Genomic DNA, 54,909 nt, shown 5'->3' with positions numbered 1-54,909 from the left:
CCGAAATGGCGACGAGGATCACGAGCAGCATCACCGTCATGTTCATTTACTGTTCCGCCTTGGCTGGCCGCGCTGTTATTCGTTTCGCTACTGAGACTTGCTTTCCATTTCATCGAGGGCAGCCGCCAGGCGCTTTTCCTCGTTGAAATAGCGGGCGCGATCCCAGAAATAGGGTTTGCTGATGCCGGTGGAGACATGGCGACCGATGATCCGGCCGCCCGCATCCTCGCCGTCCATCTCGTAACGCATCAAATCCTGGGTGATGATGACGTCCCCCTCCATGCCCAGCACCTCGGTGATCTGGGTGATGCGACGCGACCCATCGCGAAGACGGGCCGCCTGAATGACGATATCGACGGAGGACGAGATGATTTCACGCACCGTTTTCGCAGGCAGGCTGAAGCCACCCATGGCGATCATCGATTCCATACGGCTCAGGCACTCACGCGGTGTGTTGGCGTGGATCGTGCCCATGGAGCCGTCATGACCGGTGTTCATCGCCTGCAACAGGTCAAAGACCTCGGGTCCGCGCACTTCGCCGACGATGATGCGCTCGGGCCGCATACGCAGGCAGTTCTTGACGAGATCACGCATGGTGATTTCGCCTTCGCCTTCGATGTTCGGCGGGCGGGTTTCCAGACGCACGACATGCGGCTGCTGAAGCTGAAGTTCGGCGGTGTCTTCGCAGGTAATGACGCGTTCGGTCTTGTCGATGTAACTTGTCAGGCAGTTGAGAAGAGTGGTCTTTCCCGAACCCGTTCCGCCTGAAATGACCACATTGCAACGAACGCGCCCGATGACCTGCAGCAGAACTGCACCTTCCGGCGTGATGGCACCGAAGCGCACCAACTGGTCGAGTGTGAGCTTGTCCTTCTTGAACTTACGGATCGTCAGTGCCGGACCATCGATGGCGAGCGGCGGCGCGATGACGTTGACGCGCGAACCATCCGGCAGGCGGGCGTCGCAGATCGGGCTCGATTCATCCACACGACGACCGACCTGGCTGACGATGCGCTGGCAGATCGACAGAAGCTGGGCATTGTCGCGAAAACGGATATCGGATTCGATGGTCTTGCCACCGACTTCGACGAAGGTCTGGCCGGAGCCATTGACCATGATATCGGAAATGTCGTCCCGCGCCAGAAGCGGCTCCAGCGGACCATAGCCTAAAACATCGTTGCAGATGTCTTCAAGCAGCTCTTCCTGCTCGGAAATCGACATCGCGAAATTCTTGATGGTGATGATATCGTTGACGATATCGCGAATTTCCTCACGTGCGCTCTCGGTATCGAGTTTGGCCAGTTGCGACAGATCGATGGTATCGATCAGTGCGGAGAAAACCTGTGCTTTCGTCTGGTAATATTCTTCCGTGCGAACCCGCTTGCGGGCCTGGGGCGGGGCTGAATGGGTGGGTGGGGCAGGCGGTGCCAGCACCATCGTTTCAGCCGGTTCGGGCCGCGGCATAGGCGCAACAGAGGACGGGGCAGGGGTGGATGCCACCTGCCCGATCTGTGTGCTCCTGGCGGAGCCTTCGTTGCCACGTTTTCCGAACATATGTGTCTTCCGGTAGGTCGCTGCACAGGTGTCCGTGCATCACTTACGTTTTATGAGGTCCATGAATTTGCCAAGTCCGGCCCGCTTTGCTTTGCGTGCGGACGAACGGCCCGTCACGATGTGCGATATCTGCGAGATGGTTTCGGCAATTGGGGATTTCGCATCGATTTCGCTGATCATGCGCCCGCTATTGGCAGCATTGCCAAACAGCTGCACATCGAAAGGAATGATGGCGATCGGTTCGATTTCCAGCGGCTCGAAGAAATCGGCAGGCGCGATTTCCGGGCGTTTGACCATGCCGACCTGGTTGAGTACCAGATGTGGAACCTTGTCGTTCGGTCTCAGCCTCTTCAGCGCATCCAGCAGGTTCTTGGTGTTGCGAAGGTTGGCGAGATCCGGCACCGCCGTGATCACCACCTCATCGGCCTCTGCCAGCACCGTCTGCGTCCAGTCCGACCAGATATGCGGAACGTCCAGAACCGCCACGGGCGTGGTGCGCTGGAGAAGCTCCAGAAGCGGCTGGAAAGTCAGCCGCTCGAAGTCATAGGAGCGGTCCAGCAGCGACGGGGCGGCGAGCAGCGACAGATGCTCGGAGCATTTGGTCAGCAGGCGGTCGAGGAAGACCTCGTCCAGCCGCTCCGGTGCATAGACGGCTTCGGCAATGCCTTGTGCCGGGTCCTGATCGAAATCGATGTTGGCGGTGCCGAACGGCAGATCGAGATCGGCCAGAATGGTTTCCGTCGAAAACAGCGTCGAAATTCCAAAGGCGCAATTGTGCGCAATCGTCGATGAGCCGACGCCGCCTTTTGCGCCAATGAAAGCGATGTTGCGGCCGAGCGGTTCTGATTCCGGGTCCACGAAAATGGCCGAGATCGATGCCAGCAGGTCCGGCATGGTGACCGGCGCGACCAGATATTCCGAAATACCGTTGCGGATCAGGTCGCGGTAGAGCGTGATGTCGTTGTGGCGACCGATGATGATGACGCGGGTGGTGGGATCGCAGACCTCCGCAAGCGGGGCCAGATCGTTGAGCAGTGTCGATGGTTCGCGGGCCGTTTCCAGAATGATCAGGTTCGGCGTCGGGCTGGCCGAAAACATGGTTGCGGCGGCTTCGACTTCGCCATTGGTCACACGCAGGCTGACCTTGTTCATGCGTCGGTCGCCAGAAAGGCGCTCGATCATGCGCTGTACGCCATCGCTCTCGCAAAACGCATGCACGGAGATACGCGGCAAAGGCCGCAGCGCATCGAGATCGCCCGCGCGCATCGGCTCTTCGGCGTAGGGCTCCTGCGCAGTTGTGTGTTGAATATCGTAATCAACCGAGCTCATGGTGTTTCCTGTTGCCGCATGCGGCCTGTGCTGAACGTCATTCCGTCGTCGCCGTGTTCTTGCCTGCGCGATAATTGCCGATGACAGCGGAGCGTCGCTCCGCATCGATCGGGCTCATGCCGCGCGGACCGACGAGGTCCATCGGGTTTGCCACCTGGGCTGCCAGATTGTTTTGCGATGCGCAGCCGAAATTGTACCAGTTCTTGTTGGAATAGGTGTTGTCGGACAAATCTTCCGGCCATTGGCCGCACTGTCCGGTCATGGCCGTCATCGCGATGAAGCTGAGGCGAATGGGTGCGGCATCGCCCGTCGGGGCTGCGCCATAATGCGTTTCGACGATCTTGCTTGAGGCTATGCCGGAGGAGTTGAGAACTGCACGGATCTGGCGCTTGAGGATAGAGGCGGCAGCGGAATTGGCAGACCCCGTCGGCACCTGAATCTGGACGACGCCGGAGGAGGTCGCGGTGTAGCTCTGCGCAAAGCCCTTGATGGTGTCGGCCATGCCCACCGTCAGTCGGTTGTCGCCTGCCGAGACCGGAATATCGAGGGAATGCTGCGCTTCCGAAAGCGTGATAGGGTGGCGGGTGCGATAATCGTCGGGAATGGCACCCGTCGACATCGGGTCGCGTGCGCATCCCTGCGCCAGCGCCGCCGTGGTGAGCAGCGCCAGAACGAGGCCTGCCCGGCGAATGGAGCCCGCATATGCGAGAGGTTTCATCTGATCCATCTGTGTCATTTGTAGATAAATCCTACCGAGCCCTGATAGGGCTGTGTGTGTGCCTCTTGCCGGTTGCCATAGACCTTGTTCACCCGGTTCATGAAATACATGGCGGCATCGTTTTCCGGGTTGAAGTTGTCGTCAGGCCGCGCGATCTCGTTGCGCGATACCGGACGCACGAGGTACGGCGTGGCGATGATGACGAGTTCGGTTTCGTTGCGGATGAAATCCTTGCTGCGAAACAGCGTGCCCAGAACCGGCACCTTGGAAACGCCAGGTATGCCCGACATCGCCTGGCGCACATTATCTTGCACAAGGCCGGCAATGACGATCGAGCCACCGGAAGGAAGTTCCACGCTGGTGGATGCCTCGCGCTTGCGGATCGACAGATAGGTGCTGCCGGGAACGGAAACGCTGCTGCCATTGCCGGTCGCAACGCTGCCTTCGAAGGTTGGCTCCGAAACGTTGGTTTCGATTTTCAGGCTGATACGGCCCGGTGACAGGACCACAGGGCGGAAATTCAGCTCGATACCGTAATCGACCGTATCTGTGGAACGTGTCACCGTTGGACGGCCGGTGGCGTCATCGATGGCCACTTCCTGTTCTGCGGGTAAGCGGAATTCGCCGCCCACATAGAACTTGGCCTGTTCGCCGGAAATTGCCGTCAGGCTCGGTTCGGCAAGCGTGCGCATGACGCCTGCCTGTTCCATGGCATTGAAATAGCTGCCGAGTGTAAGCTTACCAATGGTGCCGGCGACGTTGCCGGTGCCGGCAAGACCGATGGCGTTGCCGAGGTTGGCCGGATTGGAAAAGGAGATGCGCCCGCCCAGATCGCTGCCCGAACCGCTGATCGAGCCATTGAAGCCAAGCTGTTTCAGAACCTGCCGGCTGACTTCCGCAACCGTCACCTTCAGCGTGACCTGATCTTCACCTTCAATGGTCAGCATGTTGACGATGGAGGATTGCTGACGGTCTTCGGCAAAGATCGCGACAGCGCCATCGCCATTGCTCTGGCTTGTCTCGGTTATGTTGCGCGTGGTGGCCTCACCGCCCTTCAGGAAGGCGGATGCCAGCTGAACGGCACGCGCGGAATCCTGCGGTGTGCGCACGCTGCCCGACAGCACGATGTTATCGGAGACGATCTCGACACGGATGTCGGATTCGGGAATGAAGCGGCGCAGATTGGCCTGAAGGCCTGAAATATCGCGCTCGACCTCGAGATCGAGACTGACGATTTCCTGGCCCTGATCGCCGAAGATGAAGATGTTGGTCTGGCCCACAGCCTTGCCGAACAGATAGATGCGGCGCGAGCTGCGGGTGACGGCATCCGCCATGCTGGGATCGGCCACGAGAATGTCATGCGCGTCCTGCGGCAGGTCGATGACCAGCGCCTTGTTCAACCCAAGCTTCAACCGCTTGCGAACACCCTGGCCGCTTTCGTTGATGCGCACGATGCTGGCGCTTTGGGCCAGGGCTTCGCGCGTCGACAGGCCGAAAGGCGCATGCATGCCGGGAAAGCCTGAAAACGCGATGCAAAACGCCAATCCGCCTGTGACGGAGGAGCGCATGGCCTGTGCCAGGCAACGAAATGCGCGATATCCGGTCATTGTGACGACCCTCCCTGTCCTTCCCGGACGATAGAGCCGGATTTGATAATCTGGATGGCCGGTTTTCCCGAGCCCCCGCTCAAGAGATAATCGGCAGATGTCGTTTCGCTTTCCTGCGCGTCGGCAACTGAGCGCAGGGACAGCGTCAGGCGGTCCGCCATCTGTTGAGCGACCGTCATGATTTTGGCCTGCTCCGGTGTCAGCTCCAGCGTCGCAGTGGCGCCGACGACGGATGTCGTCCCGTTGTCGCCTTCCTTGATCTGCTGGTCGATGGCCAGAACGCGGACATTGTTGAGAACATTCTCGGTGAGAAAGGACCCGCCATCGCCCTTGCGGACCATAATCACGTCGACCCGGTCATTAGGCAGCACGAAGCCGCCCGCACCGGTAGCGACCGAAATTTCGGTGGCAACGGCGCGTTTGCCCGCGGGCAGAAGCGAAGACATGATGCTCGTGCCGGAATCGACCACTTTTTCCGGCCGCAGCGGCTCGCCTTCGAACAAGGGAAGGCGCACGATGGAGCCGGTCAACTCGGCAATGGCGTCGGGTCGTTTGGTGTCGGTCAGAAAGTTGTCGTTGATGCTGCCCTGCGGCCAAGGTGCCCAGCGCACGGAATCGGCGCTCAGTCGGCTTCCGACAGGCAGATTGACGGAGGAGACCAGCACATTGACCGTTGGCTCCTTCTCGATAATGGCTTGCGCCTGCTCGACAACCTGCTGCGGGCCGCCAAGCTGCATGGCCAGCAATCCGGCAAGACCGGCGGCAACGACAGCTACGGAAAGAATGACAACGCGCGACGGTTTCATGCTCAGGCCTTGAAGGAGTCAGAATCGAGTGTCCGACCATGGCCTGCCATTGGTGTAATTATAGTTAATAAAATGTGTCGGCTTGTGGTTAATGAGAAATAAACGCGAGAGCTGGACCGGTTCTCGTTACATCATGTGTTGCATGGCAAGCTGCACGATGGGAGCTTCGGGATATGTCAGCAGACCACCGATAGCGATCGCTATGCCATAAGGCACTTTCTTTGCAACTAGAAGTGAATCAGGAATTGGCAATCCGCTTGCCATGATTTCTTGCGACCGAGAGCGCAGTAGTAAAATCGCGAGAGTAAGAACTCCACCAACAATAGCAACGCAGATCAAGAATGTTGCAAGTGAAGTGTTGAAGCCAAACCAAACAGCCGATGCCGTCAAAAGTTTGGCATCGCCCCCACCCATTGTGTTCATTGCGAACAGCGCAAAACAAGCTGATAGGACGGCAAGCCCTGCGGCAAGACTCATCCCTATGGTTTGCCAGTCTATCCCTATAATTGGAGCTATTACAATGAAGGAGCCGAAAAGAATCGCCGAGACGCGGTTCGGGATAGTCATAGTCATTAGGTCAGTGATCGCGGCAAACGCCAAACAAAATGGAGGTATCAGCAATATGGCTAAGGTGCTCACAGTTATTCCTCCTATATCGGGAACGTCGCCCTCATTTCTAAGGGCGACGATTTCTGATTATATTAGGTCGTTTTTCCAGAAGCCGTGGTCATCTTCGTTCCGATATTGTCAAATACGAGCTTTAGCTTGTCGCCAACCGTTGTAGCGCCAGCGATAATGCCAACAGAAATCAGCGCTGCAATCAGGCCGTATTCAATGGCGGTCGCGCCGGACTCGTCTTTCATGAAGCGAGCGAAAATGTTTGTCATGGGTTGTCTCCTGAGACTCGTCTATTGTTGTTCAGCACGCCGCCAACTGTTTGCCGTTGTTCGGTTGGCGCTAAATTACAGAGAGTCGATTTCCAATCGCTTAAAAAATCTCGTTAAAAAAACGTAAACAACGCCTGGAATTCATCGTAGTAAACAATATATCAAAGTATAATATCAATTTTTATATAGCTTTAGATGCGTTTATTCTCAAAGGTTTTGTGTCGTTTTTCTCATAGCGGCAATTCCTAAGATGATACAATTTCTGTATCATTGTGATGCATCAATATCATCCAAATCTATATTTGTTACACCGGCATCGCGCCATCTCATTATGGGAATTGGGTTTAACCGTTGATTCACCAATCCGGCGCATGGTGTGTTGGATTAAAGACCGTGTGATGCGTCAACCAGGGCTGCCCATATCCATGTCATCCGCTTTCGTGGCCAGAATTGCTGTTACATTTGCCCTGCTTGGCGTCATGCCGGCAACGGCGATGTCCAGCGACGACGACATGCTGCGCGTTTCCATGAACCACGCCCGCGTTCTGAAGCTGGATAGACCCGTCAGCAAGGTCATCATCGGTAACTCTAAGGTCGCAGACGCCACCGTTGCGGATGCCACGACCATCGTTCTCACCGGCCGCAGTTTCGGCACGACCAATCTCGTGCTTTTGGACAGTGACGGCAACGCCATCGTCGACCAGCGCGTGCTCGTTTCCATCGACGAAGGCAACACCGTCCGCGTTTTCCGCCAGACGGCCCGCACGGTTCTCTCCTGCACACCCAATTGCGAAGAACATTCTCCCAACGAAGGCGCCACATCCAGCGGCCAGTGATCCAGCCATCGTGTTTGGATTTGTAGGCAATGTGGTGCCATGACGCGGTAGCGAGCCACAACGCAAAAAGCGCCCGAAGGCGCTGTTTTCTGTATCAATTTTTTGGCTAAGTGATTGATCTGGCTAAGATCAAAAATGGAATGGTGCCCAGAAGAGGACTCGAACCTCCACACCCTTTCGAGTACCAGCACCTGAAGCTGGCGCGTCTACCAATTCCGCCATCTGGGCGACGAGGAGCCATGTACGGGGGCAGCCGTCTGGTGTCAACAGAGATTTTGAAGTTTTGTGACGATCGTTGAATTTTCAGCGAAAAAATCGACATATGTGCTGGAGACCGTCTCAGACGGGTTGCAACTCCTCGCCTGAATGACCTCGAGAATCAGGTGTCCAGACCTTCGTTCTTCGCACGATCGAGATGGCCGAGGTCCCGGCCGGGGTCGATGACATCGCGAACACGCTGCTTGAGCTCTTTTGCGCCGGGAAAGCCGCCATCGCGTTTGCGTTCCCAGATGATGTTTCCGTCCACCAGGATTTCAAAACGTCCACCCGTTGCTGGGATCAGCGCCACCTCGCCGAGGCTGTCGGCAAATGTGTGCAGCAACTCCTGCGCCATCCAGGAGGAGCGCAGGAGCCAGTTGCACTGGGTGCAGTAGACAATGGAAATGCGTGGTTTGGCGACTGCGTCTGCCATCGTGACCTCATGTGCATTGAGAAGAATGAAGGCATGTTTCGTCAGCAGGCGCACCTTTGCAAGTGGTGATCTGCGCCATTTTGACCGTTGGTGCGGCTAACCGATCCGCTTGTAGAACAAAGTCGTGCTGCAAGCGGTGCCATCTGGAAACAGCGCATAGTCGGGAATGACGCCGACGCGCTCCCAGCCGAATCGAGGGTATATCGCTTCGGCTGTGCTGCCAGTGGCCGTGTCCAGCACCAAAAGCGTTCTGCCGCGACTGGCCGCCTCGGTTTCCGCACGTTCCATAAGCTTGCGCGACAGACCAAGGCCACGCGAAGAGCGATGCACCAGCAGTTTGATCAGATCACCACGGTGCGGCTGGTTGGGTTTGGAGGCAAGTTCCACCTGCACGGTGCCGACGATTTTGCCGTCAACTTCTGCCACCACATGAATGGTATGACCACTCTCCACCGTCTTCGCCACATTCTGCCAAAACGCCGTCGCATCGGCTGGCGCAAAAGGCAGCATGAAGCCGACGGAGGCGCCGTCATTGACGCAATCGGACAGGACTTCGCAAAGGTCCGGTAGTGCGGCCAGGGTCTCCTCGCCGGTCAGCATACGGATACATGTCATTCGAAACTCCTGAGATGTCAGCGCTTGCGCTGATCCAGCACCACGGCATAGCGGGCGGCGGTGTCGGACGGGTTGTGGAATATGTGTCCGTCGCTAACGGGCATGAACAGGCAGTCGCCGGGCGCCATCTGGTAGACCTCGCCACCTGTCGTCATCTCAAGCGTGCCCTCCAGCAGCCAGACATATTGCGTCATGCCGCGGCTTGCGGCATGTGGTGGGAAGCTGACCCGTGCATGGGCCGGAAAATCCACCTCGACGATATCGATGTCGGACTCCACCCGCGGTGGGGAGATGACCCGACGCGTGTAGCCGGTTTCAGGGTCTTTCCAGGTCAGTTGATCGTCTTTTCGCATCAGCGGTGACGTGGTCTGTTCATCCTCGGCAAAGAAACCTGACAGCGAAAGCCCAAGGGCCGCGCAGATGCGCGCCAGAAGAGCTGCCGTGGGGCTGGCTTCTCCGCGTTCTATGCGGGAGATCATGGCGCGGCTGACGCCCGAGGCGCTGGCGAGCTGGTCGAGTGTGAGGGTGCCTTGTGTTCGCAGATGTTTGATGCGTTCTGCGATAGAGCGTTCGAAAGTGTCGGTTCCGTTTTCCATTATCGGAGAATATTTATCTCATATGATGGAGTCAATATCCATGATAATGGAATGTGCGTTTTGGAACGTCGAAATCGGTCAAGGGAGTTTATGATCCTCTTCATTCCATCGCCGCATCCCGTCGGTTGCCGGTGGAAAAAAGCCCAACTTAAAAGGCTTTTCACCAAATTCCTGCTTTTCCAGCGCAAGAGCCCCTGCTATAGCGCGAAGCATGAGCACACATTCGACCCGCACGCCCCTTGACCATATCCGCAACTTCTCCATCGTTGCCCATATCGATCACGGCAAATCCACCCTTGCCGACCGGTTGATCCAGTCGACGGGCGGCCTTGCCGAGCGCGACATGTCCGAGCAGGTGCTCGACAATATGGATATCGAGCGCGAACGCGGCATCACCATCAAGGCACAGACCGTGCGCCTACACTACAAGGCGAATAACGGCGAAATCTATGTGCTGAACCTCATCGACACCCCCGGCCATGTCGACTTCGCTTATGAAGTCTCGCGCTCGCTCTCGGCCTGCGAAGGTTCGCTTCTGGTGGTGGATGCATCCCAGGGCGTGGAAGCGCAGACACTGGCAAACGTTTATCAGGCCATCGATAACGACCATGAGATCGTCACCGTCCTGAACAAGATCGACCTTCCTGCCGCCGAACCGGATCGCATTCGCGAACAGATCGAGGAAGTCATCGGCATCGATGCGTCACAGGCCGTGCTGATTTCGGCCAAGACAGGCCTTGGCATTCCCGACGTTTTGGAAGCCATCGTCCACCAGTTGCCGCCGCCGAAAAGCGAGCTTGGTGAAAAGGGTCCCTTGAAAGCGCTTCTGGTCGATAGCTGGTACGATACCTATCTCGGCGTCATGGTTCTGGTGCGCGTGCTCGATGGCGTGCTGACCAAGGGCCAGACCATCCGCATGATGGGCACAGATGCGAAATATCAGGTGGAGCGCGTTGGCGTTCTGACCCCTAAGATGGTGGCTGTCGATAGCCTCGGCCCAGGCGAAATCGGTTTCATCACCGGTTCGATCAAGGAAGTGGCCGATACCCGCGTCGGTGATACCATCACCGAAGACAAGCGCCCCACCGCGCAGGCTCTGCCCGGCTTCAAGCCCGCCCAGCCCGTGGTGTTCTGCGGCCTGTTCCCGGTCGACGCTGCCGATTTCGAGGATTTGCGCGCCGCCATGGGCAAGCTGCGCCTCAACGATGCGTCCTTCTCGTTCGAAATGGAATCGTCCGCAGCTCTCGGCTTTGGTTTCCGCTGCGGCTTCCTCGGCCTGCTGCATCTGGAAATCATTCAGGAGCGCCTCGAGCGTGAATTCGATCTCGACCTCATCGCAACCGCCCCTTCGGTGGTCTATCAGTTGACGATGACCGACGGGTCCGAGCGCGAACTGCACAACCCGGCGGATATGCCCGACGTCGTCAAGATTTCCGAGATACGCGAGCCATGGATCAAGGCGACCATCCTGACGCCTGACGATTATCTCGGCGGTATCCTGAAACTGTGTCAGGACCGTCGCGGTGTTCAGACCGAACTGACCTATGTCGGCAAGCGCGCCATGCTCACCTATGAGCTGCCGCTCAACGAAGTCGTGTTCGATTTCTACGACCGCCTGAAGTCCATCTCCAAGGGTTACGCCTCGTTCGATTACCATCTTGATGGTTACCGCGAAGGCAATCTCGTGAAGATGTCGATCATGGTCAATGGCGAGCCGGTGGATGCACTTTCCATGCTCGTGCACCGCACCGCCGCCGACAAGCGTGGCCGCGACATGTGCGAAAAGCTGAAAGACCTCATCCCGCGCCACATGTTCAAGATCCCCATTCAGGCTGCTATTGGTGGCAACGTCATTGCGCGTGAGACGATCTCTGCCATGCGCAAGGACGTAACCGCGAAATGCTACGGCGGCGACGCGACACGTAAGCGCAAACTTCTGGACAAGCAGAAGGAAGGCAAGAAGCGCATGCGTCAGTTCGGCAAGGTGGACATCCCCCAGGAAGCGTTCATCGCAGCGCTGAAGATGAGCGACGATTGATCTTGCCTTCATGCTTGATGCGTATAGACTATGCGCATCAACGTCGGAGGTTGTCATGGCATCGACAGCAAGAAAAGCCGCTAATCTTTCCTTGGACAGTGTCCTTGTGGAACAGGCACGCGAACTGAAGATCAACATTTCCCGCGCAGCCGAAGAGGGCATCACCCACGCCATCAAAGCAGAACGTGAACGCTTATGGCGGTTGGAGAATGCCGAGGCTATCCGACTTGAAAACGAATATGTCGAGAAACACGGTCTGCCGCTAGCCCAATACCGCAAGTTCTAATGGCGCGGTTCTGTGTCTACAGAATGGTCGGCGGCCATATTTTGTTGCTGGATCTTCAAGCAGATATCCTGGACGACTTGAAAACGCGTGTTGTTGCACCGCTCTATCCTGCCGATCAGCTCACATGGTCATTGGCGAAACTCAGTCCTCGCTTTACGATTAGGGGCGAGGTTTTCGTGATGGCGACCCAAAGAATGGTGGCGGTCCCGATTCAGGAAATTGGAGATTTCGTAGCCGACCTTTCCAATCGACGCGACGATATCGTTGCTGCAACAGACTTCCTCTTCCAAGGCTTCTGATCTCAAACAAAAAACCGCCTGCCCGAAGGCAAGCGGTTCCTAATTTACATAGCGAGCTTAGCGCTTATGGCTGTGTCTGCGTGCCGCCTGTGTTGGGCGAAGCAGGTGTTGTGTCGGTTGGCGCAGCCGGTGTCATCGGCGCTGGTGCCGGGGCCTGGTCGCTCACTGCTGGCGGTGTCGTCGACGAGGTCGTCGTTGGGTCTGTCGCCGATGGAGCGCTCATCTGCATCCAGATGAAGCCGCCGACCAGAAGGACGGCGATGACGGCAAGCCATGGTGCCCAGCCGGGCGACTTGCGTGCGGCTTCAGGCGTTGTGCGCAGTTCGGGGCGATCAGGACGCAGGTTTGGATCGCGTGGCAGGTTTGGATCGAATGTCATGGTCTTTTCTCCTCTACTATGCGGAGAAAATGCAAGAATACGCGTTTGGTTCCAGACATGTAAGAAAACTGTAATATTCAGTTTATGAGTTCGTTTGTGCAGATATCAGCGCTTGCTGGAGGATTTCGAACAAATCTGCCCCTTCGCACTGCGAAACATTGAAGCGCATATAACGCCCAGCATCTGTTGATTGGCTGAAGATTTGCCCCGGTGCGAGCACGATATGTTTCGCCAGTGCATGGCGCGCAACCGCTGCCGCATCGACACCGGCCGGCAAGGTGCACCACAGAAAAAGGCCCGCCTGTGGCTCGATCCAGGGCGTGATGCCAAGCGTGCCCAATTTCGCGATCGTCTCGATCCGCACCCGCGATAATCTGGCTTTGAGCGCATCCATATGGCGGCGGTAGTGACCGTCCTTCAGCGCAGAGTAGACCAGTGCCTCGCAGAGTTGGCTGCCGGAAAAGTGTGCCGCAATTTTCAAGTCCGTCAGCGGCTCGATCCAGTCTTTGGGCGGGACGATGTAGCCGCAGCGCATGGACGCCGACAGGGTCTTGGAAAAACTGCCGATCTGCACCACTCGGTTCAGACCATCGAAACTGGCCAGACGCGGCGCCTTCTGTTCTTCGAAATCAGCGAAAATGTCGTCTTCGATGATGGTGAGATTGGCAGGTTCCGCCAGCATCAGCACCCGGTGCGCGGTGAAAGGGGATAAAGCCGCACCGGTCGGATTGTGGATTGCAGAATTTGTGATGTAGAGCCGCGGCCTGTGCTCGCTCAGCGCCTGCTCGAACAGGGCGACATCAGGCCCGGTCGGCGTATAGGGAACGCCAACGACGTTCACGCGATGTGCACGCAGCAGCGCATGGAAATTGAAATAGCAGGGGTCGTCCACCAGCACGGTCTGCCCCGGCTCCAGCAGGAAGCGGCATAGAAGATCGATGGCTTGCGTACCGGAATCGACCAGCATGATCTGTTCGGCACCGGCATGCACACCCTGTTCTGCCAGGCGCCGCGACAGCAACTGCCGCATGGGCAACAGCCCGAGCGGTGTGCTGTATTCGCTCAAATGCTGCGCATCTCCACGCGAGACAGTGCGCATGGCGCGGCGCAACACCTCCTGCGGCATCCAGGACGCAGGCATCCAGCCGCAGCCTGGCTTGGCCATGTCAGCCTTGCCATCCAGTGCCAATCGCGAGACCCAGAAGGGATCGATGGCACGGTCGAGTTTCGGGCCAATCTCGGAGAGAGACAGGGGCGCAAGTGTGCTTGCGACATAAAACCCCGAGCCGGGGCGCGAGCGGATCGCGCCTTCCGCCACCAATCTTTCATAGGCCTCAACCACGGTCGAGGTGGAAACCCGCATCACCTTGGCAAAGCCGCGTACCGAGGGAAGCTTTGCGCCAGGTGTCAGGCTGCGGGCCGCAATACGGCGTTTAATCTCGCCCATCACCGTCTCGATGCGGGACGCGGAGCCATGGGTATCAAACGCAAATCCATCCATCCGTACCGCTCCCAGAACTATAACAGTTTCTACAAACTGTACCTTATTGTTTCTGGCCTTGCCACACGCTTAGGAGCATAGCTCTGAGACAATGGAGTGATGCAATGGACAAGACATCGAGTGGCTGGTGGAGCGGATTTATTGGCGTCGTCATTTTCAGCGGATCGCTGCCCGCCACGCGCATAGCGGTCACAGGTTTCGATCCCGCGTTTCTGACGCTCGCCCGCGCCAGTATTGCAGGCCTGCTCGCGCTTGTTTTGCTGTCGGCCTTCCAACAGAAACGCCCGGCGCGCGGTGATATCGTGCCGCTGGCCATCGTTGCGCTGGGTGTCGTCGTCGGGTTTCCGCTTTTGACGGCTCTTGCGCTCAAGCACATCACCTCGGCCCACTCCATCGTCTTCATCGGCTTGTTGCCGCTGGCCACCGCCATCTTTGCGGTGCTGCGTGGCGGCGAGCGGCCTCGACCGGCGTTCTGGTTGTTTTCCTGCCTCGGCAGCAGCCTGGTTGCCGGGTTCGCGCTAACCCAGGATGGCGAGGCCTCGCTCAGTGGCGATCTCCTGATGCTGGGTGCCATTGCCGTTTGCGGGCTGGGCTATGCGGAAGGTGCCACTCTGTCGCGGCGGCTGGGCGGCTGGCAGGTCATTTCCTGGGCGCTGGTTCTGTCGCTGCCCGTTATGCTGCCACTGGCCCTCTTCACCATGCCGACATCCGTGGGTGGCATTTCGACCGCGGCCTGGGGCGGGCTGTTTTACGTGTCGCTGCTCAGCATGCTGATTGGCTTCATCTTCTGGTATCGCGGGCTGGCGCTGGGCGGCATTGCCGCTGTTGGGCAGTTGCAATTGCTGCAACCCTTCTTCGGGCTCGTGCTGGCCGCCACGCTTCTGGGCGAGCCGGTCAGTGTGGCGATGCTGGTCGTCACACTGGGTGTCGTTGCCTGCGTGGCGGGCGCCAAGAGGTTTTCGAAATAGTCCGCCGATTATCCGCGCGACGACCAGCGCTGCCAAGCTTCTTCGCTGCCGCTGAACACGTTGAGGTCGATCTTGCCGTCCACGCCATGCGACAGGCCAGAGCCGGAATATTGCCAGAACAGCCATTTGCGGTCTGGATAGACCTTGGATGGATGCTGGGCCACGGCCCGCAGCCAGAAAGGATAGTTCTGGAACTCACCTGAAAGATGGTCTTTGTAGAAATCCGGGGCCGTGTAGATGATTGGGCGCTTGCCGTAATGGCGCTCCAGCATGTCCATGAACACTTGCATCTTTTCCAGCACCTTGGCGCGCGGCAGGCGCATCTTGCAGCTGGATTCGCCGTTATATTCCACGTCGATCACCGGCGGTAGCGCATCCGGGTCACGCGGCACGTTGCGAATGAACCATTCTGCCTGGTGGCTTGCAGCGCGGCACCAGTAGAAGAAGTGGTAGGCACCGCGTTTGACGCCTGCGGCCTTGGCGCGGTTCCAGTTGGTCTTGAACATCGGGTCCAGATGATCGCCGCCATCGGTCGCCTTGATGAAGGCGAAGTTGGCACCGCGTGATCTCAAGCGTTCCCAATCGATATTGGCCTGCCAGCGGGAGACATCCACGCCGTGAACCGGGAAATGCCGGGGTGTGACGCTGCCGAAATTGATCGGTTTTGCATCGCTGAAATTGGAGCGGAAGATGCGCGAACGCACCGCAGGTCCCGCATTCATGGCAGGGGCAGCGGCCATCGCCATCTGTACCGGGCGCTCACTGGGCGAGATGACACCCGCTTGCGGCGCCATCGGCCTGTTCATGGCAGGCATAGCAGACTGATGATCTACGGCTGCGAAGGCGGGAGATTCGGCAGGCACCGGCCCACCCCAGGCTAGAACCTTCTGGGACGGTTCGGCACGAAGTGGTGCTTGCGATTGCCCGACGCTGGCCTGCGGCACGGGCGCGGAAGGTGTCACGGAACTGGTGGTTTCCTTGGACGGAATCCCCGCCATCAACCCTTCAGGACCGGTACTGGATGTACAGGCCGTGAGGGATAGGCAGGCTAGAACAAAAGCTGGCACTGTCGATCGATGCATGAGAACCCGTACGCAAAACAAGCGGGCAGACGCGGTAAGCGACACCCTGGACCATGAAAAAGTATGACTAACGACAAATTATCAAAAAAGGCTGAATCCAATCTTTACGACCAGGAAATGATCGCAAAAACCGCGTTGAACTTTCCGCGAGCTGCCGGTGACCATCGAAAACCAGCAAAAAAACAAAAAACGCGCGGACGAAACCGTCCGCGCGTTCAATCAATGGTTCAGCCGTTTGGCGTTATGCCGCGACGCGTTGATCCCGACGTGTGCTCTGGGCTGTCGCCAGACGGAACTGTTCCAGCAGGCTCAACAACTGATCAGTTTCCTCATTCAGCTGTTCGCTGGCAGCACTCGTTTCTTCCACCATCGCCGCATTCTGTTGGGTCAGCAAGTCAACTTCGCCAACGGAACTGTTGATCTGCTGCATGGCAACAGACTGGTCCTGTGTGGCCTGGGTAATCTGCTCGACATGGGCGCTGACATCGGCGATCTGCGTGCCGATCTGGGCCAGCGCATCGCCTGTCTGTGTCACCAGGCTGGAGCCTGCAGCGACTTCCTTGGTGGACACGGCAATCAGCTCGCGGATTTCCTTGGCGGCAGCGGCGGACCGCTGCGCCAATTCGCGAACCTCATGCGCAACCACGGCAAAGCCCTTGCCTGCTTCACCCGCACGTGCGGCTTCGACACCGGCATTAAGCGCAAGCAGGTTGGTCTGGAACGAGATAGAATCGATCACCTCGGTGATGTTACCGATGGTCTGGGACGCTTTTTCGATCCGCTGCATGGCCGATACCGCATTGCGAACGATAACGAGCGAGTCCTCGGTGTTGCGGCGGGTCTTGTCGACGATGGTGTTGGCCTCACGCGCGCGGTCCACTGCGTTGCGCATGTTGGAGTTGACCTCGTCCACGGCCGCTGCCGTTTCTTCAAGCGATGCAGCCTGACGTTCTGTGCGGCGGGAAAGGTCGACGGAGGATGTCGACATTTGCTGCGCATTGTCCCTGATGGCACCGACATTTTCGCGAATGCCGCCAATCGTTTCGCGCAACCGCAGCATCGAGCGGTTGAAGTCGATGCGAAGCTGCTCCAGACGGTCATTGAACGGTGTGTCGATCGTGGTGGAGATATCGCCGGCAGACAGCCGCTCCAGGCCACCGGCAAGCGCGCTGACGGCAAACTGGATCTGGCGGTCGAGTTCCTTGCGCTCGCTGTCGTTGGAATGGCGCTGGGCCTCGGCGGATGCGCGCTGTTCCTGCGTTGCCGCTTCGAGACGAATGCGCTCTTCGGCATTTTCCTTAAAGACTTCAAGCGCACGCGCCATGTCACCGATTTCGTCATGACGATTCTTGCCGTTGAGCGGAATGTCGATCTCGCCCTTGGCCAGACGCTTCATGGCGCTGACGATGCCGAGGATCGGTCCCTTGAAAGTCATCACCAGACCGATGCCAGCGAAAATCGCAACGAGCACGCCAATGACCATAGCAGACAGCGAGATATCATTGGCCTTGCTGCGCTCGGTATCCGCTGCGGTGCGTTGCTTTTCGGCAAAGGCCGTCAAGCTGGCCCAGACGCTGCGGATTTCCTCTTCCGCCATGCTGAAGGCCACCTTGCGCTGCTGCGAGATCGCCAGAAGGGCAGTCGCAGAAGCGTCCAGCTTGGTGGCCAGAGCATCGATTGCCTTGGCACTGTTGCGCGTGGCTTCAGACATCTTGGTGTCGACGGTCATTTCGCCGGTGGAAACATTCAGGCGAAATGCAGCGTCGCGGAATTTCTCGAGCGATGCCTTGTTCGGCGACGCCACATAGCCTGCCATTTCAAGCTCGAGGTTCTTGGCATCGTCTGCAATCTGGCGGGCCGTTGCGAGAAATGCCGTTGCCTGTTCGATGGGTTGATCCAGCTTGCCGAATACTTCCGTTGCCTGGCGCGATTTGACGCTGGCAAATCCCTGAAGGCGGATGGTGGCGGGACGCATGAGGTTGACCACGCGGTCGATGGTGCCAACCGTGCTGTCATTGACGATGCCGATATCCAGCTGTCCACGGATTTGTGCCACGCCGTCGGCCATCTGCTCGAAGATCATCTTCTGATCGACGGTCGCGATGGCGACCAGTTCCTTGACGGTGCTTTCCAGCGTGCCGATGGCAGCTTTCACGACAGCTGTCTTGTCTTCGGGCGCGGTCGCCTTGTTGAAATCGGTGACGACGGTCGCGATGACATTGGCGCCGCGGTTCAACTTGTCCGCTTCGCGCAAAAGCAGCTTGGCTTTCGCCTCGTCGGTCTGCAACGTGCTTCTGGTGTTGGTGGCGTTGGCCAGCAGGCCGTTCAATTCGCGGGTGATGGTGCCAAGGTCCGCGCTCATACCGGCGCGCAGGGCCTGTTCCTGATTATGGCTGGTCCACAATTCATCGACCTGCTTGTCGATATTTTTCGTGCGATCGATGGCGTCTTTTATCTCTGCGGAATTGCCGTCTTCGGTCGCGCGCAGAAAATTGGCCTGTTCGGCCAGCTGGCGGTGCAGCGCGGCGCGTGTGTCGTCATTGGTATTGCTGAGAAACGATGTCATCCCGCCATAGACTTCCTTGAACCCGGTCAAGGATTGCAGGATGGTGTTGGAAACATCCATGCGGCTTTGCAGCAGGTTGGATGCGTATAGTCCCGACAGACCGACGGCAAGAATACTTGCCACGAATGGTGCGATGAACACGATGACCTTGGTTTGTATCTTAAACCGCGCCAACAAATTATCGATGATCATTAACTTTCCCCAAAGCCCGCTTTTGAACTGACGTCCCTGTTTTCCCACGGGATCGTCCTGCCTCAACTTGTGCAACTGAGGTTTGAAAAAATTGTTAAGATCGAAGGGTTTAGCCGCAGATGAGCTTTATGTCATAAAGGCCGGCGCACTCGTCCGGCCTTCTGAAACGGCAGGGTTCTAATGTCTGGTGGTGATCACTGGCCAGCTTTCAGCGTCGTGCGAAATGCATCGACGATCAGCTTTATTAGTTGCGCGTGGATGTCGGCACGGTCCCGGGCCGTCGGGGTGCAGATCGGATCGATCTCGCCAACCGAGGTCAGAAACTCTGCCGCACCCGGTTTGCAGACCGGCAAAAAGCTGAAGTGGTCCGCATCGTTCACCTGCGCATAGGTCGCATGCGGCACGTCCTTGGCGAGTTGATCCGACAGAACCGAAACCGGAATGTTGCCCACACTGCCCAGATTGATGAAGGACAACGGCATCGGGATGGCCTTCAGGCTGTCTTTCGTGAAGGCAACCTCCAGACCGGGATCAACCAGAACCGCTGTGCGGATGCGCTCATCGCGGTTTGATTGTTCGAAACGCGCTTTGTCGACGCTGCGCAGATCGAGCTTCGGCACATCGATCGGCTCCCCGTTCTTATAGCCGCGACCGCCCGTGAACCATGTGCAGTCCATCTGCGTGGCGTGATCGACGCAATATTGCACATAGGCATCCAGATCGGCCCGCGCGCCGGCCAGTTCCAACGCCGCACTGCCACCCAGAGAAAAGCCCAGCACGCCGACACGATTGGTATCGATGGAGGGCGACCACTGCGCATTTGATGTGAGCGAAGTGATGATGGTGGAAAGATCATCCGTGCGCTCCCAGATTTTTGGCGTGTCCTGAGGGGTGGAATCGCCACTGGTGGTGCCGGGATGGTCCGGTGCTGCGACGATGAAGCCCGCTTGCGCCAGAGCGGTGGCGAGCCAAGCGGCACTCGTACCACGTGCGCCTGATCCATGTGAAAACAGAACCAGCGGGAAGCGACCCGATTGTATCTGCGCCTTGCTTTGAGCGGCAGTCCCTTCGAAAATCCGGTTTTCGCCGACGTTGATGGTCCCGCCTTTGCCGTCGGATGGGTACCAAACGGTCACGGCAACATCTTTGCCGCGTGTAGGGGAGTGGATGGTGATATCACGGATGCCGACATCATCGCCTGCAAATGCGGGTGTCATGGCAAGCGTGGACAGAACAACAGCAGAAAGAATGGAGCGCATCGAAAAGCCTCTTGGGTTGGAGCAACGAGGCCGATCTCAACGCATTCCACTTTTTTCACGCCCTCAAACACGTTTGAGGTCGTCCGCGAACGCGATTTGGTTCATGTAAAAGCATTGTCGGTTTACAATCCAGGTTGCCCCACGTGCTGTTCGTTCCCTTGCCCCTTGTCGTTGCACTCCTGCTTTTCCTCATGCTGGCATCGATCCTTCGCGGTTCTGGCGAAGGCAAGGCTAATCGCCCGTTTCTGGCGCTGATTGTGCTCAGCGCGGTGCAATCGACTTTGGTCGGTTTGCGTTGGGGCTATCAGATCGAATGGCTGCGATTTGCCTTGCCGATCATGGCTTCAATGTTGCCACCGCTCGCCTATGCCAGCTTTCGCAGCCTGATGAACGGTTGGCGGCTGGAGAGTACCGCAAATATCGCCAGCATCGTCGTGCCGCCGGTGGTGATCGCGATGCTTCTGGTAGTCTATCCCGTCGCCATCGATGTGAGCCTTATCGTGCTTTTCGTCGGCTATGCGATTGCCATCGTGCTACTCGGCAGGCGCGGGCCGGATGGGCTGGAGGAGGCGCAGTTTGCAAGCGTCGTCCCGGTCCATCGCGCGCTCTATCTCGCCGCTGCCGCGCTGTGCCTGTCGGCGGTCTTCGACATTCTTGTCCTGATCGATTTCCATTGGGCGCGCGGCGAAAATGCCGGTGTCATTATCAGCAATGGCAATCTGCTCGGTCTTCTTCTGATCGGGCTCACCGCCTGGGTTGCCGGTGACAGCAAGCCGGAGAAGCTCGTGAGTGCCGCGCAGGCAGATGCCGAACCGGTCGGCGCAAGTGCTGGGGATCACGAGGTCATGGCGCGGCTAGAGGTGTTGATGGCGCAGCAGAGGGTCTACCGCGACGAAAACCTCAATCTGTCACGCCTTGCCCGCAAACTGGCTTTGCCCAGCCGGCAGATTTCCAATGCCATCAACCGCGCAACCGGCGGCAATGTCTCGCAATACATCAACCAGTTGCGGGTGCAGGATGCCTGCCGCCTGTTAGAAGAAACGGAGCAGTCGGTCACGGCGATCATGTTTGAAAGCGGATTTCAGACCAAGTCCAACTTCAACCGCGAGTTTCGCCGCATCACCGGCATGAGCCCGCTGGCCTGGCGGGAACGACAGGTATGGACGCTGGTATCAGCCAACAAAAAAGGCCACCCGGAAGAACCGCGTGGCCTTTCGAATACGTCTTAAAGGTTGATTACAGCGTGCCGTTGCGCTGCTGGATCATCATGTAGGTGTCGTAGGTGTATTCGGAAATTTGTGCCCAGAGGTAGGCGTCCTTTTTGAACGCCTGCTGGCTTTCATAAATCTTCTTGAAGTTCTCGTTCACAGACGAAAGCTCGGCATAGGTCTCAAGCGCTGCCTTGTGGCAGACATCTAGAATTTCCTGGCTGAATGGACGCAGGATCGCGCCCTGCGCCACCAGCTCCTTCAGCGCCTTCGGGTTGCGGGCGTCATACCGCTCCAGCATCGAGGCGCTACCCGCGGCACAGGCGTCTTTCAAAATACGCTTGTAGTTATCCGGCAGGCTGTTGAACTTTTCGAGGTTCACGAAGGCATGGCAGGCCGGGCCACCTTCCCACCATGCGGGATAATAATAGTATTTCGCGACCTTGTAGAAGCCGAGCTTCTGGTCGTCATAGGGACCGACAAACTCTGTCGCGTCGATCGTGCCTTTTTCCAGCGCCGCATAGACGTCGCCGCCTGCGATCTGCTGCGGCGTGATGCCGACCTTCTGCATGACCTGACCGGTGAGGCCGGCGATACGCATCTTCAGACCCTTGAGGTCGTCGATCGTGTTTATTTCCTTGCGGAACCAGCCACCCATCTGCGCGCCGGTGTTGCCCAGCAGAATGGAGTAGATATTGTGCTTGGCCAGAAACTCGTTCAGCAACTCGTTGCCACCCGCCTGGTTGAACCAGGCATTGGTCTGGCGGGCGTTAAGGCCGAAGGGGATGGATGTGCCAAGCGCAAAAGTCGGGTCCTTGCCGACATAGTAGTAAGAGCAGGTATGGGCCATTTCGACTGTGCCTGCCGTCACCGCGTCTGCCGCCTGAAGGGCAGGCACGATTTCGCCACCGGCAAAATGCTGAATGGTGAAATTGCCGCCGGATGCTTCCTTTACGTGATCAGCGACGATCTGGCCCGCACCGAAGAGAATGTCGAGACCCTTGGTGAAGGACGAGGTCATCCGCCAGTTGATCTTGGGATTTTCCTGCGCAAGGGCAGGTGCGGCAAGAGCGGTTGCTGTAACGCCTGCGCCAGCGGCACCGGCCCGGCGAATAAATGATCTGCGATCCATGTCGATTCAAGCCCTGAAAGTAGCATCATAGGCGAACCGCCTGGTACGCCTGCCGCGAACTAATAACCATGTCCGCCGACAGCCTTCAAGATAATCTTGGTGATATTGAGTCTCGAATTTCGCTTTCCTCATAAACGGGAAGGCGGTGCACGCGGACTTTACGAGATGACGCGCATGGCTCATTCAGAATTATTAGAATGATTCTAATTTAACTTGCGATTCGACTCGGGCGGATGTAATTAGAATTATTCTAAAAAGGATGGATCCATGTTTCGCAGCATCTTACCCGGCTCAAAGCGCCCGTTTTCATCCCTCAGCGAGCAGGAAATTCTCGCCCTTGCCATATCGTCGGAAGAAGACGATGCGCGCATCTACCGTTCCTATGCCGGGCATCTGCAAGGGCAATATCCGCAATCCGCCAAGGTATTTGCGGATATGGCCGAGGTGGAGCAGGCGCATCGCAACATGCTGATCGGCATGCACCAGGATCGCTTCGGCGAGACCATTCCCCTCATCCGTCGCGAGCATGTCAGCGGCTTTTACGAGCGCAAGCCCGATTGGCTGGTGAAAAACCTGCCGCTGGAGAAAATCCGCGCACAGGCCGAAGAGATGGAACAGCAGGCCATCCGTTTTTACGATGAGGCGATCAAGCATGTGACGGACGCCTCTACGCGCAAGCTGCTGGGCGATCTGGCTGAGGCCGAGCGCGGGCATGAAGACATTGCCGGCATGCTGGATGGCAAGCATCTGCCCGATGATGCAAAGTCCGAAGAGGAAGAAACCGCGAAACGGCAATTCCTGCTGACCTACGTCCAGCCAGGTCTGGCGGGCCTGATGGACGGTTCGGTCTCGACACTCGCCCCCATTTTCGCCGCCGCCTTTGCCACGCAGGACACATGGCAGACGTTCCTCATCGGCCTGTCGGCATCGGTCGGTGCTGGTATTTCCATGGGCTTTACGGAAGCGGCACATGATGACGGCAAGTTATCCGGGCGTGGGTCACCGTTGAAACGCGGCCTCGCATCCGGCATCATGACGGCTATCGGTGGTCTCGGCCACACGCTGCCCTACCTCATCTCGCATTTCTGGACGGCAACCGCCGTTGCCGCCATTATTGTCTTCATGGAACTCTGGGCCATCGCCTTCATCCAGAACCGTTATATGGAAACGCCGTTCCTGCGTGCGGTGTTTCAGGTTGTGCTGGGCGGCTCGCTGGTGCTGGCCGCCGGTATTCTCATCGGCAATAGCTGACGAAAAGGAGGGCAAGTGGAAACGCCCTCCCTTTCATGTCACGCCGTTGCAGGAAGGCGGGCGATCACTTTGATCTCGAAATCGAAGCCAGCCAGCCAGTTGACGCCGATGGCCGTCCACGTGGGGTAGGGCTTCTCGCTGAAAATGGTCTCCTTGACTCTCATGATCGTTTCCAGCTGGTTTTCCGGGTCGGTATGGAAGGTTGTCACGTCGACGATATCATCGAAGGAGGCACCTGCCGCAGCCAGAACGGCGCTGAGATTGTCAAAAGCAAGCCGCACCTGTTTGGTGAAATCAGGCTCGGTCGATCCGTCTTCGCGGCTGCCCACCTGACCAGAAACGAACAGGAGCTCTCCGGAACGGATCGCAGGCGAATAGCCGTGCTTGTCATAGAGTGCGTGTCGATTGGGTAGAAAAACTGCGTCGCGTTTGCTCATTGTCTTGGTCCTTGCTTCAGGCAGCCGTATCCGGTCCCGCTCAGCGCGTAATGCGGCGAGCGAAGATCGAGATGATTGGCCTTTGATTGTTTTACTATTAGGCGATATTTGATATACGCGCCGTATGTCTAGATAGTGCGCATACGTGACGTATGTCAATAAGCATACGGAGCGTATGTTAGTGAGAGGTGTGCGATATGGCGGTAAGAACACGAGCGCAGATGGTGGAGGAGACGCGTGAAAAGCTTATCATTGCAGCCCGAAAAGCCTTTGCGACAAAGGGTTACGCCGCATCCTCCATGGATGATATCACCGCGGATGCAGGCCTCACACGCGGCGCGCTTTACCATAATTTTGGTGACAAAAAGGGCCTCTTCCAGGCGGTGATCGACCAGATCGATGCCGAAATGCTGGCGCGTTTGCGCGTCGTGCAGGAAGGCGCCGAAACGCCGTGGCTTGGTCTCTTGTCGGAAAGCACGGCCTATATCGAGATGGCACTGGAACCGGAAATTCAGCGTGTGATGCTGCTGGACGGCCCGGCCGTTCTGGGCGATCCCGCCAAATGGCCCAACCAGACCGCCTGCCTGCGCCGCATCGAAACAACCGTGCAGGCGCTCGTTGACGACGGCACACTCAAGCCTGTGGATGCCAAGGCCGCGACATCGCTGCTGAATGGCGCCGTGCTGAATGCAGCACTCTGGATTGCCGCAGCCGACGATCCGCGCGCGGCCTTTCCAAAGGCTGTCGAAGCCTTTCGTCAGATGGCCTCCGGCTTGCTGACCGAGCGGTGACTGCCATCAGCCCTCCACAGGCACTGGCTGATAACGCTCGATACCGATCGCCTCCAGAAAAGCCCTGTCGTGGCTGACGACAAGAAGCGCACCATCATAGGCACGTAAACCCGCCTCGACAGCTTCGATCGCGTCGATATCCAGATGGTTCGTCGGCTCGTCAAGAATAAGGAGCGGCGGCGGCGCTGTGCCGCCCAACGCGCAAGCAAGGCCCGCCCGCAAAAGCTGGCCTCCACTCAACGCCCCCGCAACCTGCAAGGCTGCATCGGCACGAAACATGAAGCGCGCCAGCGCCGCCCGGCATGCATTGTCATCCGATTGCGGGTTCAACCGGCGGAAATTGTCGAGAATGGAGGCCGACGTTTCCAGAAGACTGACCTGTTGGTCCAGCATGGCAAATTCTGTGAAGAGCTTCGTATCGCCGCTCCATGGTTTCAATGCCCCTGTGATCAACGAGAGCATTGTGGACTTGCCGGAACCGTTGGCGCCAGTGATGGCAATCCGCTCCGGCCCGGTGATGGCAAAGGAAAAGTCGCTCAAGACAGGCACGCCGGGCAGGTACCCGGCGGTTATGCCATCCATCTGCAACACCATTTTCGTCGCTGGCAGGCCGGTCGAGGTAAGCGAAACGGATAGCGGCTGGAGAATGTCGATCTTGCGACGCGCCCTTTCGACCGCTTCAAGGGCACCGTTCTCTCGATTTTCCGCCAGTCTCGCATGGCTGCCGCCGGTGCTTTCGCTGCGGTTTTTCATGCCGCCAAGCGCGATGCGCGGCATATCGCCTTTGGCCGCTTTGCGATGCCCAGCGCTGTCCTTGCGCGCCTTTGCCTCCGCTCTCTGCTGCGTTTTGCGGGCAATCTCGTTCAGTTGCTTTTCCGCATCGGACATATCCCGTTCGACAGCGGCAAGTTCCATCGCCTTGAGGTTGCGGTAGTGGCTCCAATTGCCGCCATAGCGCTTTGCGCCTGACGGGGTAAGTTCCACGATGGCATCCATCGTTCCCAAAAGCTCGCGATCGTGGCTGACGACCAGCGCCCCGCCGTGCCATGTCGACAGAAACTCGATGACGGTTGAGCGGCCATCGCGGTCCAGATTGTTGGTTGGCTCGTCAAGCAGCATGAAATCCGGATTTCGGAACGCCAGCGCTGCAAAGCCTGCCCGCGTGCGCTGCCCGCCGGATAGGGATGAGAGAAGCGTCTCCTTGCTCGCTTCAAGACCAAGAAGACCAAGCGCAGACCGCATGCGATCCTCCAGCGTCCAATCGGCAATCTCCAGCTGTTCAAGCGTCGCTTGGCCGCTTTCGGCACACCGAAGAGTGGTGAGCGCTTCGGAAACGCCAAAAAGATCGGCAATGGTCTCATCCGCATCGACCTGCACGATCTGCCGCATCGTCCCGATCGTTCCGTCGATAGAGATGCTGCCCGCATGCGGACGCAAATCTCCGGCGATCAGATTGAGCAGCGTCGATTTTCCGACGCCATTGCGACCGACGAGGCCGGTTCGTTTGTTGTCGAAACTGAGTGTCAAGTCGGAAAAGAGGGGGCGCCCTTCAGGGGTGGACCAGCTGATATTGGATAGCGTTATGGAGGCAAGCATGTGCGTGGATGTTCCCGAAAACAACAAGAAGGGTGGCTGTTGTTGTTGGGTTAAAATCCATGTCGAACACATCCTGTCAGCATTGGTCGTGGACCCCATGATAGGGATTTAGCCATATGTGTTCAAGCTAAAATGGCATTTGGGCCCTGGCACGATCCATCGCCCATGCCAGGGCAATGGTATCAGCGCAGCGCGCCGACCAGAACGTCACGACCGTCTTCGATCGAGACCCAGCGGCCTGTGTTGAAGGAGGCCTGGCGCTTCAGGTAGGTGTAGTTGGTGTCGGTCCAGATTTTCACGTCATCCGTCAGGTTGTCGAGGATGAAGTCGCCGTCATTTGTGCGCAGCGTCAGCACGGCGTGGCCTTCGCCGTCGGGCTTGCGAACGACGGTGATCAGAAGGTCTGACACCGCAAAGCCGCGCTCGATCAGCTTCTTGCGCTTCAACAACACGAAGTCTTCGCAGTCGCCCGCCGTCTTGGGATATTCCCAGACTTCTTCCTTGCCATAGACTTCCATGTCGGTCATGGCGATGATGGTGGCGTTGACATCCTTGTTGACGTCGCGAATGACCTGCCAGCCATACTCCGTCACACGTGGTGGCGGGGTCAGTTTGCTGCGGATGTCGCACTCGGACACATATTTCTGGCAGAACTCGTAATGACCGATAGGCTGGGACGTGATGCCTCCGGTGACCATGGCCGGGCTGCCCTTGTTATCTGCCTGCGCAGAGGCCGCAGAAAATATTGCGGCCGCAACTGCAACTAGCAGAGCAAGCGCCCGAGGTGCGTTCTTCATGAAACCCGTCCCTTAAAATCTTAATGAAAAGTTAAGAGACGGTGGGGGTATGTGTCAATCGGAACTCAGCGTCCATGAACGCAAGATGAATAATATGGTTAAGACCGTGGCGGGATTGCCTGCAAAGCAAGGCTTTTGGCCGCCGCCAGCATGCGCTCTATATCCTGTGGACGTGACAAACGGTGGTCTCCATCCCGAATAAGGCTCAACACCACATCATCAGCGGGCAGATGCTCCAGCAATGTCAGTGCGTGGATGTAAGGCACATCCTCATCTTTCATGCCCTGAATGATGTGAACCGGGCATCCCGTTTGGATGATGCCGTGCAGCACCAGGTTGTTGCGCCCGTCTTCGATCAGGTCGCGGGTGAAGATGTTCGGATCGGCACTGTACTCCGATGGCTCCTCGAAATAACCGCGTTCTTGGAGTGACAATTTCTCCGCATCCGAAAGATTGGGTTCGATCAATGCGGCGGTAAAATCCGGTGCCGGCGCGATCAAAAGCAAACCTGCGACCTCAGGGCCTTTTGCCGCCTTACGCAGCTCTTCGATTAGCCTCAGCGCAATCCAGCCGCCCATCGACGACCCCACGGCGACGATACGCTTGGGTGCCTTGTGGCGAAGCACGGCGATAGTTTCTTCCAACCAGCGTGAAATCGTCCCCTTGTTGAAATCGCCCGTGGAGGCCCCGTGGCCGGAATAATCGAGCCGGATGCATGCCAGACCGTTTTCCTGGGCAAAGCGATCCAGCTCCACTGCCTTGGTGCCGGTCATGTCCGAACGGTAGCCGCCAAGCCACACCAACGTGGGCGCGTCGTCACTGTCCCGCGCGTCGCGTGACAGTATTGCGATCTCGCGTGTGTCGCCGGTGGGGCCAACAGTAATGGTTTCGATGGTTTGCTCTGTCATAGGGGCTCTATTCTCCTGCAATTTGCCCTTCATGTAGTGCAAATTCTTAAAAAGCACGACAGGAGGTGATTTTTTTGCGCAAGCGTGCTATTGACTTCGCGGCGGCATTCACGACATTTCCGCCATTTGCACCGACAAGCTGGTTTTTGCCGACGCGATCCCGAAACAGATCAGGAGAATACGACCATTCGCAGACCGTTCAAAGCCGATGCCCCCGTCAAAGAGGGCCCGCGCTCCAACAGGGAAATTCGAATTCCCAAGATTCAGCTGATTGATGAAGAAGGCCAGAACCTTGGCGTCATGCCAACGGACGAGGCTCTGAAGATGGCAGAAGACGCCGGTCTTGATCTCGTTGAGATTTCGCCAAACGCAGAACCTCCGGTATGCAAGATTCTTGATCTCGGCAAGCTGAAGTATTCGTCTCAGAAAAAGGCGGCCGAAGCGCGCAAGAAGCAGAAGATCGTTGAGGTCAAGGAAATCAAGATGCGTCCCAACATCGACACCCACGATTACGAGGTGAAGATGAAGGCGATGAACCGTTTCTTCGACGAAGGCGATAAGGTAAAAGTGACGCTGAAGTTCCGTGGCCGCGAAATGGCGCACCAGGAACTCGGCATGAAGCTTCTGCTGCAGGTTAAGGAAGACACCGTGGCCATTGCCAAGGTCGAAGCCGAACCCAAGCTCGAGGGACGTCAGATGATGATGGTTCTGGCACCAAAGTAACATGATTGCGCCTGTTTGCAGGCGTTTTGACGAAGTCGCAGGGGAATTTCTCATTCCCCGTTGCTCTTTTTCATAACTGCGGTTATAGGAGCGCGTCCGAACGGTCCGGCAGGGCATGCCGTGGCCGTTCTAGAATAGCTTGAAAGCAGGCTTCGTCTGCCTGTCTTTCGATACAAAAAATGGAGTAGCAAAATGCCCAAGATGAAGACGAAGTCTGCCGCGAAAAAGCGGTTCAAGATCACAGGCACCGGCAAGGTTCTCGCAGCCGCCGCCGGTAAGCGCCACGGCATGATCAAACGGTCCAACAAGTTCATTCGCGACGCGCGCGGAACCATGGTTCTGGCCGAAGCTGACGCCAAGAAGGTTGTCAAGAACTACCTGCCGAACGGTCTTTAAGACTTTTCCGCACTTTTGGATATTTTAAGGAGATCATGACATGGCACGCGTAAAACGTGGCGTAACTTCCCGCGCCAAGCACACCAAGACACTCAAGGCAGCCAAGGGCTTCTACGGCCGCCGCAAGAACACCATCCGCGCCGCCAAGGCTGCTGTGGATCGTTCCAAGCAGTACGCTTACCGCGACCGCAAGGTCAACAAGCGCAACTTCCGCGCTCTGTGGATCCAGCGTATCAATGCTGCTGTTCGCGAATTCGGCCTGACCTATGGCCGTTTCATCGACGGCCTGAACAAGGCTGGCATCGAAGTCGACCGCAAGGTTCTGTCCGACATGGCAATTCATGAGCCAGCAGCATTCGGCGTTCTCGTCGATAGCGCCAAGAAGGCTCTTGAGTACCTCAAGGATGCTGGCACCACCAACGAATTTGAAACCGCTGTAAAGTAATTACGGCGCGGACAATCTGTTGTTCATTTGAAACCCGCGCCGGCCACCGGTGCGGGTTTTGCTGTTTTCAGGTGATTGCAAAGCCGCCCAAGCAGGCGCGACCTGCATGTGAGTATGGAATGCTAGAGGCCGCAGACCCACAAGAGCAAGCAAAGGGATTTCACGTCCATCTTGAGGACGCGGATATTGCTGCCCTGATGCAGGCTCTTTTGGCCAGCGAAGGCCGCGTGCAGCAACTGCATCTGTCTGTCGGCTCGGTATGGATCAAGCGACAGGGTGCCGAAAAAGCGCCGTGGTGGCTGAAGCTTCAATCACTTGCCGCATCGGCGCTGCCCTATAAATTCCTCAAGCCATCCCCCATCCTAGCGCCTGGTGCCATGATGGCGCGTGAGAAGCGCCGAATGATTGCGTTCGGGGATAAGGGTTTTCCGGTTCCGGAGATTATCTACGCGTCGGAGACAGCGATCGTTCTATCGGATGTCGGGCCAACCGTTCAACGCACGCTCAAAAGCAAACGTCGAGGCGGTGATGCCAGCCATGATGCGTTGCTGATCGACTGCGCCGCAGCGATCGGGAACCTGCATGCGGCTGGCCTGTGCCATGGCCGCCCGCACGTTCGAGACTTCTTTCTGAGCGATGGCCGCATCGGTTTCATGGATTTCGAAGAGGAGCCGGAAGCGGCGATGCCGCTTGAAACCGCGCAGGCGCGCGATCTATGGCTGCTGTTTCTCCCCCTCAGCACACTCGCCCAAAACGGCAGGGACACACTCGATGCTGCTTACAACGCGTGGGCATCGCGTGCGCCGAAAGCGGCAATCGCCGAATTGCGCAGGCTGGTGCATGTTCTCAGCCGTTTTTTGCCGCTCGCACGGTTGATTGGGCGCGTGCAGATGGGTAGTGATCTGCAACGCTTTATAGTGGCGACCGAATATCTGAAGAATGCTGTTAAACCCGAAGCCGCAGGCTAAAGCCCAGGCGAGGCAGGAAAATATGACCGAACTGGATACCTTGAAATCGCAATTGATGTCGGACATCGCGGCTGCCGGAGATGAAGCATCCATCGAAGCCGTGCGCGTTTCCGCGCTGGGTAAAAAGGGCTCTGTTTCCGAGCTCTTGAAGACGCTGGGCTCGATGACACCGGAAGAGCGCCAGACACGCGGTGCCGCCATCAACCAGTTGAAGACCGAAGTTACGGATCTGATTTCCGCCCGAAAGGCAGAGTTGAAGGACGCGGCCATCGAAGCGCGCCTGAAGGCCGAAACGCTGGATATCAGCCTGCCGGTTCGCCAGTCGCCGGCAGAACGTGGCCGCATCCATCCGATCAGTCAGATCGTCGATGAGATCACCGCCATTTTCGCCGATATGGGTTTTTCCATCGCCGAAGGCCCGGATATCGAGACCGACTATTACAACTTCACGGCGCTGAATTTCCCCGAGGGACATCCGGCCCGCGAAATGCACGACACGTTCTTTTTCCAGCCGGATGAAAACGGTGAGCGCAAGGTTCTGCGCACGCACACCTCGCCGGTGCAGGTCCGCACCATGGAATCCCAGAAGCCACCGATCCGCATCGTTATTCCCGGCAAGACCTATCGTCAGGACTCGGACGCAACCCACTCGCCGATGTTCCATCAGGTGGAGGGTCTGGTGATCGACAAGAAGGCGAATGTCGGCAATCTGCGCTGGGTGCTTGAAGAATTCTGCAAGACCTTCTTCGAGGTCGACAGCGTCACCATGCGCTTCCGCCCCTCCTTCTTCCCCTTCACGGAGCCAAGCTTCGAAGTGGATATCCAGTGCGACCGCTCCGGCCCCATCGTCAAGTTCGGCGAAGGCAACGATTGGATGGAAATCCTCGGTTGCGGCATGGTCCACCCGAATGTCCTGCGCGCCGGTGGTCTCGATCCGGATGAGTATCAAGGCTTTGCCTGGGGCATGGGGCTCGACCGCATCGCCATGCTGAAATACGGCATGCCGGACCTGCGCGACTTCTTCAACGCCGACGTCCGCTGGATGACCCACTACGGTTTCCGCCCGCTGGATATGCCGACCTTGTTTGGTGGTTTGAGCGTATGATCGATCTGCCGGAGCCATACCGCAACGCCGTGACGTTCGCGTTTGGTGACACGCCCAAACTGGCTGATGATCTGCTCGGGCTTGTGCTTGCTGGCAAGAAAACGTCAACATGCGGTGCTTTTCGTGACTTTGGCCCAAAAGGCGACCCTATGCCTGTCGTTGGGCGTCGTGATGTCGTTTTGGACGGTGCGGGTCATCCCGCAGCAGTCATTGAAACGGTCGAAGTGGTAATCCGGCGGTTCGATGCCGTAGACGCGGCATTCGCTTTTGAAGAAGGCGAAGATGACCAGACACTGGAAACATGGCGGGTTGGACACGAGGCTTATTTCGCTTGTAACGGCGGATTTACGCCCGATATGGAGCTTGTTTGCGAGAGATTTCGCCTCATAGACATATTGAAGCGGGATATGGATTAAGAACGTGCCGACCTTACGATCTGGCATGGAATACAAGTTTCGGTTCTGCTCCTCTGATGGAGCGGAGCCTCCCCATGGTCATATCGTCAAGGGTAAGCTGTCTGCCAAGGTGTGGCTGATGAGCATGGAAATCGCCAATAATCACGGATATAATAACCGCGAAGTTGCGGAGTTTCTGGCAAGAATTGACGAGAGCCGCGCCGATTGGATGGAGAAGTGGAATGAGTTCTTTGGAATTTGAAACCGAGGAAATGTCGCCCGTCGCCGCTGAATGCGACGACCACTTCGTTTCTGTGACGCTCGCAGACGGTCGACAAATTCGTGCACCTCTTTGGTGGTACCCATACCTGAACGATGCCACGCCGGAGCAACGAGCAAATTTTGAGCTGCAGTTTTCAGGCGTGTGGTGGCCCGATATCGATGATGGCGTTTCCGTAAAGGCGATGCTTCTCGGTTGGAAAGCACCGGGTGCCAAAGCACCGCAACAAGCCGCATAGCCCGCAAGGTGAGCTGACGTGACCGCTCGACCAGAAGAGACAAATACCGTTAAGGACGCATAAACATGAAATTCACACTCTCCTGGCTGAAAGAGCATCTCGAAACCGATGCTTCCCTGGAACAGATTTGCGAACGCCTGACCGCCATCGGTCTCGAAGTCGAGGATGTCGATGACAAGGCGGCCTACAAGCCCTTCGTCATCGCCAAGGTTCTGAGTGCCGAAAAGCACCCGGAGGCGGATCGTCTCAAGGTGCTCAGCGTCGATGCGGGCGACGGCAAACCGGTGCAGATCGTTTGCGGAGCGCCGAATGCGCGTGCCGGTCTCATCGGCGCGCTGGCGCGTCCGGGGGACTATGTTCCGGGCATTGATGTGACGCTGGCCATCGGCAAGATTCGTGGTGTCGAAAGCCATGGCATGATGTGTTCCGAAAAGGAGCTCAACATGTCCGACAGCCATGACGGGATCATCGATCTGCCTGACGATGCGCCGGTTGGTACGTCGTTTGCGACCTATGCCGGTCTGGATGATCCCATGATCGAAATCAACCTGACGCCGAATCGCCCGGATTGCACCTCGATCTATGGCATCGCGCGCGATCTTGCAGCGTCCGGTCTCGGCACGCTCAAGACAAAGTCTGCTCCAGCTTTCAAGGTTGAAGGCGCAACCCCGGTTGATGTGACGCTCGATCTCGATGACGACGCACTGTGCCCTGGCTTCGGCCTGCGCCTCGTGCGTGGCGTGAAGAACGGTCCGAGCCCAAAGTGGATGCAGCAGCGTCTTCTCGCCATCGGACTTCGCCCCATCAACGCACTGGTCGACATTACCAACTACATGACCTTCGATCAGGGCCGCCCGATGCACGTCTTCGATGCGGCAAAGGTCAAGGGCAATCTCGTCGTTCGCCGCGCCAGGGATGGTGAAACCATTCTCGCGCTCGATCAGCGTGAGTACAAGCTTGGGCCCACCAATGTGGTCATTGCCGATGACGACGGCATCGAATCCATCGGCGGCGTCATGGGTGGTGAGCACTCGGGTTGCGATGAAAACACCGTGGATGTGCTGATCGAATCCGCACTGTGGGACCCGATCAACATCGCCAAGACAGGCCGGTCGCTCGGCATCATCACCGATGCTCGCTACCGTTTCGAGCGTGGCGTCGATCCCGAATATATGGTGCCGGGTCTGGAGCGCACGACCGAACTGGTGCTGGAACTCTGCGGCGGTATGGCGGCAGACGCCAAGGTCATCGGTTACAAGGGCTTCGAGCCCAAGTGGATCGATTTCCCGTTGTCGGAAGTCAAGCGCCTGACGGGCCTTGATGTGTCCGCACAGGAAACGCTCGATATCCTCAAGGGTCTCGGTTTCGGCATCGAGGGCTCTGGCGAGCGCGTCAGCGTCTCGGCTCCCTCATGGCGTCCGGATGTGGATGGCAAGGCCGATCTGGTGGAAGAGGTCATGCGCATTCATGGCGTCGATAACATCAAGCCGGAACCACTGGAAAGCTTCGGTGCCGTCAATGGCCGTATCCTGACCACGCTGCAAATCCGGACCCGCACGGCCAAGCGTTCTCTTGCAAGCCGTGGCATGCTGGAGGCAGTCACTTGGTCGTTCATTCCCGAAGCACAGGCCAAGCTCTTCGGCGGCGGTTCGCCCGCACTGAAGTTGGCAAACCCCATCGCAGCCGATATGTCGGACATGCGCCCTTCGCTGCTGCCCGGCCTTTTGACGGCGGCGCAGCGCAACGCCGACAAGGGCTATGGCGATGTGGCGATCTTCGAAGTCTCCGGCACCTATGAAGGTGACACGCCGGAAGCCCAGCGTCGCGTCGCCGGTGGCGTTCGTCGTGGCACTGCATCGCTGGCTGGTTCCGGTCGCATGTGGTCCAACACGGCCAAGGGCGGCGGCAAGCCGGTGGATGTTTACGATGCCAAGGCCGATGCTCTCGCCGTCATCGAAGCCTGCGGACTGCCGATGAGCAATGTGCAGATCGAAGCGGGCGCACCTAACTGGTATCATCCCGGTCGCTCCGGCACGATCAAGATGGGCCCGAAGGTCATCCTGGGTTATTTCGGTGAATTCCACCCGAAGACGCTCTCCGAACTGGATGTCTCCGGCGCTTATGCAGGCTTTGAAATCTATCTCGATGCCATGCCCGAGCCGAAGAAGAAGGCAACGCGCACCAAACCTGCGCTGGAACTATCACCGTTCCAGACCGTCAAGCGCGACTTCGCCTTCGTGGTGGACCGCTCCGTCGAAGCTGGCTTGATCATCAAGGCGGCAACCAGCGCCGATCGCAAACTCGTCACAGGTGTCAATGTCTTTGACGTCTTCGAAGGCGCATCCGTCGGCGAAAACAAGAAGTCCATCGCCATCGAAGTCCAGATCCAGCCGGTCGACAAGACCCTCACCGATGAGGACTTCGAAGCGCTGACGGCCAAGATCGTCGTCAATGTCGAGAAATCGACGGGCGGCGTTCTACGCGCCTAAGCGGCGTGGTGATAACGCCGCTCTTGGGTCAGACCGCCGTAACCATAGGCGGTCGCCCGCACGTCCTCGACATAGATATAGCTCTCCTCGTGAAGATTTCCGAGGAGAGCTGAAAATCCTTCGAATACCTCGGCGATATAGGCGGCCTTTTCGGCCTTCGTATTCGTTTCATCTGTAATTTTGATGTCGAGATAGACGCTGGACTTCCCCTGTGCGGCCAGAGCCTTGCCGCCCACGATCCAGTCGCGCGGATCGATGTATTGGATTGTGATGGCTGTGAGGTCCGGGTTCTTGCCCAGAATACGGTGCGTCAACCCCGATAGAAGCGCGGAAATCTTCGCCGTCATCTCCTCGGATTGCTCGCCACTCACCTTAACATTCAAAATCGGCATCTTCTTCTCCATATGGTTAGCGATGCAACTATTTGTCTGGCATCAGCTTATCTGCCTGTTGATGGACTTTGCCTGGTCTACGAATTGATAGAAGGACCCGTCTCCGAGTTCCGTTCGCAAACGTTTGGTCACCGCAGCACTGGCCGCATCCAACGATGCATGCAGCGCCACCGCCTCTGCGGTCGGGTGAATCTCACACTCTCGCTTGTCACGCTTGGTTGTGCGGCGCGTCAGAAAACCGCGTTTTTCAAGCCCATCGATCGCTCGCGTGGCCGTTGCTCTGGCGATTTGCAACGTGTCCGCCAACTCGCTCTGCAACATACCGGGTTTGTTCAGCGCCGCGCGCAGCGTAAAGGCTTGAGCGGGTGTCAGGTCGACAGGCTTGAAAGCCTCAGTCCAGACGCGCTCCAGTTGGCGGCTCAAGGCCATGGTGTTGAAGTAGAGACAATGATCAAACATGGCCTACATTATCACGAATGATTGCATATGCAACTACATTGGAAGCGAACACTTAATTTTCGTTCGGTGCGTTCATCTTCACCTGCCGCAATCCCTGGAATTTCCTCTAACAAACTGTTCTAAAACGGTTTTACACCCTCGCTCCAGCTTTTGCGGCGCGAGGGTGTAAAATTTAATAAAACCAAATAGATAACTTATCTATTCGCCATTGCTGCCATCTGCTCGGGATATCGCCCGCCAGCAACCTTCGCCGGAGACAGTAACTCACCCAGCTTCGCAGCCTCCTCCGCACTCAGCGCAACATCGGCCGCTGCCACATTCTTCTCCAGATTGGCGATCTTCGTCGTGCCGGGAATTGGGACGATGAAATCGCCTTGTGCCAGCACCCATGCCAGTGCCAGTTGGCCAGCTGTCACGCCTTTTTCCGCGGCCATCTCTTCAAGAAGCGTGATCAGCGCCAGATTGGCGTCGAAATTCTCGGCCTGAAAGCGGGGGAGGGAGCGGCGGAAATCGGTGTCGGAGAGGCCGTCGAGCTTCTTCAACGCGCCGGTCAGAACACCACGACCTAGCGGGCTGAACGGCACGAAGCCGATGCCGAGTTCGCGGCAGGTATCGAGCACGCCGTTTGTCTCGACATCGCGGGTCCACAGCGAATACTCGCTTTGAAGTGCGGTGATAGGGTGGGTGGCGTGCGCCTTGCGGATGGTTTCTGCATTGGCTTCGGACAGACCCAGATGACGGATTTTGCCCGCCTGTACCAGTTCGGCCATGGCACCGACCGTCTCTTCAATCGGCACATTGGGGTCGACGCGGTGCTGGTAGAAGAGATCGATGACATCGACGCCCAGACGCTTGAGGGAGGCATCGGCCACGGCGTGCACATTCTCAGGTCGGCTGTCGGTACCCACCATCATCTGTCCGGCTGGCTTGCTGGCATCGATCTTGAAGCCGAATTTGGTGGCGATGGTGACCTTGTCGCGGTGGGGCTTCAAGCCTTTGCCGACCAAAACTTCGTTGGTGTGAGGTCCATAGACCTCTGCCGTATCAAAGAAGGTCACGCCAAGTTCGACGGCGCGGTGTAGGGTCGCGATGGATGCAGCTTCGTCTGCGGATGGGCTGTAAGCGTGGCTCATGCCCATGCAGCCGAGGCCAAGCGCTGAAACGGAGAGATTGTTTCCGAGAATTCTGTTTTGCATCTGTCTGTCCTTGAAAACGGCACCCGTTTACATCGTTGCAACGGGTCCGGTGGATCGCTGGGAGCCAGGGATCGATAGAAAATGCGTGAGATCAGAACTTGATCCGGTAGCGAATATGGCCATCGCTTTTGATATAGCTGTCATAGAGCTTGCGGGCCTGGGCATTATCCTCGTTGGTATGCCAGTAGAGGCGTGACCAACCCTTCTCTTCACAGATGGAAATCAGGTCATCGATCAGGGCACGACCGACGCCTTTGCCGCGAATGGTGGCATCGATGAACAGATCTTCCAGATAGCAATCCGGCGTCTTGGCCCAAGTGCTGTCATGGAAGTGGTGGATAGCAAAGCCAACCACCTGTCCATCCAGCACCGCAAGGCGCGCAGACACGCGCGACGCGGGGTCGATGATACGCGCCCATGTGTGGGCGGTCACGTCGTCGGCGAGATCGACACTGTAGAAGGCAAGGTAATCCTGCCAAAGCCTAAGCCACTGGCCGTGGTCTTCGCTACGGGCATCGCGAATGCTGAGATCCATTATGCGCCAGCCTTGTCCAGAAGCGCCACCATCTCGTCTGTCAGCTTCAGCTCCGTGGCGCGCGTAAAGCTTTCCAGCTGCGAAAGGCTGGTGGCGCTGGCGATCGGCGCCGTTACGGCCTTTTTGCGCAAAAGCCAGGCAAGCGCGATATCGGCCAGCTTTGCCCCGGTTTCAGCGGCAATCGTGTCCATGGCACCGAGAATATCGAGACCGCGCGAGTTGACGTAATCGCCGACACGGTAGGAGCGCGCCACGCCTTCCGTATCTGCCTTGCTACGGTACTTACCTGTGAGGAAGCCTGCGGCAAGGCTGTAATAGTTGATGACGCCGATGTCTTCTTTCGCGGTCAGCTCGGCCAGCGGTCCTTCGAACCTCTCGCGGGTGTAAAGGTTATATTCCGGCTGCACGACATCGAAACGCGCCAGCCCGGTTTTGGCGGAAACATCGAGCGCGTCTTGCAGGTCCGGCGCATCGTAGTTGGAGCAGCCGATGGCACGCACCTTGCCTTGTTCTTTGAGCTTAGTGAAAGCCCCAAGCGTCTCCTCAATCGGTGTTACGGCATCCGGCTTATGGGCCAGATAAAGGTCGATGTAGTCGGTCTGCAAGCGCCGCAGCGAGGCCTCGACCGCCTCAGCGATCCGGTCCGCCTTCAGCCCCTTGTCGTATCCAACCTTGGACACGATGATTGCCTTGTCGCGGGTCACGCTGCCGTGCTTCAGCCATTTGCCGATGATGGTTTCCGACTCGCCACCCTGATGACCATCAACCCATGCGGAATAGACATCCGCCGTGTCGATGGTGTTGAAGCCTGTATCAAAAAAGGCATCCAGCAACTGGAAGGAGGTCTTCTCATCCGCTGTCCAGCCAAAGACGTTGCCGCCAAAGACGATCGGGGCGATGGAAAGGCCGGTCCGGCCAAGCGCACGTTTCTCCACGGATGATACTCCCTTTATTTCTTCTGATGTTCACAACAGTAGCAAGCGCATGCAGGCATCACCATTGAATTTCCTTGATGGCTGGCCGTGGCTTGCGTGATGGAAACGATGCTCAGGAAGAAAGGGTTCGGTAAAAACTGGGCGGCGCATCATGATGCTGCTGCCACACACGCCGAAGATGGCGGGCAGAGGCAAAGCCAGAGCGTTCGGCCACCGCTTCCATATCGAGCCTGGAATGGGCGAGAATATCGCGGGCAAGGTTGACGCGCATCAGGTTGATGTAGTCCACCACGCTGACGCCGGTATGTTCACGAAACAGCCGCGACAGATGCCGTTCGCTCAAGGCCGCCGCCTTGGCAAGGCGACCTAGCGACCATTCGGCAGCGGGATTTGCGACGATGGCATCCTGTGCCTTGTGGACGGAGGGGTGAATGTGGTTGCGGCCCGAAAGCCAGGGCGATATCTGCGGATCATTCGCGGTGCGCCTGATATAGATGACCATGATCTGCGCAATACGCGCGGCAATCACCGGGCTGGTGAGGGACGACACAATGTGCAGCAACAGATCGATGCCGGTGGAAATGCCAGCACTGGAAAAGCACCTCTTGTCTTCCACGAATAGACGGTTGTCCAGCACCTGCGCCAAGGGCGCGATCCGTCGCAATTCACCCATGCAGTCGGCATGGGTGGTGCATTGATGACCATCGAAGACACCGGCTTCGGCGGCAATCAGCGCGCCGGAGCAGATGGAGACGATGGTGGTGTCGTCCCGCACTGTCTGCCGCAGCCAGTCTGCCAGATCGCGCCGCTCCCGCCTTGACCCAGCGTGCATCGTTTCCATTAACGAGCCGCCGGAAATCAGCACCATGGCATTCTCGGGCAGCACTTCCGGCAAGGCCTCCAGCCCGGCCAGCGAAAGCCCGATGGTCGTCGTCTGGGTCTTGGCTGCTGCGACATATTTGCAGTCGAACCTTACGGCATCCTGCTGCTCGTTGGCGTAACGGAGCACCTCCAGCGGCCCCGCAACATCCAGCAACAGCGTTTGCGGCGGCAGCACCACGAAAACTGGGATGCTCCTGGTTTGCAGACCGCCGCCAGTCGTCATCAGGCCGCTTCTTTCTGCGCCTGCAACGCCTCGTCCACGGTCACGATGCGAGCAAAGCGACCCGAGAGCACGAGTTCGGTGCGCATGGCGATATCCTTTGCCGAAAACACCGTGCCGGAGGCATGCGTCATCGGAAAAGTCAGCGTCGCCTCGGTCACGAAATCCACACTGTAGCCCAGATCGGACCCCTGCCGCGTCGTAGTTTCGCAGCATTGCTCGGTGCGAATGCCGGAGATGACCAGCCTTTTGATGCCGTGCTGGGTCAACCACACATCGAGACCCGTGCCGATAAAGGCCGAATGGCGGTTCTTACGAAACGTTACGGTGGGCTCGATGCGAATGCCCTCCAATGCGCGGATGAAGCCGCTGTCTTCGGCAAAGGCCCAGTCACCATCGACATGGAAGATCTGGATGACGGCAATCCCCGCCGCCTCAGCGCCGTCGATCAGCTTTTGCTGAGCGGCGAGATAGGCAGGCAGGCCGCTTTCATCGAAATAGGGCGCATGCCGAAAGGATTCCTGCACATCGATAACCAGAAGTGCTGTGTGTGAATGGGACATTTTCTGTACCTCCGATTTCTGATGATTACAGTCTTTCCCATTCGCTGAGAAGCCGAAAGTACAGGTTGCGCCGAAGAGAGGACATTTTCAGCCATCATTGTGATTCATGCACCTGGACGTGTCGAATGGTTGCGTGCCCGCTCTGTCGTGATAAGGTGCCGCCCATCACAGTGGAGGCAAGCATGTTGCGTTTTGGAATTCTATCGACGGCGAAAATCGGCCGGGAGCTCGTCATTCCCGCCATTCAGGATGCGGAAAACGCCGTCGTCACCGCCATCGCCAGTCGCGACGTGAACAAGGCGCGGCAGCTCGCCGACCGCTTCTCCGTGCCACATGCTTTCGGTTCCTACGAGGAAATGCTGGCCTCTGATGTCATCGACGCAGTCTACATCCCGCTGCCCACAGCCCAGCATGTGGAGTGGTCCATCAAGGCCGCGAATGCGGGCAAGCATGTGCTGTGCGAAAAGCCGATTGCGCTCAAGGCCGAAGAAATCGACAGCCTGATTGCCGCACGAGACCGCAACAAGGTGCTGATATCAGAAGCCTATATGGTGACCTATGCACCGGTGTGGCTGAAGGTGCGTGAGCTGTTGGCCTCGGGCTCCATCGGTACGCTCAAGCACGTCCAGGGCTCTTTCACCTATTTCAACCGCGATCCTGGCAATATGCGCAACATTCCCGAACTCGGCGGTGGAGCGCTTCCGGATATCGGCGTTTATCCGACCATCACCACCCGCTTTGCCACCGGCAAAGAGCCGAAGTGCGTTCAAGCCGTGGTCGAGCGTGACCCGGAATTCGGCACGGATATCTACGCCAGCGTAAAAGCGGATTTCGGCGATTTCGAACTCAGCTTCTATATCTCGACACAGCTCGCTGCACGCCAGCTCATGGTGCTGCACGGGACCGAAGGTTATATCGAGGTCAAATCACCCTTCAACGCAGATCGGTGGGGTGCGGAAGAAGTGGAACTCACCAACCAGACCCACGGCCAATCGCAAATCTTCCGCTTTCAGGATAGCCGTCAGTATCGCCGGGAGATCGAAGCGTTCGCCACTGCGGCAAGCGGTGGTGAGGCGGAGGTCGTGTCGCTGGAAAGCTCGAAGAACAGTCAGCGCTTTATCGACGCGATCTACCGCGCTGCCGACAAGGATGGCTGGGAAACGGTCTAAAGTCCGCGACCCAACCTTTTCCTCGCTCTTAGATAGCCCGTAACGGCGAGAGCGAGGCCACCAAACGACGCAGCAATGAAAGCTATCGGCCATTGCACGAACGGGTTTCGGCTGATGATCAGCGCAAAAACGCCGAAGCTGACGCATGTGCTGATGACACTGACGATCATCAACAAAACGCCGCCCACAGGGGCGGCTCGTTGTAGGCGGTTTAGGGTATAGGCGAGACAGGGCAGCGTAATCGCCACACTCAGCAAGCGCGCAAACACAATATCCAAGCCTGAACCAGTCGATAGGGCGAGGGTCAGCAAACCATCCAGCACAGTGAAGGAAACAGTGATCACAATGAATGCTGGTAAGTTCACGCGTTTACATTCCGTTTCAAGACCCTCGAAACGCATTCTAACGCAAACCTGAGGCGTCGCTAGAGATTAAGCGGTGCGCATGCCGCGCATCACCAACATTGCGCCAAACGCGCCAGCGATACCGACATTGTAACCGGCCAGTGCAATCAAAAGCGATAAAACATGCACGCCGGATGCAGAAACGAGAGCTGCTACCGCGAACGCAATGGCAATCAGGATGCCCGTGGCGGCGACAGCCGTCAGAGAGCGCAAAGCAAGTGCAGCTACGCCAAGTGAGATTCCGAGAACAAATACCATGATGCCGCTCCTCCTCCAGAGGGCCTGAGGAAAGGCACCGTCATCCTCAAAAGCCCTTATTTCTCCTCTTCCAACCGTCAAGATATCAGATTGTTGCAATTTTGTGAAATTTAATCGTCAGAAAATTGTCAAATCCGCGTCATGAAGCCGATTTGCGAATCGCGGGCCATGGGGTAGAAACGGGCATGAGCGATATTTTCAGCCAGCCTCTCACCAACCTTGCCGAGTTTTCGGTGTCGGAGCTATCAGGCTCCATCAAGCGTACGGTGGAAACCGCGTTCGATCAGGTTCGGGTGCGCGGCGAAATTTCCGGTTATCGCGGCCAGCATACGTCGGGGCATGCTTACTTCTCGCTGAAGGACGACCGCGCCCGCATCGATGCCGTCATCTGGAAGGGGAGTTTTTCCAAGCTGAAGTTCCGCCCGGAAGAGGGCATGGAGGTCATCGCCACCGGCAAGATCACCACCTTCCCCGGCTCGTCCAAATACCAGATCGTCATTGAAAGCCTGGAGCCTGCCGGTGCCGGTGCGCTGATGGCGCTGCTGGAAGAGCGCCGCCGCAAGCTCGCCGCCGAAGGGTTGTTCGATCAGACGCGCAAGCGCCGTCTGCCCTATATGCCAAGGGTCATCGGCGTCGTGACCTCGCCGACCGGCGCCGTCATTCGCGATATTCTGCACCGCATTTCCGATCGTTTTCCCGTGCATGTGCTGGTCTGGCCGGTCAAAGTGCAGGGCGAAGGCTCGGGCGAAGAGGTGGCCAATGCCATCAGGGGCTTCAATGCGTTCGAGATCGGCGGAGCCATTCCGCGTCCCGATGTGCTGATCGTCGCGCGCGGCGGTGGTAGTCTGGAAGATTTGTGGAGCTTCAACGACGAAATCGTTGTGCGCGCTGCCGCCGAAAGCCAGATACCGCTGATATCAGCCGTTGGCCACGAGACCGATACGACACTCATCGACCACGCCGCCGATGTCCGCGCGCCAACACCTACGGGTGCCGCCGAAATGGCCGTGCCTGTCAGGGCCGATCTGGAAGCGCAGCTTGCAGGTCTCTCCGCCCGTCTCTCCGGCTCCATGTCGCGCCAGATGGACAATCGCCGCCAAGGCGTGCGCGCGCTCGTGCGTGCGCTGCCATCGCTCGATCAATTGCTGGCCCTGCCACGCCGCCGTTTCGATGAGGCAGCCATCGGTCTCGGTCGCGGGCTGGAACTCAACACACTCAACAAACGCCGCAGCTTCGAGCGCACGGCTTCAGGCCTGCGCCCGGATGTGCTTGCCCATGGCTTGAAACAGCAACGCCAGCGTATTCAGGAGCGCATGCAGCGCGCCGAAAGTCTGGTGGAACGCCGCTTGCTGCAAGCGCAATCGCGCGTCTCATCGTCGGACTCGTCGCTGCGTGCTTTGCCCGCCCGTCTCCTCGGCCAGCTGGAGCGCCAGAAGGAGAGGGTGGCCACCGCCACCCGCCGCACCGATACCGCCGTTCTGCACCGCATGTCGCAAAACCGCTCCGGCCTCGCCGCCCACGACCGCATCCTGCAATCGCTGTCTTACAAGAACGTGCTGAAACGCGGTTACGCCGTCATCCGCGATGAGGACAACCGCCCGCTGACGCGTGCTGCCGCCATCGAAAACGGTGCCATCCTTTCGATGGAATTCGCGGATGGATTTGTCTCCGCAATCGCTGCAGGCGAGGCCTCGTCGCCTGATGACGCTGTGGCACAGGTGCCGAAGAAAAAGGCGGTTAAAACCACTCCATCAGGCCCCGCCGGGCAGGGCAGTCTGTTTTAGTTCCCGGCTCAAGCGCCCTTGGTCGCTCGTGCTCATGGCATCATCAAAGGCACGGATTTTCCATATATGCTGTCACTTAGGCATCGACGGTGGAAATCTATTTTCGTGAGCCAATTTTCTGCAGATGGCTGGTAGGCTCCACACCGCGACGGCCTTGTTTTCTTCAGCCATGTGAACGCCACGCCTCTATGCTGGCTGGCGCTCGATCAAAAACCTCGCGCCAGCACAGATTGCCGGTTTCATCATGGTGCTGTTCAGTGTCTGGCTGAGCCAGAAAAGTCAGGCACCACGATAGGGCCTATCAGGCCCACTCGCCCTTGCGCATCACAGGTACCTTCGAGCCATCTGCTCTGACACCGTCGATATCGACCTTGTCGGAGCCGATCATCCAGTCGATGTGGATCAGGCTGGAATTGCCGCCTTGTGCCTTGATCTGGTCTTGGCTGAGCGACGCACCATCGAGGAAGCACTTGGAATAGCACTGACCGAGCGCGATGTGGCACGAGGCATTTTCATCGAACAGCGTGTTGTAAAACAGAATGCCGCTGGCCGAAATGGGTGAGGAATGCGGCACCAGCGCCACTTCGCCCAGGCGCCGCGCGCCTTCATCCGTATCCAGCACCTTGTTCAGCACCTCTTCACCACGGGACGCCTTAGCCTCCACGATGCGGCCTGCCTCGAACTTGACCTGGATATTGTCGATCAGCGTTCCCTGATGCGACAGAGGCTTGGTGCTGGAGACATAGCCATCCACCCGCAGCGCATGCGGTGTGGTGAAGACCTCTTCGGTCGGGATGTTGGGGTTGCAGGTCACACCGTTCTTGGCCATGGACGCGCCGCCATGCCATTCATGGCTGTCGGCCAAGCCTATGGTCACATCCGTACCGGGGCCAGTGAAGTGTAGCGAGGCGAAACGCTCACCATTCAGCCATTTGGAGCGCTTGGCAAGATTGGCATTGTGCTCCGCCCAAGCAGTCACGGGGTCGGCCAGATCGACGCGGGACGCTGCAAAAATCGCGTCCGCCAGCTTCTTCACGGCCTCGTCTTCGGGGATGCCGGGGAATACCTGTTTGGCCCAGGATGGGTTGGGGTAGGAGATGATGTTCCAGTTGATGTCGAAGTTGGAAATCTTCTCCAACGCTGGTTTGTAAGCGGTAGAATTGGCTTTGTTGGCGCGTGCCACCTTGGCGGGGTCTGCGTCGGCCAGCAGCATGGGGTTGTCGCCGGAGATCGCCAGCCGTGCCGCGCCATTGGCATAGGCCTTCGCCATGCCCTCATAGAGCCAGCCGGAGGCCTTATCGAAATTGGCGTCGCTGGCGTGGGCGTAACGCGCCAGTGTCGTTTCCTCGTCGGAATAGAAGGTCGTCACCAGACCGCTGCCTGCCATGTAAGCGTGCTTGGTCAAGAACCGTACCAAAGGCAATGCTGCCAGCGGCGCCGTGATGACCAGATCCTGATCCTTCTGCAATTGCAGCCCGACCTTGACGGCAACTTCGGCCAGTTTTTCGAGTTTGACGGGATCGATGGGAGAAACTGTCATGATGCGCCTTCATATGCTTCAATAGGAGGCGCAAAACATAGCCCATTCGTTGCGAAAGCCAACCGGATTTCTGCTATTCGCTGACCAGCGGTGCCTTAATGGATTTCAAAACGGATTGCGCATCCTTGGGCGAAAGGCGCACCTGCAATCCCCGCTGTCCGCCATTCATATAGACGAGATCATGGCCCATGGATTGCACCTCGATGGCCGTCGGCACCTGCTTTTTCTGCCCGAAGGGGCTGATGCCGCCGACATGATACCCCGTCGCGCGTTCGGCATCGGAAGGCTTCATCATCTGCGCAGATTTGCCGCCAAAGGCCGCTGCCAGCTTCTTCATGCTGACCTCATGGTCAGATGGCACGACAACGCAGACTGCCTTGCCATCCACCTCCGCCATCAGGGTTTTCAGAACCAGATGCGGCTCAGCCCCGATGGCCTCCGCCGCCTGAAGACCGATGCGCTCGGCATTCGGGTCGTATTCATAGGTCACGGTGGTGAAAGAAATACCGGCCTTGGTCAGCACCTGCGTGGCGCGCGTCGTCTTCGACATGGGGCTCGCCTAACCGAACAGCGCCGCATAGGTGTCCGGCTTGAAGCCAACCGTGATCTTACCATTGGCCTCCAGAACCGGACGCTTGATCATGGAAGGTTGCGCCTGCATCAACGCAATCGCCTTTTCGCGGTTGAGGTCTGTCCTCTCTGCTTCATCCAGCTTCTTGAAGGTGGTGCCAGCGCGGTTCAGAACCGTTTCCCACCCGGCGGCATCGCACCAGGCATTGAGATGGGCCGCATCGATCCCGGCGCTTTTATAGTCATGAAACGCGTATTCAATGCCTTCAGCTTCCAGCCAATTGCGGGCCTTCTTCATCGTGTCGCAGTTCTTGATACCGTAAATCGTAACCGTCATATCATCAGCCTTTTCATGCTCTTCCCAATGAATAGCAAAATAGCCGCCGCGTTCAATATCCATCCAGCCATGCAAATTTGCATGGGCTGTCATCCAAACGAGTTCGAGCTAAGCTGCATGGCTTGCCTGCTATATCATGAGTTGTGCAAAAGCCTTCGATTGCTCATATTCTGGGCAACACGAAGGAGAGACCCACATGCGTAACGTTGCTAAGACATCCCGTAAATTCTTTGGCGAAACCTTTGCCGTTTTCGGTGCGGCTCTTGCAGTATCCGCCGCTGTCCGTTCCCACCGCAAGCCAGCAGGCGCAGACCTCGACGCCCTCGGCATCGACCGCAAGGCTTTCGACAAGGTTCAGCTCTAATCTTGAATTGACGCTGGCGAGGCATGATGGCCTCGCCTTGGCAGAAGGCGAAATACGCCTTTTGTGGTGGACTTGCGTACCTGAATTGGTGCTTCGCATGTCGCCCACGTCCGATGCACGGACGTAAAGCCTGCATATCTCCACTTTTGATAGATTATTGCCATTGCGGGAATTTCATTTGTTCGGCAATGGCCCGATAGTCACGGCTATCAGCCCGTAAGCGCCACCGTCCGCATCGTTCATGCAGGGCGTCGCCATAGTGACTGAAGACGAGTTCAAAGTCGCTTACAGTCCAGCCATATGCTTTCGATACGGGCATCGGCTCTATCTCCCCACATCCGTAAATGATTGTCACATGCGGCGTGAAAGCGCTTTGGCATATGTGAGGCACATTGTGTGAGCGCAACCTCGCTTGCAGCATCTGTGTGAGGCACGTCATCTCTGGAATCGCGGACGTACTCTTCAAAGCGAGACTCTTACGATTTCCGAAGTGAGTTACCGTGTCCATAGTCATGGGGACTGGTTGCGCAGAAAAATCTCGTAGCGCTGCGGCAAGGTGTGCAATCAGCTTGTCAGGACGGGTTTGAAATACGCCAATACAGAGCAAGCTGAGATGTAAAAGTTCGGCAGGATAAGCGCTCCGCGTCGTCCGGCCCAGAGCATGTCTCGCAGCGTCGCGGAATATTGTCTCAGAAACAGCGCTTGGTGGTTTTGTCATTAGCAACAGTTTGCTAAGTTTCTGCCGGTTATGGCCCGTCACGGGATGAGGCGCAAGCCAGTCAAAAGACAGTTGCCGCAGCTGATCCGCTGATGCTGCACTATCGCCCATGGTGATGCTCCCTGGCCTCATGCCAAGGCCAGAAAGCTACCATCAATTAGTATAAACAAAAAGAACAAAATGAGAACAAGCAAACGGATATAGAAAACCGCCTTTTGTTATTCCCACTCGATCGTACCCGGCGGCTTGCTCGTCACGTCATAGACCACGCGGTTGATGCCCTTGACCTCGTTGATGATACGGGTCGCGGTGCGTCCGAGGAAGTTCATGTCGTAGGGATAGAAATCCGCCGTCATGCCGTCTACGGAGGTCACGGCGCGCAGCGCGCAAACGAAGTCGTAGGTGCGGTAATCGCCCATGACGCCCACGGTCTGGACCGGCAGCAGTACGGCGAAGGCCTGCCAGATGATGTCGTAGAGACCGGCCTTGCGGATTTCGTCCAGATAGACCGCGTCTGCCTTGCGTAGAATATCAAGCTTTTCGCGCGTCACGACGCCGGGGCAGCGGATGGCGAGACCCGGACCGGGGAACGGGTGGCGGCCGATGAAGCTTTCGGGCAGGCCGAGTTCGCGGCCAAGCACGCGCACTTCGTCCTTGAAGAGTTCACGCAGCGGCTCCACCAGCTTCATGTTCATGCGCTCTGGAAGACCGCCGACATTGTGGTGGCTCTTGATGGTGACGGATGGGCCGCCGGAGAAGGACACGCTTTCGATGACGTCGGGGTACAGTGTACCCTGCGCCAGAAATGCCGGTGCGCCCTTGCCGTCGGATGCGATCTTGGCAGCTTCGGCCTCGAAGGTTTCGATGAACAGGCGACCGATGGTCTTGCGCTTCACCTCCGGGTCGGAAACACCGGCCAACTCCGTCAGGAACAGGTCGGATGCCTCCACATGCACCAGAGGAATGTTATAGTGGTCGCGGAACATGCTGACGACCTGCTCGCTTTCGGCAAGTCGCATCATGCCGTGATCGACATAGACGCAGGTCAGCTGGTCGCCAATCGCTTCATGGATGAGGATGGCTGCAACGGAGGAATCAACGCCACCGGACAGTGCGCAGAGCACGCGCTCGGTGCCCACCTGCTCGCGGATTTTTCGGATCATCTCGGCGCGGTATGCAGCCATGGTCCAGTCGGATTTCAGACCAACGATCTTGTGCACGAAGTTGGACAGCAGCTTGGCACCATCAGGCGTATGCATCACTTCGGGGTGGAACATCGTGGTGTAATAGCGGCGCTCTTCATTGACGGCGATGGCAAACGGCGCGTTCTCGGAGGTCGCGGCCACTTCGAAGCCGTGCGGCAATTGCGTCACGCGGTCGCCATGGCTCATCCACACCGGGTAACGTCCGCCCAGCTCCCAGAAACCGTCAAATAGCGGGCTTGCCTTCTTGATCTCAATATCGGCGCGACCGAATTCGGCTGCATGGCCACCTTCGACCGTGCCTCCCAGCTGGGTGCATAGCGTCTGCTGGCCATAGCAGATGCCAAGGATCGGAATGCCGGAATCAAACACCGCCTGCGGTGCGCGTGGACTTCCCTCTGCCGTCACCGATGCCGGGCCGCCGGAGAAGATCACGCCTTTGGGTGCCAGCTTCTCGAATGCCTCTGCGGCATTCTGGAACGGGTGGATTTCGCAATAGACTCCGGCTTCGCGAACACGGCGCGCAATAAGCTGCGTCACCTGGCTGCCAAAATCGATGATGAGGATGCTGTCGGGATGGGCTATCTGGGTCATGGCGAGCCTTTAAAGAAATCCGGGGCTTTAGGCAACCCGTGACATGGCCTGAAAAGCCAGAAAATAAGCGGTTGCGCAAGAGATTTAGAGCGAAATGCTGCCGTCTTCTATCGCGCTAAGCAGCCTGTCCACAGCGTCGGCCAGCTTCTCATCGATCACATGCAGATACTCCGTCCAGTCGGAAATATGGCTCACATCCGCCTTTCCGTCCGAGATTCCACGGAGCCCGATAAGCGGAATGTCAAAGCGCTGGCAGGCGCGCAATAACGCAAACGTTTCCATCTCAACCATGTCGGCGTCCACCCCGTCATAGGCAGCACCGGAAACCACATTGGCACCGGTGGACAACCGCGCTTGCGCCACGCCCGGAATGCGCAGCGGCAGGGAAACTTCGGCGGGCAAATTGAGGAACGGCGTGCAGCCCTTCTCGAAACCGAAGGCGGACGCATCCATATCGCGGTAGGAGACGGACGTTGCTTGATAGACCTCCGCCTGTTCCAGCACGCGGGAGCCGGCAGAACCGAGCGAGACGACGAGATGGGGAAGACTGCCAGTGGCTTTAAGCTCCGCCAGTGCCGCCGTTAGCGATACTGCCGCCTCCACCGGGCCGACACCCGTCATAAGCGGCTTGAAACGGGCCTTCAGATGCGGGCCATATTCGGCATCGGCTGCCATGACGAACAGCAGGCACTTGCCCGCCACATCCACAGTCTCATAACTCATTCATCGAACCCTTCGCGGCCTTTCATCACCATCATCGTGCCGGTCATCGAGGCGATCAGTTTCGCTGGACCATCCGACAGCGCATAGGCGCGACCGTCTGCGACGATGATGTTGCTGCCAGGTTTGGTGATTTCACCGCGAAACAGAAACCGCTCGCCACGCCCGGGCGACATCAGGTTGACCTTGAACTCGATGGTCAGCAGCGATGTCTCCGGCTCGATGATCGTATAGGCGGCATAGGTGCAGGCGGTGTCCAACGCTGCAGCAATGACGCCCGCATGCAGAATGCCGTGCTGCTGGGTGAGTTTTGGGTGAAACGGCAGCTCGATTTCCACCAGCCGATGCTCGATGCGCGATATTTCGGCATTGATGGCCTGAACGACGCCCTGACGTGCAAAGCTCTTGCTTATCCGCTGGCGATAATCGCCGGGATCGGTGAAATCCATTCCCCTGCCTTTCCTTGTTTCAGATTGAAAACATGGCGTGTGGATGACCACAAGGCAAGGGCGCAAGGTTCGCTAATTCAGATAAACGATACTGGCGTTCAGCAGAGTGGCGAAGGCTACCCACACCGCATAGGGCACGAAGAGCCACATGGAGATGCGGTCGCGCGTGGATGTCATGATGATAAAGGCGATGACGCAGATCAGCATCGGCACGATGAGAATGAGCGCACCGATGGGGCTCTGCATCGTAAAGAAGATCGGCGACCACATGAAGTTCAGCAGCATCTGGCTGCCCCACAGCTGCATGCGCCCGCCCATGCGGCTTTGCAGCCACGTGCGCGCACCGGCAATGGCGATCATGATGTAGAGCGCGGTCCAGACCGGCCCAAAAATCCAGTTCGGCGGGTTGAAGAAAGGTTTGTTGAGCGATTGATACCATTCACCGGGCACGTTGTTCATGCCAATCAGCGCACCGATGGTGACGACTGCCAAAACGAAAATGAGATAGACCAGCGCTTTTTTCATAGGCATGAAATGCACAGACGTTCCTTCTGTTCCGGTGTTATTTCAGCAATTCATCCGGCAAGCCGGACGATATGCTGATCCCACGCGACAGGACTGATTTTCGCCCCAAATTGCCCGTCATAGGACGAGGTGACAATGCCCTTTTCGGCAGCGGCAACACCCGCAGCTTCACGCAGCGTCGTCTCGCCAACAACCGTGCCGTTTTTCTCGTCCAGCATCACGGTGGAATTGCCATTCGGAGACGTGATCCCGACGATACCATCGCGCCGGTTGACGGCGATAGCGCCGACATAATTGGCCAGCCGCGTCGTCGTTTCCTCGGGAAGTTCGATGAAACGCAGATCGTCGCCTTTGGAAAAATGCCCCACCAGCGGCGGCATGGCATTGCGCGGTCCCTCATACTGGCAGGCAAACCAGATGCGCCCGTCGTTACCGAGATCCACATGCCGGGTGGACAATTGGCTGAGATCTTTTGCAAGGCCGTGTTTCTGGATCAACCGTCCCGTGGCCGCATCCAGCAGCACCAGAGAAGGCTGCATCGCATCGAGGTTCAGTTTCGTACGCCCAAAATCCGGGTGGGTCTCGATGCCGCCATTGGCGATGATGATCATCCGCCCGTCGTCGCTCACCGTCATGTCGTGCGTGCCGATGCCGCGCGCATCATATTCGCCGATGCGCCTGAAGCCGTCGCGGGTATCGTAGAGGCCGATCACACCGCGATTGCGGTCGAAGTCGTTTTCGCTGGCGTAGAGGATGGAGCCGTCAGGCGAAAACTGTCCATGGCCGTAAAAGTGGCGGTTCTCCGGCGTGTGCATGACGATGGGTTCGCGGCGTTTCGCCGGGTCGAAGGCCATGAAGAAGGTGCCGGGCCTGCGCGCAAAGGCAACCGTAACCCCGGTGGCACGGCTGGTCGCCATGCCATGGGCGCGGGCGGGGAGTACCAGCCGGTCGATGATCTCGCCCGCCTCGCTCACCGTCGCCACACCATAAGCGCCATCGCGGTCGCGGAACGCCGATGCGAAGACCGCATCCGTCTGCTCCAGCGCGTAGAGCGAGCGCGGCGCAAGCGACGCCAGAAACGGCAATCCCGCCGCCTTGATGAAGGCGCGCCGGTCGATCAGCAGTCGCTTGTCGCGCGCCACGGTTCAGTCCCCGTCCGCAAAGGAAAAGCCGGAGCTCAGGCCGATAGCGCCACCATATTGGTCGTTGATGCGGTAGATCAAATCCTTGCCGTTCAGCAGCAGATAATCCACCTTGGCGCGCTCCTTGTCGTCGCCAAGCGCCTTTTCGACGTCAGGCTCGATGTTGCCGGAGACGCGGACTATGGATTTGGCGATGAAGTCGATGGAGCCGATGATGGAGCGCTGGTCGGGCGGCAGAAGATCGCTCATGCCAGCCTTGTGCAACAAACCCTGTACCGCGGACACATTGTCGCCAATGCTCTTCCATGTCAGGCCGGAGCGCCAGTAGATCGCGGTGCGCGGAAATTTGGCATTATCGGGACCCTTGTAGAAGGTCTCGATGCGCTGGTCGCGAATGGCTTCCGAGCCATGCACCAGAATACCCAGCAGGGCCACAAGCGCCTCGCGCTCGTCACGAAACACCGGATTGTCAGGCCCCGGTTCCTTCCAGTTCTTTGCCGTCCCGTCAGGCGCGTCCCAGAGATCGGAAAGTTCGGTGCCGATATTGGCGATATTGCCTGCAATGGCAGCGCCATAACGGCAGCGGAAACTGTTTTTCTCAACCGTCACATCATCGGAACCAGTGCCATAAAGCACATATTCGAGCGCACCAAAGCCCTGTGCCGCAACGCTTTTTGCCCGCAATCCCTGCGGCGTCGTCACGGTCTCATCCTTGTCCAAAAGGTATTTTTGTACCTGTTTGAGGCCGAGCCCTTTTTTGTCGGGATAATAGAGAACCCGCTCGAACCGGTTCTGCTCGATGACGGGGCCGACGCGCACGATCTCGATACCCGCCCATGCGTGGGTCGCATCCGCAAAGCCCGCTTTCGCTGCCGCCATCGTGTCAGCGGAAGGCGCGGCGCACAGCGCCTGCATCTTGTCCGTCAGCGCCTTGGCGCTATCGCGAAACCCGTCATAGCCGGGACGGATGAAGCCATCCACGGCCTTTTCCATCACGCTGCGCACCTTCACCGGGTCGAGCGGCGGTGGCGGCATCAGTTCCACATCCTGCGCCAGCGCCGTGCCAAAGCTCATCAGAAACGCGAGCGGCAGAAGGGCATGAAATTTTCGCATCGCGTTTTCCATCAAAGAGACTCCAGAAATGTCAGCAAAGCCTGCCGGTCGGACTTTTGCAAGGCGACAAAAGCATCGCGCGACTTTTGCGCCTCGCCACCATGCCACAGGATCGCTTCGGTCAGGCTGCGCGCCCGCCCGTCATGTAGATAAAAACCATTGCCATTCACGGCTTGCGTCAACCCGATGGCCCAGAGCGGTTGGGTACGCCAGTCGCGTCCACCGGCCTCGCCCACCTGCTGACCATCCGCCAAGCCATCGCCCATATCGTGCAGCAGAAAATCGGAATACGGCCATATCAGTTGGAAGGAATGCAGCGGGTCGTTGGCATCGCGCTTCGTCACGAATTTCGGCATGTGACAGGATGCACATCCCGCCGCGTAGAATTGCTGCTTACCACGCAGAACTTGGGGGTCATCGACATTGCGGCGCGCCGGCACGGCCAGATTTTCGGTGTAGAACGTCATCAGATCAAGCACGGGAGAAGGCGCTTCCACATCGCCCAGCCGCTTCTGCACACCGGTCGGCATGGCCAGACAGTCGGTCTGCTTGTCCGTGCAGTCGCCAAAGGCGTTTGGCGCATCCGGTGAGGAAATGCCGATATCGTGAGACAGCGCGCTCGCCGCCTGATCCCGCACGCTGGCATTCTGCGCCTTCCAGCCGAACCGACCGATCTTCAGCGCGCCATTGCGGTGGTCGCGCACCCATGCCGGTCTGCCGCCGTCAGGCCTGGCATTGGCCAGAATATCCTCATCCGCAATGGCCTCGATGAGGCCCAGACCCAGCGTCGGCTGGGCGATGCGCGGGGACAGTGTCGTATCAGGCTCCAGCGCCCCGTCATTCAGCTCGTCTATGTGGTAGGTCGGCTTGCGGAGCGATACGGTTTCGCCATCGCCTAGCGTCACCGGCTGCTCCTCGTACGAAACGGCAAGCTTGCCCTCAGCCTTCATTCCCGGAACGGCAAGGTTCTGAAGCTGCCCGCCATAGGTCGCATCGGGAAAATTCAGCACATCATGGTCAGCGATTGCCTTCATCTCGTCAGGCGTACGGGCAGGGCGGGCAAGGCGCAGAAACATCGACACCGCATCTTCATCACCGACCGGTGGACGCCCACGCCCATCCTTGATGTGGCAGGTCTGACAAGACCGCGCATTGTAAAGCGGGCCCAGCCCGTCAGACGCCTGCGTGGAGGACGGCGATGACACCCACAGCTTCTGAAACAGCGCATTGCCCAGCTTGAAATCATAGCCGCGCTCGAAACTCATATTGGCGGATGGTTGCGAAAACGGATCGGTTGTTGCCGTGGTGGTTGCCGCTCCCGCAGAAAGGGCTTCGGATGGTTCGGCCTTGGAGAAATCGGTAGCAGGGCGGGTGACCTGCCGCACGCGGCCCAAATCCTTGTTGGAGAGATCGTTGCGAGTGGTGGTTTCGGCTCCAGTGCCGTCCAATACACAACAGTGCGCTTGGCTT

61 protein-coding genes and 1 tRNA gene (1 of these 62 only partly in view) are annotated in these 54,909 nt (G+C 57.9%); 20 read left to right on the top strand and 42 right to left on the bottom strand.

The features are described from left to right. The 8 genes from RRU01S_RS09610 to RRU01S_RS09575 all read right to left on the bottom strand — a co-directional run. A protein-coding gene (locus tag RRU01S_RS09610) for a type II secretion system F family protein (RefSeq protein WP_045230064.1) crosses the window boundary here: on the bottom strand, positions 1–46 show its start. It extends 959 nt beyond the left edge of the window; 46 of the gene's 1,005 nt are visible here — the first part of the coding sequence; its start codon is at positions 44–46; the stop codon falls past the left edge of the window. Positions 47–87: 41 nt separating this feature from the next. Beyond that, positions 88–1,554, bottom strand: coding sequence for a TadA family conjugal transfer-associated ATPase (locus RRU01S_RS09605; protein WP_045230063.1), 1,467 nt, complete (start codon positions 1,552–1,554; stop codon positions 88–90). 39 nt (positions 1,555–1,593) lie between these two features. Then, entirely contained in the window at positions 1,594–2,883 is a 1,290-nt protein-coding gene (locus tag RRU01S_RS09600; protein WP_045230062.1) for a CpaE/TadZ family protein, read from the bottom strand. 37 nt (positions 2,884–2,920) lie between these two features. Next, complete coding sequence (locus tag RRU01S_RS09595; RefSeq protein WP_045230222.1) at positions 2,921–3,601, bottom strand: CpaD family pilus assembly protein; 681 nt, start codon at positions 3,599–3,601, stop codon at positions 2,921–2,923. Positions 3,602–3,615: 14 nt separating this feature from the next. Continuing rightward, on the bottom strand, positions 3,616–5,208 hold the full coding sequence (locus tag RRU01S_RS09590) for a type II and III secretion system protein family protein (RefSeq protein ID WP_045230061.1): 1,593 nt from the start codon (positions 5,206–5,208) through the stop codon (positions 3,616–3,618). Then, positions 5,205–6,014, bottom strand: a complete 810-nt coding sequence (gene cpaB / locus RRU01S_RS09585; RefSeq protein ID WP_045230060.1) for a Flp pilus assembly protein CpaB — start codon at positions 6,012–6,014, stop codon at positions 5,205–5,207. Before cpaB ends, RRU01S_RS09590 begins: the two co-directional genes overlap by 4 nt. A 126-nt stretch (positions 6,015–6,140) precedes the next feature. After that, positions 6,141–6,653: an A24 family peptidase gene (locus RRU01S_RS09580; protein ID WP_045230059.1), complete on the bottom strand. Its 513-nt coding sequence runs from the start codon at positions 6,651–6,653 to the stop codon at positions 6,141–6,143. A gap of 62 nt (positions 6,654–6,715) precedes the next feature. Continuing rightward, positions 6,716–6,901, bottom strand: coding sequence for a Flp family type IVb pilin (locus RRU01S_RS09575; RefSeq protein ID WP_045230058.1), 186 nt, complete (start codon positions 6,899–6,901; stop codon positions 6,716–6,718). Between the two features lie 479 nt (positions 6,902–7,380). On the opposite strand from RRU01S_RS09575, the gene RRU01S_RS09570 reads away from it, so the two are divergent. After that, on the top strand, positions 7,381–7,737 hold the full coding sequence (locus RRU01S_RS09570) for a pilus assembly protein N-terminal domain-containing protein (protein ID WP_412674287.1): 357 nt from the start codon (positions 7,381–7,383) through the stop codon (positions 7,735–7,737). A gap of 141 nt (positions 7,738–7,878) precedes the next feature. Here RRU01S_RS09570 and RRU01S_RS09565 read toward each other — a convergent pair. From RRU01S_RS09565 to RRU01S_RS09550, 4 genes are all read right to left on the bottom strand, one after another. Continuing rightward, positions 7,879–7,965 (bottom strand) — tRNA-Leu (locus RRU01S_RS09565). Positions 7,966–8,116: 151 nt separating this feature from the next. Continuing rightward, positions 8,117–8,428, bottom strand: a complete 312-nt coding sequence (locus RRU01S_RS09560; protein WP_045230221.1) for an Rdx family protein — start codon at positions 8,426–8,428, stop codon at positions 8,117–8,119. A gap of 96 nt (positions 8,429–8,524) precedes the next feature. Continuing rightward, positions 8,525–9,043 (bottom strand): GNAT family N-acetyltransferase, encoded by a 519-nt coding sequence (locus RRU01S_RS09555; protein WP_045230056.1) that lies wholly within the window; start codon positions 9,041–9,043, stop codon positions 8,525–8,527. Between the two features lie 17 nt (positions 9,044–9,060). Continuing rightward, positions 9,061–9,639 carry a helix-turn-helix domain-containing protein gene (locus tag RRU01S_RS09550; RefSeq protein ID WP_045230055.1) on the bottom strand — a complete coding sequence of 193 codons (579 nt, stop codon included), beginning with the start codon at positions 9,637–9,639 and terminating at the stop codon, positions 9,061–9,063. A gap of 199 nt (positions 9,640–9,838) precedes the next feature. Between RRU01S_RS09550 and lepA the strand changes: the two genes are divergently transcribed. Genes lepA through RRU01S_RS09535 form a run of 3 tightly spaced genes read left to right on the top strand, consistent with a single transcriptional unit; the run spans position 9,839 to position 12,262 of the window. Further along, positions 9,839–11,677: a translation elongation factor 4 gene (gene lepA / locus RRU01S_RS09545; RefSeq protein ID WP_045230054.1), complete on the top strand. Its 1,839-nt coding sequence runs from the start codon at positions 9,839–9,841 to the stop codon at positions 11,675–11,677. Positions 11,678–11,732: 55 nt separating this feature from the next. Continuing rightward, complete coding sequence (locus RRU01S_RS09540; protein WP_045230053.1) at positions 11,733–11,963, top strand: type II toxin-antitoxin system CcdA family antitoxin; 231 nt, start codon at positions 11,733–11,735, stop codon at positions 11,961–11,963. Further along, positions 11,963–12,262 carry a CcdB family protein gene (locus RRU01S_RS09535; RefSeq protein WP_045230052.1) on the top strand — a complete coding sequence of 100 codons (300 nt, stop codon included), beginning with the start codon at positions 11,963–11,965 and terminating at the stop codon, positions 12,260–12,262. The genes RRU01S_RS09540 and RRU01S_RS09535 overlap by 1 nt, the downstream gene beginning before the upstream one ends. 64 nt (positions 12,263–12,326) lie before the next feature. Here the strand turns inward: RRU01S_RS09535 and RRU01S_RS09530 are convergent, their stop codons facing one another. Beyond that, entirely contained in the window at positions 12,327–12,641 is a 315-nt protein-coding gene (locus RRU01S_RS09530) for a lipase chaperone (protein WP_045230051.1), read from the bottom strand. Positions 12,642–12,723: 82 nt separating this feature from the next. Then, a complete protein-coding gene (locus RRU01S_RS09525) occupies positions 12,724–14,142 on the bottom strand; it encodes an aminotransferase-like domain-containing protein (protein WP_045230050.1) in 1,419 nt (472 codons plus the stop codon). Between the two features lie 104 nt (positions 14,143–14,246). Here RRU01S_RS09525 and RRU01S_RS09520 point away from each other — a divergent pair, with 104 nt between their 5' ends. Continuing rightward, entirely contained in the window at positions 14,247–15,110 is an 864-nt protein-coding gene (locus RRU01S_RS09520) for a DMT family transporter (protein ID WP_045230049.1), read from the top strand. Positions 15,111–15,118: 8 nt separating this feature from the next. Here the strand turns inward: RRU01S_RS09520 and RRU01S_RS09515 are convergent, their stop codons facing one another. The 3 genes from RRU01S_RS09515 to RRU01S_RS09505 form a co-directional block, all read right to left on the bottom strand. Further along, a complete protein-coding gene (locus tag RRU01S_RS09515) occupies positions 15,119–16,192 on the bottom strand; it encodes a glycoside hydrolase family 25 protein (RefSeq protein WP_045230048.1) in 1,074 nt (357 codons plus the stop codon). Between the two features lie 241 nt (positions 16,193–16,433). Beyond that, entirely contained in the window at positions 16,434–18,950 is a 2,517-nt protein-coding gene (locus tag RRU01S_RS09510) for a methyl-accepting chemotaxis protein (protein WP_045230047.1), read from the bottom strand. Between the two features lie 194 nt (positions 18,951–19,144). Further along, on the bottom strand, positions 19,145–20,209 hold the full coding sequence (locus RRU01S_RS09505; RefSeq protein WP_045230046.1) for an alpha/beta hydrolase family protein: 1,065 nt from the start codon (positions 20,207–20,209) through the stop codon (positions 19,145–19,147). Between the two features lie 143 nt (positions 20,210–20,352). Here RRU01S_RS09505 and RRU01S_RS09500 point away from each other — a divergent pair, with 143 nt between their 5' ends. Then, positions 20,353–21,438, top strand: a complete 1,086-nt coding sequence (locus RRU01S_RS09500; RefSeq protein ID WP_045230045.1) for a helix-turn-helix domain-containing protein — start codon at positions 20,353–20,355, stop codon at positions 21,436–21,438. A gap of 7 nt (positions 21,439–21,445) precedes the next feature. Here the strand turns inward: RRU01S_RS09500 and RRU01S_RS09495 are convergent, their stop codons facing one another. Then, the gene (locus RRU01S_RS09495) at positions 21,446–22,549 is read right to left on the bottom strand and encodes a TRAP transporter substrate-binding protein (protein ID WP_045230044.1); all 1,104 of its coding nucleotides are present in this window, start codon (positions 22,547–22,549) and stop codon (positions 21,446–21,448) included. 267 nt (positions 22,550–22,816) lie between these two features. On the opposite strand from RRU01S_RS09495, the gene mbfA reads away from it, so the two are divergent. Next, a complete protein-coding gene (mbfA, locus tag RRU01S_RS09490) occupies positions 22,817–23,800 on the top strand; it encodes an iron exporter MbfA (RefSeq protein WP_045230043.1) in 984 nt (327 codons plus the stop codon). A 38-nt stretch (positions 23,801–23,838) separates the two neighbouring features. On the opposite strand, the gene RRU01S_RS09485 is transcribed toward mbfA, so the two are convergent. Further along, a complete protein-coding gene (locus RRU01S_RS09485) occupies positions 23,839–24,237 on the bottom strand; it encodes a RidA family protein (protein ID WP_045230042.1) in 399 nt (132 codons plus the stop codon). 197 nt (positions 24,238–24,434) lie between these two features. Here RRU01S_RS09485 and RRU01S_RS09480 point away from each other — a divergent pair, with 197 nt between their 5' ends. After that, positions 24,435–25,028 carry a TetR/AcrR family transcriptional regulator gene (locus tag RRU01S_RS09480; protein WP_045230041.1) on the top strand — a complete coding sequence of 198 codons (594 nt, stop codon included), beginning with the start codon at positions 24,435–24,437 and terminating at the stop codon, positions 25,026–25,028. Between the two features lie 6 nt (positions 25,029–25,034). On the opposite strand, the gene RRU01S_RS09475 is transcribed toward RRU01S_RS09480, so the two are convergent. The 3 genes from RRU01S_RS09475 to RRU01S_RS09465 form a co-directional block, all read right to left on the bottom strand. Beyond that, on the bottom strand, positions 25,035–26,624 hold the full coding sequence (locus tag RRU01S_RS09475; protein WP_045230040.1) for an ABC-F family ATP-binding cassette domain-containing protein: 1,590 nt from the start codon (positions 26,622–26,624) through the stop codon (positions 25,035–25,037). 182 nt (positions 26,625–26,806) lie between these two features. Continuing rightward, positions 26,807–27,421, bottom strand: coding sequence for a transglutaminase-like cysteine peptidase (locus tag RRU01S_RS09470; RefSeq protein WP_045230039.1), 615 nt, complete (start codon positions 27,419–27,421; stop codon positions 26,807–26,809). A 98-nt stretch (positions 27,422–27,519) separates the two neighbouring features. Beyond that, entirely contained in the window at positions 27,520–28,329 is an 810-nt protein-coding gene (locus tag RRU01S_RS09465; protein ID WP_045230038.1) for an alpha/beta hydrolase, read from the bottom strand. Positions 28,330–28,515: 186 nt separating this feature from the next. On the opposite strand from RRU01S_RS09465, the gene infC reads away from it, so the two are divergent. The 9 genes from infC to pheT all read left to right on the top strand — a co-directional run bounded on the left by infC (position 28,516) and on the right by pheT (position 35,368). Next, positions 28,516–29,052: a translation initiation factor IF-3 gene (infC, locus tag RRU01S_RS09460; protein WP_081880045.1), complete on the top strand. Its 537-nt coding sequence runs from the start codon at positions 28,516–28,518 to the stop codon at positions 29,050–29,052. Positions 29,053–29,244: 192 nt separating this feature from the next. Further along, on the top strand, positions 29,245–29,448 hold the full coding sequence (rpmI, locus tag RRU01S_RS09455; protein WP_045230036.1) for a 50S ribosomal protein L35: 204 nt from the start codon (positions 29,245–29,247) through the stop codon (positions 29,446–29,448). Between the two features lie 40 nt (positions 29,449–29,488). Next, the gene (rplT, locus tag RRU01S_RS09450) at positions 29,489–29,893 is read left to right on the top strand and encodes a 50S ribosomal protein L20 (protein ID WP_045230035.1); all 405 of its coding nucleotides are present in this window, start codon (positions 29,489–29,491) and stop codon (positions 29,891–29,893) included. Positions 29,894–30,012: 119 nt separating this feature from the next. Continuing rightward, entirely contained in the window at positions 30,013–30,861 is an 849-nt protein-coding gene (locus tag RRU01S_RS09445; RefSeq protein ID WP_045230034.1) for a BUD32 family EKC/KEOPS complex subunit, read from the top strand. Between the two features lie 22 nt (positions 30,862–30,883). Further along, the gene (gene pheS, locus RRU01S_RS09440; RefSeq protein WP_045230220.1) at positions 30,884–31,966 is read left to right on the top strand and encodes a phenylalanine--tRNA ligase subunit alpha; all 1,083 of its coding nucleotides are present in this window, start codon (positions 30,884–30,886) and stop codon (positions 31,964–31,966) included. Further along, positions 31,963–32,382 carry an ASCH domain-containing protein gene (locus RRU01S_RS09435; protein ID WP_045230033.1) on the top strand — a complete coding sequence of 140 codons (420 nt, stop codon included), beginning with the start codon at positions 31,963–31,965 and terminating at the stop codon, positions 32,380–32,382. Before pheS ends, RRU01S_RS09435 begins: the two co-directional genes overlap by 4 nt. A 25-nt stretch (positions 32,383–32,407) precedes the next feature. After that, a complete protein-coding gene (locus tag RRU01S_RS09430; protein WP_108722598.1) occupies positions 32,408–32,623 on the top strand; it encodes a DUF4160 domain-containing protein in 216 nt (71 codons plus the stop codon). After that, complete coding sequence (locus tag RRU01S_RS09425) at positions 32,604–32,879, top strand: DUF2442 domain-containing protein (protein ID WP_045230031.1); 276 nt, start codon at positions 32,604–32,606, stop codon at positions 32,877–32,879. Before RRU01S_RS09430 ends, RRU01S_RS09425 begins: the two co-directional genes overlap by 20 nt. 65 nt (positions 32,880–32,944) lie before the next feature. After that, entirely contained in the window at positions 32,945–35,368 is a 2,424-nt protein-coding gene (pheT, locus tag RRU01S_RS09420; RefSeq protein ID WP_045230030.1) for a phenylalanine--tRNA ligase subunit beta, read from the top strand. Here pheT and RRU01S_RS09415 read toward each other — a convergent pair. The 7 genes from RRU01S_RS09415 to RRU01S_RS09385 form a co-directional block, all read right to left on the bottom strand. After that, complete coding sequence (locus RRU01S_RS09415) at positions 35,365–35,760, bottom strand: tautomerase family protein (RefSeq protein ID WP_045230219.1); 396 nt, start codon at positions 35,758–35,760, stop codon at positions 35,365–35,367. The two genes, pheT and RRU01S_RS09415, sit on opposite strands and share 4 nt — an antisense overlap. Before the next feature lie 42 nt (positions 35,761–35,802). Further along, positions 35,803–36,219, bottom strand: a complete 417-nt coding sequence (locus tag RRU01S_RS09410) for a MarR family winged helix-turn-helix transcriptional regulator (RefSeq protein WP_045230029.1) — start codon at positions 36,217–36,219, stop codon at positions 35,803–35,805. A 194-nt stretch (positions 36,220–36,413) separates the two neighbouring features. After that, on the bottom strand, positions 36,414–37,415 hold the full coding sequence (locus RRU01S_RS09405; protein WP_045230028.1) for an aldo/keto reductase: 1,002 nt from the start codon (positions 37,413–37,415) through the stop codon (positions 36,414–36,416). Between the two features lie 91 nt (positions 37,416–37,506). Continuing rightward, the gene (locus RRU01S_RS09400) at positions 37,507–37,950 is read right to left on the bottom strand and encodes a GNAT family N-acetyltransferase (protein ID WP_045230027.1); all 444 of its coding nucleotides are present in this window, start codon (positions 37,948–37,950) and stop codon (positions 37,507–37,509) included. Continuing rightward, the gene (locus tag RRU01S_RS09395) at positions 37,950–38,885 is read right to left on the bottom strand and encodes an aldo/keto reductase (RefSeq protein ID WP_045230026.1); all 936 of its coding nucleotides are present in this window, start codon (positions 38,883–38,885) and stop codon (positions 37,950–37,952) included. Before RRU01S_RS09395 ends, RRU01S_RS09400 begins: the two co-directional genes overlap by 1 nt. A 112-nt stretch (positions 38,886–38,997) precedes the next feature. Beyond that, positions 38,998–39,990, bottom strand: a complete 993-nt coding sequence (locus tag RRU01S_RS09390) for a GlxA family transcriptional regulator (RefSeq protein WP_045230025.1) — start codon at positions 39,988–39,990, stop codon at positions 38,998–39,000. Beyond that, entirely contained in the window at positions 39,990–40,550 is a 561-nt protein-coding gene (locus tag RRU01S_RS09385; RefSeq protein ID WP_045230024.1) for a cysteine hydrolase family protein, read from the bottom strand. Before RRU01S_RS09385 ends, RRU01S_RS09390 begins: the two co-directional genes overlap by 1 nt. 182 nt (positions 40,551–40,732) lie before the next feature. Here RRU01S_RS09385 and RRU01S_RS09380 point away from each other — a divergent pair, with 182 nt between their 5' ends. Further along, positions 40,733–41,719: a Gfo/Idh/MocA family protein gene (locus RRU01S_RS09380; RefSeq protein ID WP_045230218.1), complete on the top strand. Its 987-nt coding sequence runs from the start codon at positions 40,733–40,735 to the stop codon at positions 41,717–41,719. Here the strand turns inward: RRU01S_RS09380 and RRU01S_RS09375 are convergent. Together RRU01S_RS09375 and RRU01S_RS09370 are read right to left on the bottom strand one after the other, a co-directional pair. Then, positions 41,716–42,120: a hypothetical protein gene (locus tag RRU01S_RS09375; protein ID WP_045230023.1), complete on the bottom strand. Its 405-nt coding sequence runs from the start codon at positions 42,118–42,120 to the stop codon at positions 41,716–41,718. The two genes, RRU01S_RS09380 and RRU01S_RS09375, sit on opposite strands and share 4 nt — an antisense overlap. A 30-nt stretch (positions 42,121–42,150) precedes the next feature. Further along, positions 42,151–42,381: a hypothetical protein gene (locus RRU01S_RS09370; RefSeq protein ID WP_045230022.1), complete on the bottom strand. Its 231-nt coding sequence runs from the start codon at positions 42,379–42,381 to the stop codon at positions 42,151–42,153. A gap of 185 nt (positions 42,382–42,566) precedes the next feature. Between RRU01S_RS09370 and xseA the strand changes: the two genes are divergently transcribed. Next, positions 42,567–44,165 (top strand): exodeoxyribonuclease VII large subunit, encoded by a 1,599-nt coding sequence (gene xseA, locus RRU01S_RS09365; protein WP_045230021.1) that lies wholly within the window; start codon positions 42,567–42,569, stop codon positions 44,163–44,165. 301 nt (positions 44,166–44,466) lie between these two features. Here the strand turns inward: xseA and RRU01S_RS09360 are convergent, their stop codons facing one another. From RRU01S_RS09360 to RRU01S_RS09350, 3 genes are all read right to left on the bottom strand, one after another. Further along, positions 44,467–45,705 (bottom strand): aminopeptidase, encoded by a 1,239-nt coding sequence (locus RRU01S_RS09360; RefSeq protein ID WP_045230020.1) that lies wholly within the window; start codon positions 45,703–45,705, stop codon positions 44,467–44,469. Positions 45,706–45,778: 73 nt separating this feature from the next. Further along, a complete protein-coding gene (ybaK, locus tag RRU01S_RS09355; protein WP_045230019.1) occupies positions 45,779–46,255 on the bottom strand; it encodes a Cys-tRNA(Pro) deacylase in 477 nt (158 codons plus the stop codon). 9 nt (positions 46,256–46,264) lie between these two features. Beyond that, positions 46,265–46,612, bottom strand: coding sequence for an ArsC family reductase (locus tag RRU01S_RS09350; protein WP_045230217.1), 348 nt, complete (start codon positions 46,610–46,612; stop codon positions 46,265–46,267). Positions 46,613–46,808: 196 nt separating this feature from the next. On the opposite strand from RRU01S_RS09350, the gene RRU01S_RS26190 reads away from it, so the two are divergent. After that, positions 46,809–46,976: a hypothetical protein gene (locus tag RRU01S_RS26190; RefSeq protein WP_164470680.1), complete on the top strand. Its 168-nt coding sequence runs from the start codon at positions 46,809–46,811 to the stop codon at positions 46,974–46,976. A 154-nt stretch (positions 46,977–47,130) separates the two neighbouring features. Here the strand turns inward: RRU01S_RS26190 and RRU01S_RS09345 are convergent, their stop codons facing one another. The 8 genes from RRU01S_RS09345 to RRU01S_RS09310 form a co-directional block, all read right to left on the bottom strand. Then, a complete protein-coding gene (locus RRU01S_RS09345) occupies positions 47,131–47,805 on the bottom strand; it encodes a 2'-5' RNA ligase family protein (RefSeq protein WP_045230216.1) in 675 nt (224 codons plus the stop codon). 107 nt (positions 47,806–47,912) lie between these two features. Beyond that, the gene (gene guaA / locus RRU01S_RS09340) at positions 47,913–49,490 is read right to left on the bottom strand and encodes a glutamine-hydrolyzing GMP synthase (RefSeq protein WP_045230018.1); all 1,578 of its coding nucleotides are present in this window, start codon (positions 49,488–49,490) and stop codon (positions 47,913–47,915) included. A gap of 84 nt (positions 49,491–49,574) precedes the next feature. Continuing rightward, entirely contained in the window at positions 49,575–50,213 is a 639-nt protein-coding gene (locus RRU01S_RS09335) for a 5'-methylthioadenosine/S-adenosylhomocysteine nucleosidase (protein WP_045230017.1), read from the bottom strand. Next, a complete protein-coding gene (locus RRU01S_RS09330; RefSeq protein ID WP_045230016.1) occupies positions 50,210–50,659 on the bottom strand; it encodes a PaaI family thioesterase in 450 nt (149 codons plus the stop codon). The genes RRU01S_RS09335 and RRU01S_RS09330 overlap by 4 nt, the downstream gene beginning before the upstream one ends. A gap of 72 nt (positions 50,660–50,731) precedes the next feature. Next, the gene (locus RRU01S_RS09325) at positions 50,732–51,184 is read right to left on the bottom strand and encodes a TspO/MBR family protein (protein ID WP_045230015.1); all 453 of its coding nucleotides are present in this window, start codon (positions 51,182–51,184) and stop codon (positions 50,732–50,734) included. A 50-nt stretch (positions 51,185–51,234) separates the two neighbouring features. Continuing rightward, a complete protein-coding gene (locus RRU01S_RS09320; RefSeq protein WP_045230014.1) occupies positions 51,235–52,326 on the bottom strand; it encodes a DUF1513 domain-containing protein in 1,092 nt (363 codons plus the stop codon). A gap of 3 nt (positions 52,327–52,329) precedes the next feature. After that, on the bottom strand, positions 52,330–53,451 hold the full coding sequence (locus tag RRU01S_RS09315; protein ID WP_045230013.1) for an imelysin family protein: 1,122 nt from the start codon (positions 53,449–53,451) through the stop codon (positions 52,330–52,332). Next, entirely contained in the window at positions 53,451–54,887 is a 1,437-nt protein-coding gene (locus RRU01S_RS09310) for a di-heme oxidoreductase family protein (RefSeq protein ID WP_081880041.1), read from the bottom strand. The genes RRU01S_RS09315 and RRU01S_RS09310 overlap by 1 nt, the downstream gene beginning before the upstream one ends. Between the last annotated feature and the right edge of the window lie 22 nt (positions 54,888–54,909).

Source organism: Agrobacterium rubi TR3 = NBRC 13261, from assembly GCF_000739935.1.
GTDB lineage: Bacteria > Pseudomonadota > Alphaproteobacteria > Rhizobiales > Rhizobiaceae > Agrobacterium > Agrobacterium rubi.
This window is presented reverse-complemented; position numbering and strand designations above follow the sequence as displayed.

Bases quoted from the DNA above. Each gene is read 5' to 3' on its own strand.
- RRU01S_RS09605 (WP_045230063.1), bottom strand. From the start codon at position 1,554: ATGTTCGGAAAACGTGGCAACGAAGGCTCCGCCAGGAGCACACAGATC.
- RRU01S_RS09600 (WP_045230062.1), bottom strand. From the start codon at position 2,883: ATGAGCTCGGTTGATTACGATATTCAACACACAACTGCGCAGGAGCCC.
- RRU01S_RS09595 (WP_045230222.1), bottom strand. From the start codon at position 3,601: ATGAAACCTCTCGCATATGCGGGCTCCATTCGCCGGGCAGGCCTCGTT.
- RRU01S_RS09590 (WP_045230061.1), bottom strand. From the start codon at position 5,208: ATGACCGGATATCGCGCATTTCGTTGCCTGGCACAGGCCATGCGCTCC.
- cpaB (WP_045230060.1), bottom strand. From the start codon at position 6,014: ATGAAACCGTCGCGCGTTGTCATTCTTTCCGTAGCTGTCGTTGCCGCC.
- RRU01S_RS09575 (WP_045230058.1), bottom strand. From the start codon at position 6,901: ATGACAAACATTTTCGCTCGCTTCATGAAAGACGAGTCCGGCGCGACC.
- RRU01S_RS09570 (WP_412674287.1), top strand. From the start codon at position 7,381: ATGCCGGCAACGGCGATGTCCAGCGACGACGACATGCTGCGCGTTTCC.
- RRU01S_RS09560 (WP_045230221.1), bottom strand. From the start codon at position 8,428: ATGGCAGACGCAGTCGCCAAACCACGCATTTCCATTGTCTACTGCACC.
- RRU01S_RS09555 (WP_045230056.1), bottom strand. From the start codon at position 9,043: ATGACATGTATCCGTATGCTGACCGGCGAGGAGACCCTGGCCGCACTA.
- RRU01S_RS09550 (WP_045230055.1), bottom strand. From the start codon at position 9,639: ATGGAAAACGGAACCGACACTTTCGAACGCTCTATCGCAGAACGCATC.
- RRU01S_RS09540 (WP_045230053.1), top strand. From the start codon at position 11,733: ATGGCATCGACAGCAAGAAAAGCCGCTAATCTTTCCTTGGACAGTGTC.
- RRU01S_RS09535 (WP_045230052.1), top strand. From the start codon at position 11,963: ATGGCGCGGTTCTGTGTCTACAGAATGGTCGGCGGCCATATTTTGTTG.
- RRU01S_RS09530 (WP_045230051.1), bottom strand. From the start codon at position 12,641: ATGACATTCGATCCAAACCTGCCACGCGATCCAAACCTGCGTCCTGAT.
- RRU01S_RS09525 (WP_045230050.1), bottom strand. From the start codon at position 14,142: ATGGATGGATTTGCGTTTGATACCCATGGCTCCGCGTCCCGCATCGAG.
- RRU01S_RS09520 (WP_045230049.1), top strand. From the start codon at position 14,247: ATGGACAAGACATCGAGTGGCTGGTGGAGCGGATTTATTGGCGTCGTC.
- RRU01S_RS09515 (WP_045230048.1), bottom strand. From the start codon at position 16,192: ATGCATCGATCGACAGTGCCAGCTTTTGTTCTAGCCTGCCTATCCCTC.
- RRU01S_RS09510 (WP_045230047.1), bottom strand. From the start codon at position 18,950: ATGATCATCGATAATTTGTTGGCGCGGTTTAAGATACAAACCAAGGTC.
- RRU01S_RS09505 (WP_045230046.1), bottom strand. From the start codon at position 20,209: ATGCGCTCCATTCTTTCTGCTGTTGTTCTGTCCACGCTTGCCATGACA.
- RRU01S_RS09495 (WP_045230044.1), bottom strand. From the start codon at position 22,549: ATGGATCGCAGATCATTTATTCGCCGGGCCGGTGCCGCTGGCGCAGGC.
- mbfA (WP_045230043.1), top strand. From the start codon at position 22,817: ATGTTTCGCAGCATCTTACCCGGCTCAAAGCGCCCGTTTTCATCCCTC.
- RRU01S_RS09485 (WP_045230042.1), bottom strand. From the start codon at position 24,237: ATGAGCAAACGCGACGCAGTTTTTCTACCCAATCGACACGCACTCTAT.
- RRU01S_RS09480 (WP_045230041.1), top strand. From the start codon at position 24,435: ATGGCGGTAAGAACACGAGCGCAGATGGTGGAGGAGACGCGTGAAAAG.
- RRU01S_RS09475 (WP_045230040.1), bottom strand. From the start codon at position 26,624: ATGCTTGCCTCCATAACGCTATCCAATATCAGCTGGTCCACCCCTGAA.
- RRU01S_RS09470 (WP_045230039.1), bottom strand. From the start codon at position 27,421: ATGAAGAACGCACCTCGGGCGCTTGCTCTGCTAGTTGCAGTTGCGGCC.
- RRU01S_RS09465 (WP_045230038.1), bottom strand. From the start codon at position 28,329: ATGACAGAGCAAACCATCGAAACCATTACTGTTGGCCCCACCGGCGAC.
- rpmI (WP_045230036.1), top strand. From the start codon at position 29,245: ATGCCCAAGATGAAGACGAAGTCTGCCGCGAAAAAGCGGTTCAAGATC.
- rplT (WP_045230035.1), top strand. From the start codon at position 29,489: ATGGCACGCGTAAAACGTGGCGTAACTTCCCGCGCCAAGCACACCAAG.
- RRU01S_RS09445 (WP_045230034.1), top strand. From the start codon at position 30,013: ATGCTAGAGGCCGCAGACCCACAAGAGCAAGCAAAGGGATTTCACGTC.
- pheS (WP_045230220.1), top strand. From the start codon at position 30,884: ATGACCGAACTGGATACCTTGAAATCGCAATTGATGTCGGACATCGCG.
- RRU01S_RS09435 (WP_045230033.1), top strand. From the start codon at position 31,963: ATGATCGATCTGCCGGAGCCATACCGCAACGCCGTGACGTTCGCGTTT.
- RRU01S_RS09430 (WP_108722598.1), top strand. From the start codon at position 32,408: ATGGAATACAAGTTTCGGTTCTGCTCCTCTGATGGAGCGGAGCCTCCC.
- RRU01S_RS09425 (WP_045230031.1), top strand. From the start codon at position 32,604: ATGAGTTCTTTGGAATTTGAAACCGAGGAAATGTCGCCCGTCGCCGCT.
- pheT (WP_045230030.1), top strand. From the start codon at position 32,945: ATGAAATTCACACTCTCCTGGCTGAAAGAGCATCTCGAAACCGATGCT.
- RRU01S_RS09415 (WP_045230219.1), bottom strand. From the start codon at position 35,760: ATGCCGATTTTGAATGTTAAGGTGAGTGGCGAGCAATCCGAGGAGATG.
- RRU01S_RS09410 (WP_045230029.1), bottom strand. From the start codon at position 36,219: ATGTTTGATCATTGTCTCTACTTCAACACCATGGCCTTGAGCCGCCAA.
- RRU01S_RS09405 (WP_045230028.1), bottom strand. From the start codon at position 37,415: ATGCAAAACAGAATTCTCGGAAACAATCTCTCCGTTTCAGCGCTTGGC.
- RRU01S_RS09400 (WP_045230027.1), bottom strand. From the start codon at position 37,950: ATGGATCTCAGCATTCGCGATGCCCGTAGCGAAGACCACGGCCAGTGG.
- RRU01S_RS09390 (WP_045230025.1), bottom strand. From the start codon at position 39,990: ATGACGACTGGCGGCGGTCTGCAAACCAGGAGCATCCCAGTTTTCGTG.
- RRU01S_RS09385 (WP_045230024.1), bottom strand. From the start codon at position 40,550: ATGTCCCATTCACACACAGCACTTCTGGTTATCGATGTGCAGGAATCC.
- RRU01S_RS09380 (WP_045230218.1), top strand. From the start codon at position 40,733: ATGTTGCGTTTTGGAATTCTATCGACGGCGAAAATCGGCCGGGAGCTC.
- RRU01S_RS09375 (WP_045230023.1), bottom strand. From the start codon at position 42,120: ATGCGTTTCGAGGGTCTTGAAACGGAATGTAAACGCGTGAACTTACCA.
- RRU01S_RS09370 (WP_045230022.1), bottom strand. From the start codon at position 42,381: ATGGTATTTGTTCTCGGAATCTCACTTGGCGTAGCTGCACTTGCTTTG.
- xseA (WP_045230021.1), top strand. From the start codon at position 42,567: ATGAGCGATATTTTCAGCCAGCCTCTCACCAACCTTGCCGAGTTTTCG.
- RRU01S_RS09360 (WP_045230020.1), bottom strand. From the start codon at position 45,705: ATGACAGTTTCTCCCATCGATCCCGTCAAACTCGAAAAACTGGCCGAA.
- ybaK (WP_045230019.1), bottom strand. From the start codon at position 46,255: ATGTCGAAGACGACGCGCGCCACGCAGGTGCTGACCAAGGCCGGTATT.
- RRU01S_RS09350 (WP_045230217.1), bottom strand. From the start codon at position 46,612: ATGACGGTTACGATTTACGGTATCAAGAACTGCGACACGATGAAGAAG.
- RRU01S_RS26190 (WP_164470680.1), top strand. From the start codon at position 46,809: ATGCGTAACGTTGCTAAGACATCCCGTAAATTCTTTGGCGAAACCTTT.
- RRU01S_RS09345 (WP_045230216.1), bottom strand. From the start codon at position 47,805: ATGGGCGATAGTGCAGCATCAGCGGATCAGCTGCGGCAACTGTCTTTT.
- guaA (WP_045230018.1), bottom strand. From the start codon at position 49,490: ATGACCCAGATAGCCCATCCCGACAGCATCCTCATCATCGATTTTGGC.
- RRU01S_RS09335 (WP_045230017.1), bottom strand. From the start codon at position 50,213: ATGAGTTATGAGACTGTGGATGTGGCGGGCAAGTGCCTGCTGTTCGTC.
- RRU01S_RS09330 (WP_045230016.1), bottom strand. From the start codon at position 50,659: ATGGATTTCACCGATCCCGGCGATTATCGCCAGCGGATAAGCAAGAGC.
- RRU01S_RS09325 (WP_045230015.1), bottom strand. From the start codon at position 51,184: ATGAAAAAAGCGCTGGTCTATCTCATTTTCGTTTTGGCAGTCGTCACC.
- RRU01S_RS09315 (WP_045230013.1), bottom strand. From the start codon at position 53,451: ATGGAAAACGCGATGCGAAAATTTCATGCCCTTCTGCCGCTCGCGTTT.